Here is a 54810-nt window from a genome sequence, read left to right as displayed (position 1 = left end):
TCCGGGCGGTCCAGCATCATCAGATGGCCCGACGGCTCCGCCGCCTCGTAGTGGGCGCCGAGCCGTCGGGCCAGCGCACGTTGCCGCCGCGCCCAGCGGGCGGAGCCGTTCGGGGCGGCGAGCACGGTGGCGGGCAGGCCGGGCGGCAACGGGAAGCGCTCGCGCAGGGCGAGGAGTTCGGCGGCGACCGCGCGGTAGTGGGTGTTCTCCAGGAGGGCGCCGTTCAGCACGCGCGAAGTGGCGTAGCAGCGGCGTACCAGCGCGGCGGGGGCCGGGTCGCCGCCCGCGGCGCGCGACAGCCGTACGGTGGCGCGGCGGAAGGCCGGCCCGAAGGCGGCCGGCGCTCCGGCGGCACCGAGGATCGCACCGAGGCCGCGGGCGGCGGCGGTCCGCAAGGCGGGGGCGACGGGGGTACGGGCGTGCTCCTCGACGGAGGAGTCGACGAGGACGATCCCGGCGGTACGGTCCGGGTGGAGGCGGGCGAACGCCTCGGCGTGGAAGCCGGCGATCGAGTGGCCGACGACGGTGGCCGGTCCGGGCAGGCGCAGCGCGTCGAGGAGCCCGGCGACGCGGTGGGCCTCGCCGGTGGCGCTGGGCGGAACGGCGGCGGGGGCGGAGAGCCCGTGCCCCGGCCGGTCGAAGCGGACGACCGTGCGGTGGGGGGCGAGCAGCGGGACGACCGGGTCCCAGTCGAACCAGCTCATGGCGAGCCCGGCGCTCAGGACGCAGACGGGTCCTGAGCCCTCGACGACGACGTGGTGGGCGACGCCCCCGACCCGTACGAACCGGCTCGAGTCGTTCACGAACGCTCCCTGGGGTGAGGACGAGGCGGGGACGGGCACGGCGACCACGGGCAGTACGGCGAGAACCCCGAGCAGCGTGAGCACCGCGAGCGCCAGACTGCCACGGGCGCGATCCGCGGCCGTCGGCCGCCCCCGCGTCACGAACACCTCTCGATCACAAAATCCCTGGCATGTCCACATTCGGTTGCCTTAACGTCATGATCACCGACGTCGAAGGATGCCGCATGACCATGCCCACGAACGCTCCCGGACAGAACCCCTGGGGGCCGCCGCCGACCGGAATGCCCGGGGCGCCGCAGCCCCCGTTCCCGCAGCAGCCCCGCAACGGCCTCGGGATCGCCGCTCTGGTCACCGGCATCGTGGGCCTGATCTTCGGGATCATCCCGTTCCTCTTCTGGCTGGGCGCCATCCTGGGCGTCCTGGCCCTCGTCTTCGGCATCGTCGGCCACGGCCGGGCCCGCAAGGGCGAGGCGACCAACAAGGGCGTCGCGCTGGCCGGCATCGTCCTGGGCGCCGTCACGCTCCTCGTCTCCATCGCGTGGGTGATCCTCCTCGCCACCGCGGCGAACGGCGCCGAGGACGACACCGACGGGGAGACCCGCAGGCAGGAGCAGGCCTCCACCGCTCCCTCCGAGCCCGGCCCCACGTCCGAGCCCACCGAGGCCGAGCCCACCGAGACCGCCCCGGCGGCGCTCGCCTTCGGGCAGACCCACACGTACCCGGACGGGGTCAAGGTCACCGTCTCCAGGCCGCGCGCCTACAAGCCCGACCAGTTCGCCGCCGGGCACACCAAGGGGAACAGCGCGTTCCAGGTGACCGTCACCATCGTCAACGGAAGCAAGAAGGCTCTCGACGTCACCACCGCCCTGCCGGACGCGACCGACGCGGAGGGCTCACCGGCCGACCCGGTCTTCGACGGAAGCGACGCCACCGAGATGTTCCAGGGCACTGTCCTCCCGGGCAAGCAGGCCAAGAGCGACTTCGCCTTCTCGCTCTCCCCCGGCGCGGACGGGGAGATGCAGCTGGAGATGGCGCCGAAGATTCTCGAGTACGAGGACGTCATCTGGAGCGGGAAGACCACGTAGTCACGTGGCCCGCGCGACCGAGTGGTCCCGTGGTCGGCACGGCCGAGTGGTCCCGTACGCCAAGACATAGCGTCGGTCTGACGATTACACTGGGCCCGTGCCTCAACTACGCCTCGCTCTGAATCAGATCGACTCGACCGTCGGCGACCTCGCCGGGAACGCCGAGGCGATCGTCCACTGGACCCGGCACTCCGCCGAGCAGGGCGCGCATCTGGTCGCGTTCCCCGAGATGGTGCTGACCGGCTACCCCGTCGAGGACCTCGCCCTGCGGTCGTCCTTCGTCGAGGCGTCCCGGGAGGCCCTGCGGGCGCTCGCGCGGCGCCTCGACGCCGAGGGGTTCGGGGAGCTGCCGGTCGTCGTGGGTTACCTCGACCGTTCCGAGCGGGCCCAGCCCCGGCTCGGCCGGCCCGCCGGCTCTCCCGAGAACGCGGCCGCCGTGCTGCACCGCGGCGAGGTGGTGCTGCGCTTCGCCAAGCACCACCTGCCCAACTACGGTGTTTTCGACGAGTTCCGCTACTTCGTCCAGGGCGACACGATGCCCGTCGTACGGGTCCACGGGGTGGACGTCGCCCTCGCGATCTGCGAGGACCTGTGGCAGGAGGGCGGCCGGGTGCCCGCCGCGCGGAGCGCGAAGGCCGGACTGCTCGTCTCGATCAACGCCTCGCCGTACGAGCGGAACAAGGACGACACCCGGCTGGAGCTGGTCCGCAAGCGGGCCCAGGAGGCCGGCTGCACCATCGCCTATCTCGCGATGATCGGCGGCCAGGACGAGCTGGTCTTCGACGGCGACTCGATCGTCGTGGACGCGAACGGTGAAGTGATCGCGCGTGCCCCGCAGTTCTCCGAGGGCAGCGTCGTCCTCGACCTCGATCTGCCGTCCGCCGCGGCGGACGCGCCCACGGGCGTCGTCGACGACGGGCTGCGCATCGACCGGGTGGTCCTCTCCGAGGACCCGCTGCCGGCCTACGAGGCGGAGCTGACGGGCGGTTACGCGGACCGGCTGGAGGACGACGAGGAGGTGTACTCGGCCCTGGTCGTCGGCCTGCGCGCGTACGCAGCCAAGAACGGCTTCCGGTCCGTCCTCATCGGCCTGTCCGGCGGCATCGACTCGGCGCTCGTGGCGGCGATCGCCTGCGACGCGGTCGGGGCGCAGAACGTGTACGGCGTGTCGATGCCGTCGAAGTACTCCTCGGACCATTCGCGGTCCGACGCCGCCGAACTGGCCCGTCGTACCGGGCTCAACTTCCGCACGGTGTCGATCGAGCCGATGTTCGACGCGTACATGGGCGCGCTCTCCCTCACCGGCCTGGCAGAGGAGAACCTGCAGTCCCGGCTGCGCGGCACGCTGCTGATGGCCCTCTCCAACGAGGAGGGCCACATCGTCCTCGCGCCGGGCAACAAGTCGGAGCTGGCGGTGGGGTATTCGACTCTGTACGGCGACTCGGTCGGCGCGTACGGCCCCGTCAAGGACGTCTACAAGTCGACCGTGTTCCGCCTCGCCCGCTGGCGCAACCGGGCGGCCCAGGAGCGCGGGCAGATCCCGCCGATCCCGGAGAGCTCGATCTCCAAGCCGCCGAGCGCCGAGCTGCGCCCCGGGCAGGTCGACACCGACTCGTTGCCGGACTACGACGTCCTGGACCGGATCCTGGCGCTGTACGTCGACCGCGACCAGGGCCGGGACGCGATCGTGGCGGCCGGTTTCGACGAGGAGCTGGTGACCCGGACCCTGCGGATGGTGGACATGGCGGAGTACAAGCGGCGCCAGTACCCGCCGGGCACCAAGATCTCGGCGAAGGGCTTCGGCAAGGACCGCCGGCTGCCCGTCACGAACCGCTGGCGGGAGACGACGAACCACTGACAACCGGGTCGTGCTCCGTACCCGTGTCTGTGCCGAGGGGGCTTCCCGCGACGACGCGGGAGGCCCCCTTCGCAGTGCGGCCCGTGCGGTCCGACAGACCCGCCACCGCGGCGACGGCGAGCCCGGCCACGGCGAGGACGGCGCCGACGAGGGTCGGCGAGGTCCAGCCCCAGCCGGCGGCGACGGCCGCTCCGCCGGCCCAGGCCCCGCCCGCGTTGGCGAGGTTGAAGGCGGAGTGGTTGGAGGCGGAGGCGAGGGTGGGGGCGTCCTTGGCCTTGTTCATGACCAGCATCTGGAGCGGGGTGGTGGTCATGAAGCCGACCGCGCCGAGGACGACGACCGTCACGAGCGCCAGCCACGGCACGTGGATCGTGAAGCGGAACGCGACCAGGACGAGGGCGAGCGCACCCAGGGAGCCGTACAGCGTCGGCCGCAGCGCCCGGTCGGTCAGCGGCCCGGCGGCGAGCGCGCCGGCCGTCATGCCGATGCCGAACAGAGCGAGGACGAGGGTGACGGAGGACTCGCCGAAGCCCATCACCTCGGTCGTCATCGAGGCGAGGTACGAGTAGACGGCGAAGACGCCCGCGAAGCCGAAGACGGCGGTCAGCAGGCCGAGCAGCACCTGCGGGCGGCCGAGCGCGCGCACCTCGCGGCCGAGGTTCTGGTGCGCCTCCACGGGGACGTGGGGGACGAGCCGGGCGAGGGCCGCCATGGCCAGCAGGCCGATGACGGTCACGACGAGGAAGGTGGCCCGCCAGCCGAGGTGCTGGCCGAGGAGTGTCGCGGCGGGGACGCCGAGGATGTTGGCGACCGTGAGGCCCAGGAACATCGTGGCCACCGCCCGCGCCTGCCGGTCCTCGCGCACCAGGCGGGCTGCGACGACGGCGCCGACGCCGAAGAAGGCGCCGTGCGGGAGCCCGGCGAGGACCCGGCCGCCGATCAGCCAGCCGAAGCCGGGCGCGAGCGCGGAGGCCAGGTTGCCGACGACGAACAGTGCCATCAGCAGGAGCAGCATCTTCTTGCGGGGGACCCGCGAGCCGAGGGCGGTGAGCAGCGGGGCGCCGAGGACGACGCCGATCGCGTACGCGGAGACGAGGTGGCCGGCCGTGGGGACGGAGGTGCCGAGATCGTCGGCGACATTGGGCAGCAGGCCCATCATCACGAACTCGGTGGTGCCGATGCCGAAGGCGGAGACGGCGAGCGCGAACAGCGCCAAGGGCATGGAGAGAGCCTTTCCCGTAGTTAGTTCTTCTACGGAACAAATACGCTCAGGTGGATGTTCCCCACGGGCCACCCGGGGATGAAGGGAAGGTTGCGGAAGTCTCCGGGGGGGAGCCGTCAGAGCCGGACGCGGGCCGCGATCGGCAGATGGTCGCTCTTGGTCTCGGGCAGCGTCCAGGAGGAGACCGGCTCGACGCCCTTCACCATGATCTGGTCGATCCGCGCCATCGGGAACGAGGCCGGCCAGCTGAAGCCGAAGCCGTCGCCCGACGCGCCCTGCGTGGAGCGCAGCTGCGAGGTGACCCCGTTGAGCGAGCGGTCGTTCATGGTGCCGTTGAGGTCGCCGAGCAGGACGATCCGCTCGTGCGGGTCGGCGGCGATGGCCTCGCCCAGCGCGTCCGCGCTGTTGTCGCGCTGGTTGGCGGTGAAGCCCGCGTTCAGCTTGACCCGTACGGACGGGAGGTGGGCGACGTACACGGCCACGTTCCCCTGGGGCGTGGCGACGGTGGAGCGCATGGCGCGGGTCCAGCCCATCCCGATGTCGACCGGGCGCGTGTCGTTCAGCGGGTACCTGCTCCACAGCCCGACGGTGCCCTGCACGGAGTGATACTTGTACGTGTCGGCCAGGCCGCGCTCGTACACCGGGACCATGTCGCCCTTGAGCTCCTCCAGGGCCACCACGTCCGCGCCTGAGCCGGCGATCTGGCGGGCGGTGCCCTCGGGGTCCGGGTTGTCGGCGTTGACGTTGTGGGTGGCCACGGTGAGGTCGCCGCCCGTGCCCGACTTGTCGGTGATCAGGCCGCCGAAGAGGTTGAGCCAGACGACGGCCGGCAGCAGCAGGGCGACCAGCGCGGTCGCGGAGCGCCGCAGCAGGGCCAGGACGAGGAGCAGCGGCACGAAGACGCCGAGCCAGGGCAGGAAGGTCTCGGTGAGGCTGCCCAGGTTGCCGATCCGGTTGGGGATCTCGGCGTGGAAGACCATCAGCAGGGTGAGCAGCACCGCCGTGCCGGCCAGGACGATGCCGCGGCGCCAGATGCCCCGGTCGCCGCGCCAGCGGTCGAGCGCCGATCGGAACCGGGACCCGGAGCGCTCGTTCCGGGCGCCGCCGTTCTCGGTCTCCGTCATGTCCACCCGCGCCATCGCTCTGTCCTCACTGCCTTGCTGCCGTGCTTGTCGTGCTGTGTTCTGCTGTCCTGCTCGGTGACCCGACGTCGACACTAGGTGATGAGGGGTCGGTCGTACTGCCACGAGGGACGACGGGACGGCGCGGCGGGTTCCTGTCGGTGGCGAAGGCGGCGGGGCTGTGACAGAACGCGCACATTCGTACGGATGCGGCGGCGGTGTGAACAGCACCACTTCGGCCCACTTCCCCCGCCGTGGCGCGAGGTGCCACCATGGACGTGGTCCGGGGACGCCGTCAGGGCGCCTCGAGATGACTAAGGAGCCGTTCACCATGACGCTTCAGGCTGCCCAGAAGCCGTCCGCCGACAGCGGCAAGGCGCTGTACGGAGGCAAGGGCACGCGCCGCCTCACCGTCCACGACATCGCCGCCGCCAAGGTCCGCGGCGAGAAGTGGCCCATGCTCACCGCCTACGACGCGATGACCGCGTCCGTCTTCGACGAGGCCGGCATCCCGGTGATCCTCGTCGGCGACTCCATGGGCAACTGTCACCTCGGCTACGACACCACCGTGCCCGTCACGATGGACGAGATGACGCTGCTCTCCGCCGCGGTCGTCCGGGGCACCAAGCGTGCCCTCGTCGTCGGCGACCTCCCCTTCGGTTCGTACCAGGAAGGGCCCGTCCAGGCCCTGCGCAACGCCACCCGGCTCGTCAAGGACGCGGGTGTCGGCGCGATCAAGCTGGAGGGCGGCGAGCGCTCGCTGCCGCAGACCGAACTGCTCGTCCAGGCCGGCATCCCGGTCATGTCCCACCTGGGGCTGACCCCGCAGTCGGTCAACACCATGGGCTACCGGGTGCAGGGCCGTGGCGACGAGGCCGCGCACCGGCTGCTCAGCGACGCCAAGGCGGCGCAGGACGCGGGCGCGTTCGCGGTCGTCCTGGAACTCGTACCGGCCGAGCTGGCCGCCGAGGTCACCCGCTCCCTGCACATTCCCACCATCGGCATCGGCGCGGGACCGGACACGGACGCGCAGGTCCTCGTCTGGACCGACATGGCCGGCCTGACCGGCGGCAAGGTGCCGCGCTTCACCAAGCAGTACGCCAACCTCCGCGAGACGCTCGGCGACGCCGCGCGCGCCTTCGCCGAGGACGTGAGCGGCGGGGCGTTCCCGGCCGAGGAGCACACCTTCCACTAGCCGTGACGGCACCGTCCGGTAGCCGTCACGGCTCCGACGACAGCCCGCCGACATCCCCTGTCGGCGGGCTGTCGGTCGTTTGTCGGGGCGTTGTCGGTGGCGGCTGGTGGAGTAGGGGCCATGACGCGATCCGCACACAACGCCGTCGAGGTACGAGGCCTCGTGAAGCACTACGGCGAGACGAAGGCCCTGGACGGGGTCGACCTCGATGTCCGGGAGGGCACGGTCCTCGGGGTGCTCGGACCCAACGGCGCCGGGAAGACCACGCTCGTCCGTTGCCTGTCCACCCTGATCGTCCCGGACGCGGGGACCGCGACCGTCGCCGGTCACGACGTGGTGCGCCAGCCCCGTCAGCTCCGCCGCACGATAGGGCTCACCGGGCAGTACGCCTCGGTCGACGAGAAGCTGTCCGGCTGGGAGAACCTCTACATGATCGGGCGGCTGCTCGACCTCTCCCGCAAGGACGCCCGGCGCCGGGCCGACGAGATGCTGGAGCGGTTCTCGCTCACCGAGGCCGCCAAACGGCCGGTGATGAACTACTCCGGCGGTATGCGCCGCCGGCTCGACCTCGCCGCCTCGATGATCGGGCAGCCCGCCGTCCTCTACCTGGACGAGCCCACGACCGGACTCGACCCGCGCACGCGCAACGAGGTCTGGGACGAGGTCCAGCGGATGGTCTCCGAAGGCGTGACCGTCCTGCTCACCACGCAGTACATGGAGGAGGCGGAGCAGCTGGCGAGCGAGCTGACCGTCATCGACCGGGGCAAGGTCATCGCCCAGGGCAAGGTCGACGAGCTCAAGGCCCGGGTCGGCGGCCGCACCCTGAAGATCCGCCCGGTGGACCCTGCCGACCTGCCGGCCATGTCCGGCGCGCTGCGCGAGTCGGGTCTGGACGGCATCGCCGGTTCGACCGTGGTCCCCGACGAGGGCGTGCTGTACGTACCGATCCTCAGCGACGAGCAACTGACCGCCGTCGTCGGCCTGCTCGGCGCCCGGGGCTACGGCATCGCCCACATCGGTACCCATCTGCCCAGCCTGGACGAGGTGTTCCTGGCCATCACCGGCGAGAAGACCTCCGTGTCCGGCTCCGCGTCCGACGCGCTTCCCGAGGAGGTCGCCGCATGAGCGCCACCACCACGACCACCCAGCTCACCAAGTCCTCCGCCGGAACCCCGGGCGCGGGCCCGGGGTCGCGGCCGGCGGGCGGCGTGCCCGCCGGCGAGGGCCGGATCGGCCTGCGGGCCAACCTCCGCCACATCGGCGCCCTGGTGCGGCGCAACGCGCTGCAGATCAAGCAGGACCCGGAGTCGATGTTCGACGTGGTCCTGATGCCGATCATCTTCGTCCTGCTCTTCGTGTACGTCTTCGGCGGCGCGATCGCCGGCAAGGGCAACAACGACGACTACGTCAACTACGTGGTCCCCGGCCTGATGGCGATGATGGGCATGAACATCGCCATGGCCGTCGGGACGGGCATCAACGACGACTTCAAGAAGGGGGTCATGGACCGGTTCCGGACGATGCCGATCGCCCGGTCCTCCGTCCTCATCGCGAAGATCGTCGTCGAGGTGGGCCGGATGCTGATCGCCTCCGCGATCCTGCTCGGCATGGGCTTCCTGCTCGGCATGGAGATCAAGACCTCGGTCCTGGACCTCCTCGCCGCCGTCGGTCTGTCGATGGTCTTCGGCGCCTCGCTGATGTGGATCTTCATCCTGCTCGGTCTCGCCATGAAGACCGCCCAAGCCGTCCAGGGAATGGCGATGATCGTCCTCATGCCGCTGCAGTTCGGCTCCTCGATCTTCGCGCCGCCGACCTCGATGCCCGGCTGGCTGGAGACCTTCACCGACTACAACCCGCTGTCGAACCTCGCCGACGCCGCCCGGGCCATGATCAACGGCACGCCGGTCGGGGACTCGGTGTGGATGACGCTCGGCTGGGCGCTGCTGATCACGGCCGTCACGGCGCCGCTCGCGGTCGCCAAGTTCCGCAGGAAGACCTGACCGTACGGGTCCGAGTACAGGTACGGGTTCAGGACGACTCGGCGCGCCTTCTGATCGCGTCGGCGCCGTCGAGCAGGGCGGTGGCCTCCTCCAGGGAGATGCCACCGCCTTCGGCGTAGGCGGCCTCGAAGGCGGCGTCGTCGCCGAGCGCGGTGCGGGTCAGCTCGATGGCCCGCGCGAGGTTCTCCCGCTCCAGCGGCGCCCGCAGGTGCCCGGGTGGGAGGTGGCTCTCCTGTGCGCCGAGGAGCCGGGCCGCGACGGTGGCGTGGGGGCCGCCGAGGCCCGCCAACGCCCAGGCGGCGGTCACCAGATGGATCGCCGGCATCTGCGGGGCGACGGCCATGGAGAGGGCACCCTTCGCCCGCTCCAGGGCCTGCCGTACGAGCGGGAGCGCGGCGGCGTACCGCCCGTCCAGGTTCTCCAGCCAGGCCAGGGAGCCGAGGGTGAAGCCCTCGAAGATGGCGAGCGTGACGGAGCCGAACTCGCTCAGCAGGATGTCGAGATGCTCGCGGGCCTCGGCGGTGCGGCCGGTGCGGCCGAGCAGGACCGCGAGGAAGATCCGCGCCGCGAGCATCGGTTCGTACCCGGGGTGTCCGGCCTCCAGGACCTCGCGCAGGATCGCCTCGCCCTCCTCCTCGCGCCCGGTGACCGTGAGCATGTCGGCGTAGCGGGTACGCAGCAGCGTGGTCTGTGACCGCGCGCCGATCCGCCGCGCGTATCCGATGGCGGCGGCGAAGTCCTCGGCCGCGCCCTCGAAATCGCAGCGTTTCTCTCGGGCCTCGCCGCGCGAGGAGAGCGCCTCGGCGGCGCCCCAGGCGTCACCGAGGCGGACGAAGATCCGCAGGCTCTCGTCGGCGTCGGCGCTCGCCGCACCGGCCGAGTCGGCCCGGTTGGCAAGCATGTTGGCGCGCAGCTGGAGGATATAGCCGAGCTCCCAGTCGTAGCCGTGGGCACGGCACGCCTCGACGGTGGCGGCGAGTGCCGCGCGCGTCCCGTCCACGTCTCCCGTGAGCAGAACGGCGAAGACGGAGAAGGCGCCGGGCAGCCGGCATGCCTGGGGCAGGCCGGGCCGGTACACGGTGGTGATCCGGCGTAGCCGCGCGACGCCCTCGGGGGCGGTCCACCGGCCGGTCTGGTAGTCCATGTTGAGCAGTTCGAGGAGCCGTACCCCGCGCCGCGCCTCCCACAGCTGGTCCTCGGTCAGCGGCGGCGGGGCGGCGGTGCAGGGCTCGTGGAGCGGTACGACGGGAGGGGCCTGGGAGGCGAAGGGGTCGGGGCCGAGGGCGGCCACGGCCTCGGCCCAGTGCAGGGCGTCGGCGCGCAGGTCGTGCATCTGCCAGTACCAGAGGAGGGAGTGGACGAGGCTCAGCCCCTCGTGCTCGTCGCGGGCGGCGACGGCCCGGCGCAGGGCGGTGCGCAGGTTCTCGTACTCGATCCGGAACCGGGCCATGGCGGCGGCCTGCCGGCCTCCGCGCAGCTCGGGGTCGGTCAGACGGGCGACTTCGCGGTAGTGGACGAGGTGGCGGCGTTCGAACGCGGCCCGTTCGCCGGCCTCGTCCAGCCGCTCGGCGGCGTATTCGGCGACGGTCTCCAGGAGGCGGTAGCGCATGGCGCCGTCGTCGGAGGGCGCGGCGACCACGAGCGACTTGTCGACGAGGGAGCCGAGCGCGTCGAGGACGTCGGTGGCGGTGGCGGTGGCGGTGGCGGAGCAGACGGCCTCGGCCGCCTCCAGGTCGCAGCCGCCGGTGAAGACCGACAGTCGGCGCAGGACGGCCCGTTCCGGCTCGTCGAGGAGGTCCCACGACCAGTCGACGACGGCGCGGAGGGTCTGCTGGCGGGGCAGGACGGTACGAGCTCCGGAGGTCAGCAGGCGGAACCGGTCGTCGAGGCGGTCCGCGATCTGGCGCGGGGAGAGCATCCGCAGCCGGGCGGCGGCCAGTTCGATGGCGAGGGGGAGGCCGTCCAGGCGGCGGCAGATCTCGTCGGCGGCTTCCGGGTCGTCCTCGATCCGGAACCCGGCTCTGGCGGCCGCCCCCCGCTCGGCGAGCAGCCGCAGCGCGGTGTCCCGGGGCAGGGGGCCGAGTGGGCGGACGGACTCCCCCGGTACGCCCAGGGGTTCGCGGCTCGTGGCGAGCACCGTCACGCCGGGGCAGCGGGCCAGCAGATGTTCGGCGAGGCGGGCCGCCGCGCCGACGACGTGCTCGCAGTTGTCGAGCAGGAGGAGCATCCGCCGGCCGGCACAGTGCTCGACGAGGCGCCCCAAGGGATCGTCGCTGCCGCGCAGTTCCTCGGCTCCGGCCCCCCGCAGCACCGTCTGACGCGCCCCGACGGCCCCGAGCACGGCCTCGACCACCGCTTCGGGATCCCCGACCGGCGCCAACTCGGCCAGCCAGACCCCGTCGGGCCACCCCCCACCCTCGGCCGCACTCTCGGCCGCCTCCTGCGACAGCCTGGTCTTCCCCGCCCCACCGGGTCCGAGCAGCGTCACGAGCCGCGCCCCCCGCAGATCGTCGCGCAGCGCGGTGATATCCCCCTCCCGCCCGACAAAACTGGTGAGCCGGACCCGGAGGTTGCCGGGGAGGGGGACGGGGGCGGCGGAAGGCGCCGCCGGACCCGCGCCCGGGGCGGACCCTCGGCCGGGACCCGCGGCGTCCACGCCGGAGCCCGACGGGCCCGGGCCGGAGACGGCCGGGCCTGCGCCGGAGCGGGCCGGGGCCGGGCCGGATTCCGTACGCGGGCTGGGGCCCGCCCTGTTCGGGCCTGGCGCCTCCCCATACGGGCTCGGGCCCGCCGGGGCCGGGCCGGAGCCCGCCCGTTCCGCGGCGGGAGCCTCATGCGGGCCGAGGGCCGCCCCGTCCGCGCCGGAGGTCTCGGGGCCCAGCCCCAAAACCGCCCCGTCCGCGCCGGAGGCCTCCGGGCCCAGCCCAAAAACCGCCCCGTTCGCGCCAGGGGCCGCCGGGCCCAGCCCCAAAACCGCCCCGTTCGCGCCAGGGGCCGCCGGGCCCACGCCCGGAGGTGCCTCCTGCGAGCCCCTCGGGGAGACCTGCGGGCCCCTCGGGGAGAGGAGTTCCCTGTGGAGGGACTGGAGGGCCGGGGAGGGGGTCGTGCCCAGCCGGGTGGCGAGGGCGCGGCGAAGGGATTCGTAGGACAGAAGGGCCTCCGCCGAGCGGCCCGTGTCTCGGAGGGCGCGGAGGCGGAGGGCGTGGAGGGGTTCGTCCAGGGGGTGGGCTTCGCAGAGGGCGGCCAGGTCCGGGAGGGCCGTGGACGCCTCGCCGAGGGCGAGGGAGGCTTCCAGGCGGGCGCGGCGGGCGTCCAGGCGGCGGGCGTCCCAGCGGGCGGCTTCCACCGCGCGGTCCGGCAGGTCGGCGAGGGCGGGCCCCCGCCACAGACCGAGAGCACCGTCGAGAAGGGCCGCCGCCCGCGCCGGATCGCCCGCGCCGAGCCGCCGTACCCCCTCCTGCACGAGCCGCTCGAAGCGGTGCGCGTCCACGTCGTCGGGGACGGCCGCCAGCCGGTAGCCGCCCGGGGCGGAGACCACGGCCTCCCGCCCCAGCGCCCGCCGCAGCCGTCCGACCAGCGCCTGGAGCGCGGCCGGCCCGTCGGCCGGCGGTTCGCCGTCCCAGACCTCGTCGACGAGCACGGCGACCGGGACGGTCCGCCCGGCCCGTAGCGCCAGTACGGTCAGCAGGGCTCGCAGCCGGGCCCCGCCGACTGTGACGGGCCGGCCGTCGGCGGTGTGGGCCCGGGCCGGGCCGAGGACGGAATAGCGCACAGGCCCTATTCTCCGTGAGCCGGGGATCATCGCAGGAACTCACCCCCGCCCCGGCACGTTTCCCGCACACACCCCGCCGCGCCCCAGGGAGCCCCGATGTCCACGGCCACCACCCGCAGCCACGAGCGCAGGATCAGCCCGGTGTTCCTGGCGATCCTCGCCGTCATGGCGGTCACCGGCTGGGCGGTGTGGGCCGGTTTCGCGGCCTCCCCCGGTCTCGCGATCTTCCTCTTCGTGACGGCCGCGTGGATCGTCTCGCTCTGCCTCCACGAGTACGCGCACGCCCGCACCGCCCTCCACGGCGGCGACATCACCGTAGGGGCCAAGGGCTACCTCACGCTCAACCCGCTCGCGTACACCCACGCCCTGCTCAGCGTCATCCTGCCCGTGCTCTTCGTGATCCTGGGCGGCATCGGCCTGCCGGGCGGCGCGGTCTTCATCGAGCAGGGCCGGGTGAAGGGCCGCTGGAAGCACAGTCTGATCTCGGCGGCGGGCCCGCTCACCAACGTCCTGTTCGCGATCGTGTGCACGGCGCCGTTCTGGCTGGGAGCACTGGACGGTGTCCCCCTCGCGTTCCGGTACGCCCTCGCCTTCCTGGCGTTCCTCCAGGTGACGGCCGCGCTGCTGAACTTCCTGCCGGTTCCGGGCCTCGACGGGTACGGGGTGGTCGAGCCGTGGCTCTCGTACCGGCTGAAGCGGCAGATCGAGCCGTACGCGCCCTACGGCTTCTTCGTCGTCATCGCGCTGCTCTTCGTCCCGGCGATCAACGGCGCGTTCTTCGACACGATCGACGCGCTGATGCGGGCGCTCGGCGTGCCGGAGATCTCCCGCTACTGCGGCTCGAACCTCTACCGCTTCTGGCAGGAGACGCCGGAGATCTGCCAGGTCTAGCAGGTGTCCTGTGGATCTTGCCGGGCTCCCGACGCCTCGCACGCACGCTCGCTGATCCGGCCTGACCCACAAGACACCCCCTGGCTGTGCGGCTGCCTAGCTCTGCGGCTGCGCCTCGGCCTTCGCGCGGCGGATGTAGTACCACGCCATGTTGGAGGAGAGGCCCGCGAGGAGCACCCAGATCACGCCGAGCCAGCTGCCCGAGACGAAGGAGACGACGGCCGCGACGACCGCGAGGGCGCAGACGGCGAGGGCGTACAGAGCGAGGCGGGGCATGGGGGTCGGCTCCTGTCCGGGTACGGCTGATGGTGCCCGTCCAGTGTCCCCCATGCCCGGGGGCGACTCTCTCCGTGGCTACACGTCGGTGACACGCAGGCCCGCGTGCGCCTTGTAGCGGCGGTTGACCGAGATCAGGTTGGCGACCAGCGCCTCGACCTGGTGGGCGCCCCGCAGCCGGCCGGCGAAGACGCCGCGCATGCCGGGGATCCGGCCGGCCAGCGCCTGGACGATCTCCACGTCGGCGCGCTCCTCGCCGAGGACCATCACGTCCGTGTCGATCTCGTCGATCGAGTGGTCCTGGAGCAGGACCGCGGAGAGGTGGTGGAAGGCGGCGGCGACGCGGGACTCCGGCAGCAGCGCCGCGGCCTGCTCGGCGGCGGAGCCCTCCTCGGGCTTGAGGGCGTAGGCGCCCTTCTTGTCGAAGCCGAGCGGGTTGACGCAGTCGACGACGAGCTTGCCGGCGAGTTCGGCCCGCAGCGACTCCAGGGTCTTGGCGTGTCCGTCCCACGGGACGGCGACGATCACGATGTCGCTGCGGCGCGCGCACTCGGCGTTGTCGGCGCCCTCGACTCCGAGGCCGAGCTCGGCGGCCGCGGCATGCGCGCGGTCGGCGGCGCGGGAGCCGATGATCACCTTCTGGCCGGCCTTGGCGAGCCGGTAGGCGAGGCCGCGGCCCTGGTCGCCGGTGCCGCCGAGGACACCGACGACGAGTCCGGACACGTCGGGGAGGTCCCAGGGGTCCTTGGGGGCGGAGGCGGGAGACGAAGCGGTGGAAGTCATGGCCTCGACATTACTGGCCGGTCGCTCTCGTCCGGGTCTCGTACGGGTGGAACGGCCGCGAACCGGCCGCGCGCCGGACACGGCTGCGGCAGGATGCGGCCCCATGGATGCCGTACGGGTCGCGCTGCTGCGGGACGTGCTCGCCGGGACCGAGTGGCCGAGGGCGGCCCGCCGCCTGGCGGGGGCGCTCCGGTCCTCCGTCGTACCGAGGGGCGGCGGTCTGCTCCTGGTGGGCACGGAGGCGTACGAACCCTGGCATCTGGCGGCGCACCTGGTGGACGAGGCGGCCTGGTCGGGGCAGCCCGAGCTGGCGCCGACGCTGCTGCGGCACCTGGTGCGGCCGGGCGACCCGGCCCATCTGGCGGCGGGTCTCGGCCGCCTGGAGTCGGCCGGACGCGGGTCGACGCTGCTGGTGGTGGCCCCGGATCGGCCGGGGGCGGGGCTGCTGGAGCGGGTCCACGACGCGCGCAGGGCCGGGGCGACGGTGTTCTCGTTGGACGGCGGGGACCCGGAGGTGCACGGCCTCGCCCATGAGGGGCTGACGGTGACGGCCGGGGCGGAGGTCGACCTGGACACGGTCCAGCATCTGGTGAGCGCGGCGGCCGGGGAGAACAGCCTCCCGTCCCCGCGTGGACGGCGCCGCCTGCGCGACCGTCTCTCCCGCCTCGCCGACCACCTGACGGCCCCGCCGCCGGAGCGCTGGTAGCCGGGGGCGGCGGCGGACCCTGCCGCAGCCTCCTCGTGAGGACCCTCGTACCGGCCCTCGTCCCTGCCCCCGCACCGCCCGTAATTCGGTTGCCGCCGCCGGGGGCGCGCCGGAACATGGCGCCCCGTGACCTCGAAGCCTTCGTCGAAGCTCGCCGCTCTCCTGCCCGATCTCGCGCCGTGGCGGTCGTCCGCCGACTTCCGGCTGCTGTGGATCCAGGGGCTGGTCACCTACTTCAGCAGCTTCATGGCGTTGATCGCGCTGCCGCTCCAGATCAAGCATCTGACGGGTTCGCCGCTGGCCGTGGGCGCGATGGGCGCCGTCGAGTTGGTCCCGCTGGTCGTGTTCGGGCTCTACGGCGGGGCGCTCGCCGACGCCGTCGACCGGCGCAAGGTGATCATCGCCACCGAGGCGGGGCTCGGGCTGCTCGCTCTGATGCTGCTGCTCAACTCGCTGCTTCCCTCGCCGATGCTCTGGCCGCTGTACGTGGTCGCGGCCGGGGTCTCCGCGCTGGCGGGACTTCAGCGGCCGGCCCTGGACTCGCTGATGGCTCGCATCGTGCCGCACGAGCAGCAGACGGCAGCGGCGGCGCTGAACTCGCTGCGCTGGCAGATGGGCGCCATCGCGGGTCCGGCGCTGGCCGGCCTCGTCGTGGCGTACGCCGGTCACGCGCCGGCCTACGGCGTGACCATCGCCGGCTTCGCCGTCTCCGTACTGCTGTGTCGCCGGCTGACCCCGGCGCCGCCCGCGCGCGACGCGGAGAAGCCGTCGCTGCGCGGGATCGCGGAGGGGGCACGGTACGCCTGGTCGCGGCCGGTGCTGCTCGGTACGTACGTGGTCGACCTCGCCGCCATGCTCTTCGCCTTCCCGAACACGATCTTCCCGTTCCTCGCCGACGAGCTGGACGCGGCATGGTCCCTCGGCCTGATGTACGCGGCGGGCTCCGTCGGCTCGCTCGTCCTCGGGCTCACCAGCGGCTGGACATCGAAAGTCCGCAGACACGGTCTTCTGGTGGTGCTCGGCGCGGCGGTCTGGGGACTGGCGATCGCGGCGGCGGGCTGGTTCGCGAACATCTGGCTGGTCCTGCTCTGCCTGGGCTTCGCGGGCGCGGGCGACATGCTGAGCGGTCTCGGCCGCTCGACGATCTGGAACCAGACGATCCCGGAGGAGCTGCGGGGCCGCCTGGCCGGGATCGAGGTGCTCTCGTACAGCGTGGGGCCGCAGCTGGGCCAGGTCCGGGCGGGCGCGATGGCCGGGTGGACAGGCACGCGCTCCGCGATCTGGACAGGCGGTGTGGCCTGCGTGGCGTCGGTGGGGCTGCTCTGTCTGGCCCTGCCGAAGCTGCTCACGTACGACGCGGAGACGGACGAGGACGCCCTGCGCCGCAAGGCGCGGCGGTACGAGAACCCGGGCACGGGCGGCACCCCGGACGCAGGGGAGACACCGGGCACGGGCGGCACCCCGGACGCAGGGGAGACACCGGGCACGGGCGGCACCCCGGACACTCTGGGAGCGCGCGGCGTCTCCGGCCCAGGCGACACCCCGGGCACGCGGGAGGCCGGGGCCGAAGCCCCGGCCTGAGGTGAAGCACCGGCCTGGTGAAGCCCTCGCCCGCCGCGCGGCGCCACCCGCCCGCCCCAGGCGTCGCGGGCCAGACGGGACTTCACGGACACGGTCTAGTCCGGGGGCTGGTCCGTCTTGGGAGCGTCGTGCCACTTCGGGTCCGTCTCCCACTCCAGGTTGCGCTCCCGGGCCGTCTCCATCGCGTGCGACGCCTCCTCACGGCTGCCGTAGGGGCCGAAACGGTTCTTCGCCGGGCAGTCGGGGCCCTCCTCGACCTTCTTGTGCTCCAGGCAGTAGTACCACTCGCCCGGTTTGCCCACCGTGCGCTTCTTGAACAGGGCCATCGTCGGCTCCTTCCTCTGTCGCCATGCTGCCCCAGACGCGGTCGTTAGACTCGCTGACATGTCTGGCCAGTCACTGCTCGTACCCGGGGAGATCTCCCCCCACCGCTCCGTTCCGGGAGCCATCCGCCGTCCCGAGTACGTCGGGAAGCCCGCACCCACCCCGTACGCGGGGCCCGAGGTGCAGGACTCCGACACCATCGAGCGGATGCGGATCGCCGGCCGCATCGCCGCGCAGGCGATGGAGGAGGCCGCCAAGCACATCGCGCCGGGGGTCACCACGGACGAGCTGGATCGCGTCGCACACGAGTTCATGTGCGACCACGGGGCGTACCCGTCCACGCTCGGCTACCGCGGCTTCCCCAAGTCGCTCTGCTCCTCGGTCAACGAGGTCATCTGTCACGGCATCCCCGACTCCACCGTCCTGAAGGACGGCGACATCGTGAACCTCGACGTCACGGCGTACATCAACGGGGTCCACGGCGACAACAACGCCACCTACCTCTGCGGCGATGTCGACGAGGAGTCGCGGCTGCTGGTCGAGCGGACCCGGGAGTCCCTCGACCGGGCCATCAAGTCCGTCAAGCCGGGCCGCCAGATCAACATCATCGGCCGGGTGATCGAGTCGTACGCCAAGCGCTTCGGCTACGGCGTGGTGCGCGACTTCACGGGGCACGGCATCAACTCGTCCTTCCACTCCGGACTGATCGTTCCGCACTACGACTCCCCGCACCACACCACCGTCATCCAGCCCGGCATGACCTTCACCATCGAGCCGATGCTGACGCTGGGCACGCACGAGTACGACATGTGGGACGACGGCTGGACGGTCGTGACCAAGGACCGGAAGCGGACCGCGCAGTTCGAGCACACGCTCGTCGTCACGGACACCGGGGCCGAAATCCTCACGTTGCCCTGACCCGTCAGCGGGGTAGCGTTTTACCGACAGGTCGTCGGGAACGAGTTGACTTAGGTATGCCTAAGTAGCAGGATCACAACAGGTTCCCGTCCGCATCGGTACCGGAGGCACGCCTTGGACACGCCCTTCTCGACGCTCATCCGCACGGCCTCGCACGAACAGCACACCGAGGCGGAGACGTCGACCTTCATGAGCGACCTCCTCGGCGGGCGCCTCGCCGTGGACGCCTACACCCGCTACACGGAGCAGCTCTGGTTCGTGTACCGCGCCCTGGAGGACGGTGCCGAGGCCCTGGAGACCGATCCGGTCGCCGGGCCGTTCATCAGGCCGGAGCTGTTCCGTACGGCGGCGCTGGAGCAGGACCTCGCCCACCTCCGGGGACCGCGGTGGCGCGACGGGCTCTCGCCGCTGCCCGCCACGGCCGCCTACGCGGCACGCGTGACGGAGTGCGCGCGCGACTGGCCGGCCGGCTATGTGGCGCACCACTACACCCGGTACCTCGGCGACCTCTCCGGCGGCCAGATCATCCGGGACAAGGCCGAGCGCACCTGGGGCTTCTCCCGCAAGGGCGACGGCGTCCGCTTCTACGTCTTCGAGGAGATCGCGAACCCGGCGGCGTTCAAGCGGGGCTACCGCGAGCTGCTCGACCGGGTGAACGCCGACGATCTGGAGAAGCAGCGGATCATCGACGAGTGCAAGCGTGCCTTCGACTTCAACGGCGCCGTCTTCCGGGAGCTGGGCAGCGAGTTCCCGCTCAGTGCCTGAGCGAACAGCACTCAGGGTGCGAGGGTGAGGGTCCGCTCCAGGCGGACCCGTCCGCCCAGCTCGATCACGCCGTCGGGGCCGGGGGCCGTCAGGATCTGCGACCCCCGGCCCTGCGTGATGTTCAGTGCCCGGCCGAGCTCGGCCGTCAGCAGCAGCGCCGCCGCGCCCGTCGCCTCGTCCTCGTCGATGCCGTCGCCACGGCCCGGGAACGCCCGCGCCCGGATGCGGCCGGCGGCCTCCTCCTCCCACGCCCACGCGTAGATCCACTCTCCCGGCTCCGGCAGGTCGAGCGCGTCCACCTCGGCCGCCGACCCGTAGCGTCGCAGGGTGCGGGGCGGCGCCCACTCCGCGCGGGCCTCGATCCAGGTGAACTCGCCGTCCCCGCGCACCCACACCTCTCCGGCGGGCGGATGGACGACCTCCAGGTCCAGCAGCCAGGCCGCGCCGACGAGCGGGTGCCCGGCGAAGGGCAGTCGGACGCCGGGCGTGTAGATGTCGACGTCCCCGCGCTCCGGGTCGTCCACGAACACCGTCTCGCTGAAGCCGAGTTCCTTGGCGAGCGCCTGCCGGGACGCCTCGTCGGGGCGGGTGCGCCCGTCGCGTACGACTCCGAGGGCGTTGCCGTACCGGCCGTCGCCGGCACAGAAGACCCGCAGGACGTCGATGTCGGTGACGGCGCTCGGACGGCTACGTGCGGTCGTGTTCATGGCGGAATTCAAGCATCCAGGCGTCCCATTCGGCGGTTCCACCAGGAATCGGCCAGGCTCGGGTGCGTGCCTCGTCGTAAGGGGTGGCCGAGACCGCCCAGGCGAAACCGCGGGCGACGGCCTCGTACTGACGCTCGGGGTCGGGGCCCCGGAAGCCCCGAGCCGTCAGCGCTTCGTGGTCGGCGGTCATCGCCGCGATCAGCTCGGCCGCCCTCTCCGCGTCCTCGGCGCGGTGCAGCACGACCGTGCGCGGCGTCAGCCCCTCGGCGAGCGCGGCCACCGTGCGGTCGTGGCCGTCCAGGAGCAACCAGCCGTCGAACGCCGTCACCCACCACAGCAGCACGGGCGGGAGGCTGCCGTCCCTGACCTGCTTGCGGTACGCCTTGACGCGCGGGGCGTCCGGGGCCGACAGGCGCCGCAGCGGGACGACGCCGTTCCAGCCGTCGTTCCAGTCCAGACGGCCGCCCGGCCACGCCGAGAGGAAGTCGCTGTCCCAGACGTAGGGCGGGAACACCTCCCGCGTTCCGATCACCCACCGGCCCGCGTGCAAGGGGCCCTCCACCGCCTCCTCCAGCCAACGCGCGTACCGGTACCGCCACTCCGGCCCTCGCCGGGCCTCGTCGGCCCGTATCGGGGGAAGCGGCGAGCGGTAGCCCTCCAGGCGGTGGACGCGGACCCCACCCCGGTCCTCGTCGACCCGGGCGAGCAGAACCGGCCGGTCGCCCTGGCGGAGCAGTATCCGGCGGCCGTCCGTCATCTCCATGCGCAGGGGCGGGGGTTCGGGCGGGCCTTCGGCGTGCAGGACAAGGGGCCCAGGATGGTTCTCTCGCCGGATGCGCATGCCCGGCACGCTAGCCGGGCGAGCGGCAGGGCCGCACCGCCGTTTCCGGGGTGCGGCCCTGCCCGCGGGTGCGTCCACCAGGACTCCTTGACGCCCCGCGTCGGCTTGCGCCGACGACGGTGCCGGGCCGGGCGGTGGGCGCCGTGGTCGACTCCCCGCGCCCCCGGTCCCTGACTCACCGCCGGGTCCGACGGCCCTTCAGGTCACGGTGTGGACGCTGTACGTGATCCCGGCACTCACGCTGTTCCCGACCCCGGTAGGGTCAGGTCCGTCCGTGCCGGTGGAGGAGCAGAAGGCGACCGATGAGAAGGCTGAGGCGACCGTCGAGGGGACTCCTGGCGACGACGGCGGCGACGGTGCTGGCGCTGACGGCGAGCGGCTGCGTGACGGTGCACGGCGAGCGGGAACTGCTGCCCGCGGCGACGAAGGCCGAGGCCGCTCAGGCCCTCGAGGACTTCACCGACGCGTACAACAAGGCCGACAAGGCGTACGACCCGGCGCTCGACGCGGGCCGGGTCACCGGTCCGCTCGGGGCGATCAACCAGGCGGGGCTGAAGTCCCGTGCGGTCACCAGCCCCGGCGGCAACCCGAACCACCAGCCGCTGGAGCTGACGGACGCGAACTTCGCCCTCCCCAAGAAGGCGGGCTGGCCGCGCTGGTTCGTCGCCGACACGGACTCCAACCGGGACACCGACCAGGGCCCCGGTGACAATCGCTGGCTCCTGGTCTTCGTGCGCAACGGCGCCGAACAGCTGTGGGAAGTCGCCTATCTGGCGATCCTGCCCCCGAACGAGATCCCCGAGTTCGCGACGGACGCCGACGGTCTCGCCGAGCCGGTCGCCGTGGACTCCGCGCGGCTCGCGGTCGCTCCGAAGGACCTGGGCCGGCGGTACGCCTCGTTCCTCGGCGGCGGTGAGCAGGGCCCGTTCACGGCCGGTGCGCACACCACGGCGTGGCGGGAGCAGCGGCAGAAGGCGGCGAAGCGGGCGGGTCTCGCGACGCAGTACATCGACCAGGCCACGGACACCGGCGACTTCGCGCCCCTGGCGCTCGCGACGCGGGACGGCGGGGCGCTGGTCTTCTTCGCGACCCGGTACTTCGAGCGGCAGACGGCGGCGCAGGGCTACCGGCCGAAGGTCTCGACGGATGTGAAACCGCTGATGACCGGCGAGGTGAAGAACACGGTCACGAAGGAGTGGGTGTCGAGCCAGGCGGCCCTGGTGAAGCCGGCGGGCACGGACCGCGACGGCGTCACGATCACGGGCCGGCTCCAGGGCGTGACGGCGGCGAAGGGCTCTTAGGGCCCGTCGTCACGCAGGGCGACGGAGTTCGTCAGTCGGTGGCGGAGTTCGTCGGTCGGCGGCGGCGTTCCGCGGGTATGCGGTCACCGCAGGGCCGCGCGTCAGCTGCGGCCGAGGGGCCAGGCGACCTCGTGCTCGGCGTGCGCGCCCCGCTCCTCCCGCTCGGCCGCGTGCCGGGCGCAGGCGTCGGTGAGGGTCTCCAGCAGATTCAGCGGGTCGGGCAGGGGGTGCTCGGGGCCGCGGACCCAGGCGACGGCCGGATGCTCGTCCTCGTCACCGATGAGCCGGGCCGGCGGTACGAGCACGTAGCTGCCGCGGCAGTGCCAGCGCAGCCCAGGATGCTCGTCCATGGTCTCGGGGTGGCAGTCCAGCTCGCACGGCCACCACTCGTCCTCGTCCTCGGGGGTGCCGCGGGTGGCGGTGAAGAAGAGCATCCGTCCGCCGTCGCCCGCGCTCTCCGCGGACTCGGCGACCGGTCCGACCTCCACGCCCTGGGCGAGCAACCGCTCCAGCGCGGCGCGGCCGGCCGCCAGGGGGACGTCGAGGACGTCGTGGACCATGCCCGTGGCGGTGATGAAGTTCGCCTCGGGCTCGCCCAGGGCCCAGCGCTCGATCTGGGCGCGGTCGGTGGTCGACTGGGTCTGCCAGGCGAAGGAGACGGGGTGCCGGGCCGGGGTCGGACAACCGATGCGTTCACAGGAACAGCGGTAGCCGACGGGGTACGCGGCGGGAGCCAGGGGCAGGCCCGCGGCGGCGGCGGCCAGGAGCAGCGCCTCGCGGCGGTTCTCGTCGTCGGCCGCCGTGCGCTTGGGGCGCCTGCGCAGCCACTGTGCGAGTTTGCTCTCCGTGCCGCGGTAGCGGCCGATACCGTCGCCCATCTATCCCCTCACACCCCATACTCGCCCGTTCGGCTCCGCCCATGGTCCCACCATCCTGCGCTCCGGGTGACCGGAGTCCTCAACCGGGGTGGACATCGGGGTTGCGTCCGGGGGGCGCGGGGGTGGCGCAAGGGGGAGCACGGGAGATCACGTACGGGGTGCGAGGCCGCGCAGGGCGTAGTCGACGAGGGTGTCCGCGTAGGCGTGGGTCAGGGGCAGGGTGCGGTGGAGCCAGCGGTGGTTCAGGGGGCCGACCAGGAGCTCCAGGGCGATACGCGGGTCTACGTCGGGGTCGATGTCCCCTGCGGCCTGGGCGGTCTCGATGCGGCGGACGTAGTACTGGAGCTGTGGTTCGAGGAGCCGCTCCACGAACCGGGCGCCGAGTTCGGGGTTGACGATGCCCTCGGCGGCGAGGGCGCGGGAGGGGGCGTCGTAGACGGGGTTGTTCAGCTCGTCGACGGTGGCGCGCAGCACGTACCTGAGGTCGGCGGCGAGGTCGCCGGTGTCGGGGATCTCACTGTCGGCGTCGCCCCCGAGCGCCTCGTTCGCCTGGGCGGCGAGGTCGAGGAAGGCGTCGAGGAGGACGGCGGCCTTGGAGGGCCACCAGCGGTAGATGGTCTGCTTGCCGACGCCGGCGCGGGCGGCGATGCCCTCGATGGTGGTCTTGGCGTAGCCGGCCTCGGAGACGAGGGCGAGGGCGGCGTCGTAGATCGCGCGGCGGGAGCGCTCACTGCGGCGCGAGGAGTCGGGCGCCTTGGTGTCGGGTCGCTTGGTCTCGGGTGTCTGGCCGGCGGGTGTCTTGGGGCCGGGTGTCTGGGTGTCGGACATGCGGTCAATCTAACAGGCGGCGAGACGACGCGTCTCGTCATGGGGTGTTCGCCGGAACCACCCGAACGGTCCACTGCGCGGACGCCGTCCAGAGCGGACCATGGGGGCCACCGCACTTCCGTCCTTACGTCCGTGAGGAGCCCTCTTTGCGCCCTACCCCGCGCGAGGCGTCGCCCCGCCGTTATCTGATGTGCCCACCCGCGCACTTCAAGGTGACGTACTCCATCAACCCCTGGATGGACCCCACCAAACCGGTCGACCTGCCGCTCGCCCTCACCCAGTGGGAGGACCTGCGCGACCGCTACCGCTCGCTCGGCCACACCGTCGAGCTGCTCGACCCGCACCCCGACCTGCCGGACATGGTCTTCGCCGCGAACGGCGCGACCGTCGTGGACGGCCGGGTGCTCGGCGCGAAGTTCGCCTACCCGGAGCGCGCGGGCGAGGCGGCAGCGCACCTGGACTGGTTCCGCCGGAGCGGTTTCACGCAGGTGCGGGAGCCGGAGCACGTGAACGAGGGCGAGGGCGACTTCGCCGTGACCTCGTCATGGATCCTGGCCGGCTGCGGCTTCCGCTCCAGTCCGCTCTCCCACGACGAGGCGCAGGAGTTCTTCGGCCGCCCCGTGGTCGGCCTGGAGCTGGTGGATCCGCGCTACTACCACTTGGACACGGCGCTGTCCGTCCTGGACGACGCTCGCGACGAGATCATGTACTACCCGGCCGCCTTCTCCCCCGGCAGCCGGGCCGTCCTCTCGCGCCTCTTCCCCGACGCCCTCCTCGCCACGGAACGCGACGCCGCGGCCCTCGGTCTGAACGCGGTCAGCGACGGGCGGCACGTCCTGCTGCCGCAGGCGGCGGTGGGCCTGTTCGATCCGCTCCGCGAGCGCGGCTTCGAACCGCTGGGCATGGACCTGACGGAACTGCTCAAGGGCGGTGGCAGCGTGAAGTGCTGCACCCAGGAGCTGCGCGCCTGATCTGCGGGGGCGGCCCAGTCAGGCGCGGCTAGGCCTGTCCGTGCAGTCCCGCCCGGCCCGCGACGGCCGGCACGCGCGCTCAGTGCTCCGGCCCTGATCCACAAGACACCCGCTACGCCTCCGGCGTGGGCCAGGGGTCGCCCCACTCCACGTCACGAGCCGCCTTGTACAGCGGCCCGTGGCGCTTGGTGACCGTCTCCTTGGCCAGACCGTCGGGCCCGCAGAGGTCCAGCAGCACCAGACCCTTGCGGATCTGCGGCTTGCGGATGACCCGCGCCGCCACCGGGGTCACCGGGAACCGGGTCGCCGCGACGTAGCTGAACTTCTCGTCCTCGTACGGCAGGGAGCCGCCCTTCACCTGCCGGTGCAGGGAGGAGCGGCTGACGCGCGCCGAGAAGTGGCACCAGTCGGTGCCCGGCTCGATCGGGCACGCCCCGCTGTGCGGGCACGGCGCGGCCACGGTCAGCCCCGCCTCGACGAGGAGCGAGCGCGCCGCGATGATCCGCTCGTAGCCGTCTGGCGTGCCGGGCTCCACGATCACGACCGCCTGCGCCACCCGCGCGGCCTCGGTGACGAGGGCGCGGCGATCGGCCTCGGTCAGCTCCTTCAGGACGTAGGAGACCGTCACGAGGTCCGTACCGTCGTCGAGGCGCAGCGCCCCGCCGATCCGGGCCCGCCGCCACTCCGCGTCGAACACGCCGTCCGCCAGCTCGCGCCCCAGCGTGAGCGCGGGCTCCGCCCAGTCCAGGACGGTCGTGTGCGGCGCTCCGTGCCAGGCCTCGGCGACGGCCCAGCTCGCCGCTCCGGTGCCGCCGCCGACGTCGGTGTGCGTGACCGGCTCCCACGCGGGCGCCGCGTCCCGCAGGGCGTCGAGCGCCGCCCGTACCGCCTCGAACGTCGCCGGCATCCGGTACGCGGCGTAGGCGGCGACATCCGAGCGGTCGCGCAGGACCGGGGCGTCGGTCGGGGTGGTGCCCCGGTAGTTGGCGATCAGCCGCTCGACGGCCTGGGCGGCCTGTCGGGGCGGCAGCCCGTCGAGGAGCCCGGCGAGTGCGGCGCGCAGGGCGTCGGCGGTGGGAGCGGTCGGGAGGGAGGCGTTCACCTCAATATTTTAGGCGCGCCCCGGCCTGCCGCCGAGCCGCCGCCGACAGGCCGCTCAGGCCGAGGGCTGCCTCAGGCCGAGGGCTGCTGCGGCTCCGGTGTGCGCCACGGCCGGCACATCGCGAGGAAGCACGCGAGCGCCCCGACCGCGCAGACCAGCTGCACCAGGGCCATCGGCACCGCCGTCGCCTCTCCCGCGATCCCGACGAGCGGCGAAGCCACCGCCCCGATCAGGAAGGACGAGGTGCCGAGCAGCGCGGAGGCGGAGCCCGCCGCGTGCGGGGTGCGCATCAGGGCCTGCGCGTTGGTGTTGGGCATCGCCAGACCCATCGCGGACATCAGCACGAACAGACCGGCGGCGACCGGAACGAGCCCCGGCTCCCCGAAGACCCCGCTCGTCATCAGCAGCAGCGCCACCGAGGCCAGCAGGATGACGGCCAGCCCCCAGCCCAGCGCCTTGTCGAGGCTGACCCGCCCGACGAGCAGCTTGCCGTTGATCTGTCCGACGGCGACGAGTCCGATCGAGTTGAGGCCGAAGAGCAGGCTGAAGGTCTGCGGCGAGGCACCGTAGATCTCCTGGACGACGAAGGGCGAGGCGGAGATGTACGCGAAGAGGGCGGCGAAGGCGAGTCCGCCGGCCAGCATGTAACCGGTGAAGACGCGGTCGGCGAGCAGTCCGCGCATGGTGCGCAGCGCCTCGCCGACGCCACCCGCGTGCCGCCGCTCGGGCGGCAGCGTCTCGTGCAGGAACCTCCACACCACGACGGTCAGCAGGACGCCGATGAGGGTGAGGACGTGGAAGACACCTCGCCAGTCGGTGATCCTCAGGATCTGCCCGCCGATGAGCGGGGCGATGATCGGGGCGACGCCGGAGATCAGCATCAGGGTGGAGAAGAAGCGGGCCATCTCGACGCCGTCGTAGAGGTCGCGGACGACGGCGCGTGCGATGACGATGCCCGCCGCGCCCGCCAGGCCCTGGAGCAGCCGGAAGGCGATGAGCAGTTCGGCGGAGGGCGCGAGGGCGCAGACCGCGGTGGCGGCGACGTACACGATCATGCCGACGAGCAGCGGGCGGCGCCGCCCCCACCGGTCGCTCATGGGGCCGACGACGAGCTGGCCGAGGGCCATGCCGGCGAGGCATGCGGTGAGCGTGAGCTGGACGGTCGCGGCGGGCGCGCGCAGCGACTCGGTGACCTCCGGCAGCGCGGGCAGGTACATGTCCATGGAGAGCGGCGGCAGCGCCGTCAGTCCACCGAGGACGAGAGTGACGAGCAGCCCGACGCGGCGCGCGGCGGCGATGCCGTCGGGAGTGCCGGTGGTGGTGCCGGGTATGTGCCCTTGCTTCGCGTGTCCTTGCTTCGTGGTCCGGCCGCTCTCCGGCATCGACACAGCTCCATTTCGTTGAATTCTTCCCTATGCTCTCAGCTCGTCGAGAGTGGTCGAGACCTATTCGGGGTGGGGCACATGGCAGGGACCGTGCGGTGGGGCGTGCTGGCGACGGGCGGGATAGCGGAACGGTTCACCACCGACCTGCGGTCGGTGGAAGGTGCGGAGGTCGTGGCGGTGGCGTCCCGTTCGGAGGCGTCGGCGAAGGCCTTCGCCGACCGGCTGGACATCCCTCGGGCGTACGGGTCGTGGGCCGCGCTCGCCGCCGACCCCGAGGTCGACGTGGTGTACGTCGCCACCCCTCACCACGCGCACCGGGCGGCGGCCGGGCTCGCCCTTGAGGCGGGGAAGGCGGTCCTCTGCGAGAAGGCGTTCACGCTGAACGCGCGGGAGGCGGAGGAGCTGGCCGCCCTCGCCCGGGACCGCGGTCTCTTCCTGATGGAGGCCATGTGGATGTACTGCAACCCGCTGATCCGGCGGCTGGCCGCACTGGTGGCGGACGGGGCGATCGGCGAGATCCGGACCGTACAGGCGGACTTCGGGCTCGCGGGACCGTTCGCGGCGGACCACCGGCTGCGCGACCCGGCGGTGGGCGGCGGGGCGCTGCTCGACCTCGGGGTGTATCCGGTCTCCTTCGCGCAGCTGCTGCTGGGCGAGCCCGACTCCGTGCAGGCGCACGCGCTGCTGTCGCCGGAGGGCACGGACCTGAACACCGGGATGCTGCTGGGGTGGGCGAACGGGGCCTCGGCGCTGCTGTCCTGCTCGATCGTGGCGGACACCCCGCTGACGGCGTCGGTGACGGGGTCGAAGGGCCGGATCGACCTGCCGCGCGGCTTCTTCTTCCCGGAGCGGTTCACGCTGGTGCGCGAGGGCCGGGAGCCGGAGGAGTTCGTGAACGAGGACGATCCGCACTCCCTGCGCCACGAGGCGGCCGAGGTGATGCGCTGTCTGCGCGCCGGGGCCACGGAATCGGCGCTCGTCCCGCTGGACGGGACACTCGCGGTGATGCGGACGCTCGACGCGGTGCGGGACCGCATCGGCGTCCGCTACCCCCAGGAGGCTCACGGGGACCGTCCCGGGTTTCCCCAGGAGGGTTCCCGGACGATTCCCCCGGCGCATCCCGGTGAGCTCTCCGCTACGCCGGTGTGAGTCCGGGGGCGCCCGCCTCGGTGACGTAGGACGCGGCCGTGGTGACCGGGGCTCCCGGCGTCGTCACGGCGGCGACCGTACGGAAGTCGGCGCGGGCGCTTCGCTCGCCGAACGCGACCGTCACATAGCCGCGCCGCCCGTTGTAGAACTTCAGGTGCGGGTTGGCGGCGGTGAGGCTGTCGTAGTTGGCGGGCCGCTCGGCGCCGTCCTTGCCGCTGGAGACGGAGGTCGCGACGATCTCCGTGCCGACGGTCCGGGAGGACGGATCGCGGAAGTCGGCCTTGATGTCGAGTCCGTAGCCGACGTGGACGTCGCCGGTGAGCACCATCAGGTTCTCGATGCCGGCCGCGGCCGCCCCGGCCAGGATGCGCTGCCGGGAGGCCGGATAGCCGTCCCAGGAGTCCATGGAGACCGTGTAGGCGGCGGTCGGGTTGCTGCGGCGCTCGGAGAAGACGACCTGCTGGGGGACGACGTTCCACAGCGCGCGGGAGCCGGGGTCGCGCCAGCCGTCGAGCAGCCACCGCTCCTGCGCGGCCCCGGTCATGGTGCGCGAGGGGTCCTCGGACTCGGGTCCCGGGACCCGCCAGCCGTCGCCGTAGGCCTGGTCGGAGCGGTACTGGCGGGTGTCGAGGATGTCGAACCGGGCGAGCCGGCCGAACCGGAGGCGGCGGTAGAGCCTCATGTCGGGGCCCTCGGGCCGCTGGGGCGCCCGCAGGGGCTGGTTCTCCCAGTAGGCGCGGTAGGCGGCGGCGCGGCGAAGCAGGAACTCCTCCGGCGGCACGTCGTTCTCGGGGGTGCCGCCCGCGTAGTTGTTCTCGGTCTCGTGGTCGTCCCAGGTGACGACGAAGGGGTGCGCGGCGTGCGCGGCCATCAGGTCGGGGTCCGACTTGTAGAGGGCGTACCGCAGCCGGTAGTCCTCCAGCGTGACCGTCTCGCGGTTGAAGACGGCGGGCAGCCGGCGGTCGGTGTAGGCGCGGGCGCCGCCGGTGGCGTTGACGGCGTACTCGTAGAGATAGTCGCCGAGGTGGAAGACGACGTCGACGTCCTCCTGGGCGAGGTGCCGGTAGGCGGTGAAGTAGCCGTCGTGGTACGCCTGGCACGAGACGGCGGCGATGGTGAGCCCGGATACACGGGCGTCGGCGGCGGGCGCGGTCCGGGTGCGGCCGACGGGGCTGATCCAGTCGCCGGCGCGGAAGCGGAAGTAGTACACGCGGGCCGGGTCGAGGTGGTCGACCTCGACGTGCACGCTGTGCTGGAACTCCGGGTGGGCGGTGGCCCTGCCGCGCCGGACGACGCGGGTGAAGCGCTCGTCGCGGGCGAGCTCCCAGCGGACGGCGACCCTCTCGCGGGGCAGTCCGGAGTCGGGTTCGAAGGGGCGGGGCGCGAGCCGGGTCCACAGGAGGACGGAGCCCGGGTGGGGGTCGCCGGAGGCCACCCCCAAGGTGAACGGGTCCTCGGTGAGCCGGCGGCCGTCGAGCTCGGCGGCGCTCGCCGCGCCGGCGGCGGGCACCTGGACGGCGAAGGCGAGCGCGGCCGCGGCGCCGGTGGCGGTGAGGAAGCGGCGGCGGTCGAAATGGCGCGCCGCGGCTCGGAGTTCGGCGGAATGGGTCTGTGCGGTCGTCATGTGCCCCTCCCCGGACGGATTCTGTCCGTCCGTATTGGAGTGGCAGGGGACGACCCTGGGTTGTCGAGTACAGAACATCCGCGTGTCGGACGGATGAGTTCCCCGTGCACCGATCTCCCGTACGCTGCGCGGCCATGAGCATCGCTGTAGTGACTGGAGCAGGTTCGGGCATCGGCCGGAGCGTGGCGCTGGCTCTCGCGGAGGCGGGCTGGTCGGTGGCGCTGGCGGGCCGCCGACGGGAGGCGCTGGAGGAGACGGCCGCGTCCGTTCCGTCCGGGCAGGCGCTGTGCGTCCCCACGGACGTGACGTCACCGGAGGCGGTGTCGGCGCTCTTCGACGCGGTACGGGAGCGGTTCGGCCGGGTCGACCTGCTCTTCAACAACGCGGGGACGTTCGCGGGCGGCGGCGTGCCGGTCGAGGACCTGGACCACCAGACCTGGCGTTCGGTCGTCGACGTGAACCTCACGGGCTCGTTCCTGTGCGCCCAGGCGGCCTTCCGGGCGATGAAGGAGCAGTTCCCGCAGGGCGGCCGGATCATCAACAACGGCTCGATCTCGGCGCATGTGCCGCGCCCGCACTCGATCGCGTACACGGCGACGAAGCACGCGATGACGGGCCTGACGAAGTCGCTGTCCCTGGACGGGCGGCCGTACCGGATCGCCTGCGGCCAGCTGGACATCGGGAACGCGGCGACGGAGATGACGTCCCGCATGCGGACGGGCATCCTGCAGGCCAACGGCGAGCTGGCGGTGGAGCCGGTGATGGACGCGGCGCACGTGGCGGCGACGGTGGTCCACATGGCGGGCCTGCCGCTGGAGGCGAACGTCCAGTTCGCGACGGTGATGGCGACGACGATGCCGTACATCGGCCGGGGCTAGGCCGGACTCCGGGCTCCGGGCTCAGGGCCCGAGAGGGAGGGGCGGCCGGGTCCCCCCGGCCGCCGGGTCAGGCCTGGCCGGTCTCGAAGCGGACGACCTTCCCACCCTCCACGACGAAGCGCCAGCGGGTGCGCATCTCGCCCCAGGTGTCGTTGCGGAACCGGGCGACGAGAACGTGCCCGTCGTCCTTCACGGACTCGATCTCCATGTGGCCGCGCGAGGAGAAGATCTCCTTCTCGGTCCACTCGTCGAGGTCCCGGTCGGAACCGTCGTCGGACATGGTGGCGCCGGGCGCCAGTGCCGCCCGGAAGGCCTCCTCGTCGTTGGCGTTGACCGCGGCGACGAAGGCGCGCACGGCGGGATCGGTGAGCTTCTCCACGGGAATGGTCATGCCCTACCCGTACACCCGCCGGCGCCCGGCTCCCCGCACCCGGGCCGAGACGGTGCCGCACGTCGGTGCACGGAATCGGCCACCTGGTCGAGCGCCGCGGCTGCCTGCGGCAGCCTTGGGTCTCATGACGGACACCTGGGACACCATCGACCGGCTGAGCTCCTGGATCGCCGCCCACCACACCCTGCCGCACCAACAGGACGTCCTGCTGCGGGTGCTGAAGCTTTCGGAGGAGGTCGGCGAGGTGGCCGAGGCCGTCATCGGGGCGACGGGGCAGAATCCGCGCAAGGGAGCGAGTCATACCTGGCAGGACGTCGAGTCAGAGCTGTGCGATGTGATCATCACGGCGATGGTCGCGCTGCGGACCCTGACCCCGGGGGCGGCGGAGGTCTTCGCGGGGCACCTGCGCCGGGTGGCCGACCGGTCCCTGGAGCGCTGAGGGGACGAACGGGGGAAGGGCCCCTGCGTCAGGGGCCCTTCCTCGTCGCCGGCCGACAGACGAGTCGGGCTGTACGCCGGGTTCTGTACCCCGGGACCTCGCGGTCGTCGGGGTGACGGCCATCCATCTAGGACCGGCGTTGCCACCGGTCTCGTGCGGTCTACCCGCGAACTCGGGCGGGCAGCCCTCGAGCGTTCGCGCAGAGCCGTCTGTCTCCAAACAGCCCCTCTTGACCTTGCTCCGGGTGGGGTTTACCTAGCCGCCTGAGTCGCCTCAGGCGCTGGTGGTCTCTTACACCACCGTTTCACCCTTACCGAGGACCGAGGTCCCCGGCGGTCTGTTTTCTGTGGCACTGTCCCGCGGGTCACCCCGGGTGGCCGTTAGCCACCACCCTGCCCTGTGGAGCCCGGACGTTCCTCGGGAGGATCCGAAGGACCCCCACGCGGCCGCCCGCCCGGCTCGTCTGCCGTGCCGACCATGCTACCCGCCGCGTCCGCTTCCCCTTGACCTTGCCGCGACGTCAGGGTTTGTACTGAGGTCATGCGAATCGGCGAGATCGCCGCACTCGTCGGGGTCACCCCGCGGGCCGTGCGGCACTACCACCATCTCGGACTGCTGCCCGAGCCCGTACGGCGGGCCAACGGCTACCGCGAGTACGGCATCAAGGACGCCGTCCTGCTCGCCCGGGTCCGGCGCCTCACCGAGCTCGGGCTCGGGCTCGACGAGGTGCGCGACGTCCTCGCCGACGACGCCGGGCGCGAGCTGCTGGAGGTGCTGGAGGAGCTGGACACCGACCTCGGCCGCCAGGAGGCCCTGATCCGGGAGCGGCGCGCGCGCCTCGCGGAGCTGCTCGGCGAGGCGCGCGCCGGGCGGCTGAACGCCGAGGGTCCCGTGTCGGCGGAGCTGGCCGAGCTGTTGGCGGGGATGGGCGAGGTCCCGGCCTCCCCCATGGCCGCCCAGGACCGGGAGCTGCTCGTGCTGCTCGACACCGTGGCGCCGGCGGAGGAGCGGCAGCGGCTGATCGGCGCGATGCGGGAGATGACCGCGACGCCCGCCGCGCGGGACCGCGCGCACGAGATGTACGCACGGCTCGACGCCCTCGCCGACGCGGACCCGGACGACCCGCGCGTGGCCCAGGCCGGGGAGGCGCTCGCCGCCTGCCTGCCGGACGCGGTGGTGGCGGGGCTCGACGGGCCCGGCCTGCCGGAGGGGCGTCTCACCGACACCTTCTTCGGAGACTTCTCCCCCGCCCAGACCGCCGCCGTCCACCACGCACTGCGTCTCGTGCAGGAGCGCCAGGCCCGGGAGCGTGCCCAGTGACGTCCACGGCCATCCGCCCGGAAAGCGCCCGCCACGCCGGCACCCGACTGCTCCGCGCCGTCGCGTACGCCGTGCTCCCCGCCGAAGTCGTGCTCGCCGTCGCTCTCGTCGCCGGCGTACGGATACCCCCGGCCGTCCTCGGCGCCGCCGAGACCGCCGTCCTGCTGCTCATGGCCGCCGAGGCGGCGGCGTACCTCCGGCTCCGCCGGCGCGGCCTGAGCCGGCGCGAGGCCATCGGCGAGCTGGTCCCCGGGCCCGTGCTCCGCCTGATCGGCCACGAGCTGCGACTGATGGCGAGCCTCGGCCTGTGGGTCGCCCGGCGGCGGCACGGGGTCCGCGCCGGCGACCGGCCGTTCCCCCACGCCCGCGACCAGGCCGCCCTCATGTACGGCTTCGCGTTCGTCTGTCTCGTCGAGACCGTCGGCATGTCGTACCTGCTCGCCGATGCGCCGGTGGCCCACGCGGTCGTCCTGGTCCTGGACGTGTACACGGTGCTGTTCGTGCTCGGACTGCACGCCGCCTCCGTCACCCGGCCGCACGTCCTCGCGCCCGGCGTCCTCCGGCTGCGCGAGGCCGCGCACGTCGACCTCCACATCCCGCTGGAGAGGATCGCCGCCGTCCGGCACGAACTGCTCTTCACCCACGAGAGGGCGGAAGGGGAACTGAACCTGGCCGTCGGCTCGCAGACCTCCCTCACCATCGAGCTGACCGAGCCGATCGACGCGCCCCGGCTCCTCGGCGCGCCCCGGCCCGTCCGTACGGTGCGCGCCCACGCGGACGACCCCCGCGCGCTGCTGCGCGAGCTGCGGCACGCGCTCACGCGGGCGCGAACAGCGCCTTCGCCCGCCCAGGGTCCGCCTGCGTCAGCCTGACCCGCAGCCTCTCACCAAGCTGCAGCCGGCCGTCCCCGCCCTCGATGCGGGCCACCACCGCCGGGTCCTCCAGGTGCACGGTCCCCACGGCCGCGTCGCGCTCCTCCACATCGATCACGTACGCGTCGAAGGTCTCGCCGATCCGTCCCCTCAACAGCGCCGCCTCGACGATGTCGACCGACTCGCGCTCGATGCCGTTCGCGCGCCGGGAGCCCTCGGCCATCTCCCGGGGGAGGCTGTCGAGCGCCTCCCGTACCCACGCCGGCGGTTCCTCGCCCGCCACCGCGGCGACGCACAGCTCCCCCGCGTACCGGTCGACGAGCCGGCGCAGCGGTGCGGTGCAGTGCGTGTACTCGTCGGCCACGGCGGCGTGGACGGCGGGCGAGGGGACGCCGCCGTCGGTGAAGACGGTGTAGCCGGCGCCCCGCAGCAGGGTGGTGCACTCCTGCAGGAAGGCGGCGTGGCGCGGGTTGGCGGGGTCGACGGAGCGGACGACGTCCGCGTACGAGACGTGGTGCGGCCAGTCGACGCCGAGGGCGTGCGCGGAGCGGCGCAGCCGGGCGACGGCGCCGTCGGGGGCGGTGGGCAGGGTACGCAGGATGCCGGTGCCGGCGGCCGTCATGAGGTCGGCGGCGGCCATCCCGGTCAGGAGCGAGACCTGGGCGTTCCAGCCGTCGGCGGGGAGCGGGGCACGGTAGGCGAGCGAGTAGGACCCGTCGAGTTCGACGATCTCCTGCTCGGGGACGCTGAGGGAGATCCCGCCGCGTTCGACCTCGAGCGCCTCGCGCAGCCGGCCGATGTCCTTGAGGAGGGCGAGGGGCTCCTCGGCGGTCTGGGAGTCGATCTGCCGCTGCACGCCCGCGTAGTCGAGTTTGGCGCGGCTGCGGACGAGGGCGCGGCGCACGTCGGTAGCCACGCGTCGGCCCTCGGCGTCGAGGTCGATCCGCCACAGCAGGGCGGGGCGGGGTTCGCCGGGCAGGAGGCTGGCCGCGCCCTCGGAGAGGACGGCGGGGTGGAGGGGCACCCTGCCGTCGGGGAAGTAGAGGGTGAGGACACGGCGGTGGGCCTCGGCGTCGACCGCGCCGCCGGGGGTGACGAAGGCGGCGACGTCGGCGATGGCGTAGTGGACGCGGTAGCCGCCGTCGGCACGGCGGGCCAGGTGCATGGCCTGGTCGAGGTCGGTGGAGGTCGGCGGGTCGATGGTGAAGAAGGGGATGTCGGTGGCGTCGTACCCGGGGAGGCGGGGCGCCTCGGCCGCCGCCTCGGCCTCGGCGAGCACGGCGGGCGGGAAGGTCTCGCGGATGGCGAGCTCGGTTCGTAGTGCGCGCAGGGCGGCCCGCAGCGGAGCCTCGGCTGCACCGGTCACGTGAATGGGGCGGCGGGGCATGGACCGAGCCTAGGGGGCGGGGCGGGACGGGGCACCTCGTACGCTGGCTTTTCCGGGGCCGCACCCCCGTCCCGTACGTACGAAGGAGAACCACCGTGCTCGTGCTGTTGCCGCCGTCGGAGGGTAAGGCCGCGTCGGGGCGTGGGGCGCCGCTCGAGCCGGGGTCCCTGTCGCTGCCGGGTCTGGCCGAGGCGCGGGCGGCGGTCCTGGACGAGCTGGTCGAGCTGTGCGCCGCCGACGAGGAGAAGGCGCGCGAGGTGCTGGGCCTGAGCGAGGGGCTGCGCGGGGAGGTCGCCAAGAACGCGGAGCTGCGGACGGCGGGGGCCCGGCCGGCCGGCGAGATCTACACGGGGGTGCTGTACGACGCGCTGGGTCTGGCCACGCTGGACGCGGCGGCCCGGAAGCGGGCGCGGGCCTCGCTCCTGGTGTTCTCGGGGCTGTGGGGCGCGGTGCGGGTGGACGACCGGATTCCGTCGTACCGCTGCTCGATGGGGGTGAAGCTCCCGGGGCTCGGCGCTCTCGGCGCGCACTGGCGGGGCGCGATGGCGTCCGTCATGCCGGAGGTCGCGGGGGACGGACTCGTCCTGGACCTGCGGTCCTCGGCGTACGCGTCGGCGTGGAAGCCGAAGGGCGAGGTGGCGGCGCGGACGGCGACGGTACGGGTGCTGCACGCGCCGACGCGGAAGGTGGTCAGCCACTTCAACAAGGCGACGAAGGGGCGGATCGTGCGGAGTCTGCTGGAGGCGGGGGCGGCGCCGAAGGGGCGCGAGGAGCTGGTGGAGGCGTTGCGGGAGCTGGGGTACGTGGTGGAGGAGGGGAAAGCGGGGGTGCTGGACGTGCTGGTGGACCAGATCCACTAGGTCGTGTCCGGAAAGCAGCGCCGTCTGCCCGCAGGGCAGGGCCCGAGGCGTCTGGTGCGTGCGATCGCAAGGCGGCGGGCCGCCCTCGTACTGGGGGTACTCGGGTGATCCCGACTACGCGGCGAGTGTGCGTGCCAGGCGTCGCGGGCCGGGCGGGACTTCACGGACCGGCCTAGGAGCGCCTTCGAGAACGGCTCACGAGCGGCTTCGAGGGCGGCTCACGGGGTGGCTTCGAGGGCGGTCCGTGTGACTTCAAGGGCGTTGCGCAGTGCGCAACGCTCGTTGCGTGTGCTGTCTGTGGCGGGCAGGATGACGCCATGACCTCCGCGCCGCCCTCCGTCCTGGACCTCGCACCCGTCGTCCCCGTCGTCGTGGTCGAGGACGCCGCCGATGCCGTTCCGCTCGCCCGGGCCCTGGTCTCGGGTGGCCTGCCCGCCATCGAGGTGACCCTGCGGACCCCTGCCGCGTTCGACGCGATCCGGGCGATCGCCGCCGAGGTCCCGGACGCCGTCGTCGGCGCGGGCACGGTGATCTCGGCGGCCGGCGTGGGCGACGCGGTGGCGGCGGGGGCCCGGTTCCTGGTGAGCCCGGGGTGGACGGAGGGCCTCCTGGACGCCATGAATGCCTCGGGCGTGCCGTTCCTGCCGGGGGTCTCGACCACCTCGGAGGTCGTCGCCCTGCTCGAACGCGGGGTGGCCGAGATGAAGTTCTTCCCCGCCGAGGCGGCCGGCGGCGTCCCCTTCCTGAAGTCCCTCTCCGGGCCGCTCCCCCACGCCCGGTTCTGCCCGACCGGCGGCATCTCCCTCGACTCGGCCCCTTCCTACCTCGCACTGCCGAACGTCGGCTGCGTCGGCGGTACGTGGATGCTTCCGGCCGACGCGCTCGCGGCGCGCGACTGGGCGCGGGTCGAGTCCCTGGCTCACGAGGCGGCGGGCCTGCGTGCGGGCGCCCGCGCCCGGCTGAACGTCAGGCCCGGCTGAACGTCAGGCCCGGCTGAACGTCAGGCCGACGTGATCGGTCACGGGGCGGTAGCCGAGCCGCTGGTACAGCGCGTTGCTGGTGGGGTTGGCGAGGTCCGTGAAGAGCAGCACCTGCTCGGCGCCCGCGTCCAGGGCGGCTCGGCTCACGGCGCTGGTGACGGCCCCCGCGTACCCCCGGCCCCGCGCCCCGGGCGGTGTGTAGACGGGTGAGACGCGGGCCTGGCCCGCGACGGTCCGCGAGACGCTCGCCATCGACACGGGCCCCTCGTCGGTCTCCCAGAAGTGGAGGCGGCGGTCGGTGACGCGGGCCTCGACGTCGGGTGTGTGGTCGACGTCGCCGGTCTCGCCGATGTCGCGGGCGAAGTTCTCCATCCAGGCCACGGCGAAGGGGATGTCCTCGGCGGTCGCCGTCCGCATCCGGCCGTGCGGGGCGGGGTCCGGCGGGGTGAGTTCGCCGAGCCGGTAGAGCCGCATCCGGCGGGTCGTCGTCCACCCCCGGCCCGTCCGCGCGCCGAGTTCCCGGGCGAAGGCGACGGCCGTCTCCTCCTCGCCGCGCACGCTGGTCGCGTCCCGCGCGTCCGGCAGCACGTGGACGAGGGCGCGGGCGGCCTCCGACGGCATCGGTCCGAGCGCCGGCTCGTGGGGCAGGGTGACGACGAAGGCGCCGGTGACCCGCCCGTCCGCCTCGGTCCACCAGCCGAACCGCGCGGAGGCGACGGGGCGCCGGCGCGCGCCCTCGCTGAGGGTGAGGAGCACGGTGTTGCGCGCCGGGTCGGCGGCGAGGTGGCCGCCGGCGGCGGCGCGAAAGGCGGCGGCGTCCTCGGTGATGTGCCAGGTCATGGCGACGATGGTGCTACGGGAGGAGGGGGCGGGGCCACGCGATTCCGTAGCCCCCGCCCCCTCTCCTGCCTTCTGGGTCACCTCAGGTGCGAGGTGTCGTTCAGGAGCCGTACGGAGGCGTTGCCGTCCGTGTAGTACGCGACCGCCGACAGGGAGGCCGCCGAGAGCTCCATCCGGAACAGCGACTCCGGCGGGGCGCCGAGCGCCAGCCGCACGAGGGTCTTGATCGGCGTGACGTGGGTGACGAGCAGGACGGTGCGGCCCGCCGAGGCGGCGGTCAGCCGGTCCCGGGTCGCCGAGACGCGCCGCGAGACGGTCGCGAAGCTCTCGCCGCCGCCGGTCGGCGCGGCCTTCGGCGAGGCGAGCCAGGCGTCGAGGTCCTCCGGGTACCGCTCGCGTACCTCCGCGAACGTCAGCCCCTCCCAGGCGCCGAAGTCGGTCTCGCGCAGCCCGTCCTCGATGCGCACGTCGAGGCCCAGGCGAACGGCGACGGCCTCGGCGGTCTGCCGGCAGCGCTTGAGCGGCGAGCTGACGATCTCCTGGATCGTCCCGCGCGCGGCGAGCGCGGCGGCGACGGCATCGGCCTGCCGCAACCCGGCGCCCGACAGCTCCGGATCGCTCCCCCCACTCCCAGAGAACCGCTTCTCGGGCGTGAGCGCGGTCTCCCCGTGCCGCAACAACACGAACGTCGCCGGAGCCCCGAGATCGGGCGCCCCCCACCCGGGCGCCCCGGCCCGCGCGGGGGCGGTCGCCCCGGCGGCGCCGAGGCCCTGCGCGGGGGCACCGGCTCCGCCTCGGGCGGGCGCGGGGGCGGTTGCACCGGCTTCGCCAGGCGGGGCTGCGGTGGCACCGGCTTCGGCCTCGCCACGGGCGGGTGCCGTGACAGCGGCCTCCGCCCGGCCTCCCGCGGGAGCGATCGGACCAGCAGCGGCTTGGGCTCGGGCAGGAGCCGTCACCCCGTCCTCGGCCCGCTCCCGGGTGGCCGCGGCCGCACCGGCAGCGGGGCGGTTCTGCGCGGGTGCGGTGACAGCGGATTCGTCTCGTGCAGGAGCCGTGACACTCGCGCCGGCCTCGGCGCCGGTGCCGGCACCGGATGCCGTGCCCGTACGGCCTCCGTGCCCGGTCGCAGGGCGGGGCCTCGTGTGGCCCGGGTGGGCGAGGATGCCCGCCTCTGCCTCGAAGTCGCCGCTCGACACAGCGGCTCCGCCCGCCGTCTCCCGTTCGGCCCTGCCGGCCGAGGCCAAGGAGGCGCGGGCCTGGGACGCGAGTGCCTCGTCGGCGGCGAAAAGGCCGTCGTCGGGCTGCCCGGCGGCGCCCCCGGCCGCGCGGCCGGTCCGCTCACCAGAACCGGCACCCGTACCCGTACCGCCACCCGCGAGGGCCGCCCGGGCCCGGGCGGCGCCCGCCGTCGCGTCGCCGGGGAAACCCGACGGCGGCGGCGTCGCGGCGTTGCGGGCCGCGCGCGCGTCCGCGGCCGTCAGGGCCGCCGAGGACGTCGACGGCTCCCACCGCACGCCTCGCTTCCCCGCGTCCATCGCCTCGTTGGCGAGCCGGTCCGCGTGCTTGTTCTGCTCGCGCGGGATCCATTCGTAGCGGACCTGCCCCGCCGGGAAGACCCGGGCCGCCTCCGCCGCGAGCGGCTTCATGTCCGGGTGCTTGATCTTCCAGCGGCCGGACATCTGCTCGACGACCAGCTTGGAGTCCATCCGGACATGGACCACGGCGTCCGGAAACAGCTCGCGCGCCGCCTTCAGACCGGCCACCAGGCCCTTGTACTCGGCGACGTTGTTCGTGGCGACGCCGATGTACTCGGCCGCCTCCGCGAGCGTCTCGCCCGTCACCGGGTCCAGGACCACCGCTCCGTAGCCCGCGGGGCCCGGGTTGCCCCGGGAGCCCCCGTCCGCCTCGACGACGACTTCGGTCCTGGCCGTCCTCGTGGCGGTCATTACAGGCCGGACTCCGACGTACGGACCAGGATCCGGCGGCAGTTCTCGCAGCGCAGCACCGTGTCCGGCGCGGCCGCGCGGACCTCGTTCACCTCGGTGATGTTGAGCTCGATGTGGCAGCCCTCGCACTTGCGCTGGTACAGCCGCGCCGCACCGACGCCACCCTGCTGCTCGCGCAGCTTCTCGTAGAGCTTCAGCAGGTCCGCCGGGACGGAGCCGGCGACCAGCTCGCGCTCCTTGCCGACCGAGGCGGCCTCCCGGTCGATCTCGGCCTCCGCGGCGTCGCGGCGCGCGGTGGCGTCGTCGGCCTTGGTCTGGACGGCGGAGGCGCGCTCGGTCAGCTCGGCCACCCGCTCCTGGGCGGACTCACGGCGCTCCATGACCTCCAGGACGATGTCCTCCAGGTCGCCCTGGCGCTTGGCGAGCGAGGTGATCTCCCGCTGCAGGCTCTCCAGGTCCTTCGGGGAGGAGACGGCGCCGGAGTCGAGGCGCTGCTGGTCCCGGACGGCGCGCTGGCGCACCTGGTCGACGTCCTGCTCCGCCTTGGTCTGCTCGCGGGCGCAGTCGCTCTCCTCGGTCTGCGCGGCGACGAGCAGGTCGCGCAGCTGGGTGAGGTCCTTGTTCAGAGACTCGATCTCGGCGTGCTCGGGCAGGGACCTGCGCTTGTGGGCGAGCTGCTGGAGACGGACGTCCAGTGCCTGGACGTCGAGGAGTCGGATCTGGTCGGCGGGCGCGGCGTTCAGTTGGGGGCTCCAGGAGAGTGGTGGTGGGCGGACCAGGGGTCGGTGACCGTCTTCGAGACGTGGACCCGCAGGTCCCAGCCATGGCGGTCGGAAATCTCGTCGAGCTGGGCGGCGGCCTGCTCGCACCAGGGCCATTCGGTGGCCCAGTGGGCGGCGTCGACCAGGCCGAGCGGTGAGTGCTGGGTGGCCTCCGACACCGGGTGGTGGCGCAGGTCGGCGGTGAGGAAGGCGTCGACGCCGGCGGCCCGGACGGCGTCGAAGAGGCTGTCTCCGGAGCCGCCGCTGACCGCGACCCGGCGGACGGTCATCTCCGGGTCTCCGGCGACGCGGATGCCCTGCGCGGTGGCGGGCAGCCGCTTGGCCGCGCGGGCGGCGAAGTCGCCGAGCGTCTCGGGCTGGTCCAGTTCGCAGATCCGGCCGAGGTTGTTCTCGGCGACCAGGGGGCCGGTGACCCGCAGGTCGAGGGCGCCGGCGAGGGCGTCGGAGACGCCGGGATCGGCGGTGTCCGCGTTGGTGTGGGCCACGTGCAGCGCGATGTCGTGCTTGATCAGGGTGTGCACGACCCGGCCCTTGAAGTGCGAGGCGGCGACCGTCGTCGTACCGCGCAGATAGAGCGGGTGGTGGGTGACGACCAGGTCGGCGCCGAGGGCGATCGCCTCGTCGGCGATCTCCTGGACGGGGTCGACGGCGAACAGCACACGGCCGACGTCGGCGTCGGGGTCTCCGCAGACCGTGCCGACGGCGTCCCACTGCTCGGCCCGCTCGGGCGGCCAGAGGGCGTCGAGGGCGGCGATGACTTCAGACAGGCGGGGCACGAAGGAAAGGCTACCTGCCCTCCGCGCCCCGCCGTCCTGCCTGTGGGCAGGGAGGATTCCGCTTGCGCGGATGACCTGACCGCTGTGCTGAACGGCCGTGACCGCGTGCTACTTCTTCACGAGGTCGGCGCGCAGGTCGTCGAGGACGCTGTTCGCGGCCATGACGCCCAGCCCCAGGTACCAGGTCTCGTCCGGAACGTCCTTGGCCTGGCCCGCCTTGACCGCCTTGAGGTTCTTCCACAGCGGGTTGGCCTGGGCGGTGTCGCGCTTGGTGGCCTTCGGGTCGCCGTAGACGCCGGTGAAGATCCAGTCGGCGTCGGCCTGGTCGATCTTCTCGGGGCTGATCTCGGCGGCGAGGTCGTTGATCTGCTGGTTCTTGGGCCGGGGCAGGCCCGCGTCCTCGAGGATGGTGCCGATGAAGGACGCCTTGGCGTAGAGGCGGATCTTGCCGGGGAGGTAGCGGACCATCGAGATCGTCGGCTTGTTCGGGCCGATGTCGGTGCCGAGCTGCTTCGCCTTGGTCTCATAGGCGGCGAGCTTCGACTTCGCGTCGGCGGTCCTGTCCAGGGCCGCGGCGTTGAGGAGGTAGTTCTCCTTCCAGGTGAAGCCGGGGCGGATGGAGAAGACGGTGGGGGCGATCTTCGAGAGCTCGTCGTACTTGTCCGCGGCGCGCAGCTGGCTGCCGAGGATCAGGTCGGGCTCCAGGTTGGCGATCGCCTCGAGGTTGAGGTTGTTGATGGTGCCGACGGACTTGGGGTCGCCCGCGTCCTTCTTCAGGTAGGCGGGGATGCCGTCGTCGCCCTCGGCGGGGGCGTAGCCGACGGGCTTGACGCCGAGGGACACGACGTTGTCGAGCTCGCCGACGTCGAGGACGACGACGCGCTTGGGCGCGGCCTTGAGCTCGGTCGTGCCGAGCGCGTGGGTGAGGGTGCGCGGGAACTGGCCGGGCTTGGCGTCGGTGCCCATCGCCGCGGTCTTGGCCGCCGCGTCGCCGAAGTCCTTGCCTCCGGTGGCCACGTCCTTCTTCTTGCCGCCGTCCTCCTTCGCGGCCGGGTCCGAGGAGCCGTCGTTTCCACAGGCCGCGAGGGAGAGCGCTGCGGCGAGCGCGACGGCGGCGGCGGTGCCGCGGCGGAGGAGGAGGGACATCGGGTTTCTCCTGTACGTGTACGGGAACGGCGGACGGGGGCGTGACGGCTCGGAGCCGGCGGCATCGGGAGACCGCGACCGGAACGGTTCCCCGCGGACTCGGCGTGCCTCTGCGGGCCCCTGACCCGGAGTCACAGGCTCCACTTAGGCACGCCTTACCTTACGCACCACCCTTCCCTCCAGCACAACCGGCCCCCACCCCTCAGCAGAATCGATACTTGGCCATCCTTATGTGTGAAGTGACCTGGCTCGTGTTGTCCGGCTGGAAGTGCGAAAACTAGCTTCGGTGGCCGGAGGTGACGAGTCGATGACAGCCTGTGCCATCGAGACAGCGGCGGAGGACGACGGCGCCGTGCGGCCGACCGGGTTCACGATCACGGCGAACGGGGCGTACGCGGCGCGGCTCGCCGGTGTCGGGGACGCCCTGTACCCGGAGCGTTGGACGCTGGACGGGCCGGAGCCCTACGCCGTACCGCTCCCGCTCGACCAGCCCGAGGACCCGGACGCGCAGTTGGTACCGCTGGCGGACGGGCGGGTCCTGATCGGGCGCCGGGTGGACGGACACCGGCACACGTTCTCGCTGCTGTACCCGACGGGCCCGGGGACGGGGGAACTGCCGCTGGGCTCGGTCGAGGCCGTGCACCTGACCCTCCTCCCCCCGTCGCCCGACGGCATCTGCGCGTACGCCATGTGCGTCGGCGCGGACACGACGACGATCTGGCTGGTGGCGGGCGGCGCGTTCGGCCCGGAGCAGGTCGCCGAGGTCGAGGGGCGCTGCGCGGGCGGGGTCTGGCTGGACCGTACGGGCCGGATGCTCGCGCTCGACCGGCAGCTGGACGACGGCCCGGTGAAGGCGGTGGCGGTCGATCTGGAGCGCGGCGGTGAGGTGACGCCGCTGTTGCAGATCACCGAGGAGAGCAACGACCGGCTGCTGATGGCGGATCCGGACAGCGGACTGCTGCTGATCCGGTCCGACGCGCCGTCACCGGGGCACGAGCGGCTGGGCTGGGGTGTTCTCGGCAGCCTGTTGCCGGTCCGCTTCCCCGAGTGTCTGCGGCTCGACGACGCGGCGGTGACGCCGTTCGCGGTGCAGCCGGGGCAGGTGCTGATGCCCGAGACCTGCTCGGTGGCGCTACGGATCGACGCGGCGGCCGGCAGCTGGGTCGGAATGTGGTGCCCCTCGGAGCGCCGCATGCGCCAACTGGCCGCACCCCCCGGTTGGGTGGCCGGAGCGGGGCTGTGGACGCCGGAGGGCGTGCTGCGGCTCCCGTACGCGGCGGACGGCAGCACGGCGTGCGGCCTGGTGGACCTGGAGGTACCGCCCGAGCCTCAGCCCGTCGTCCTGGAAGTCCTGGCTCCGCCGGAACGTCCGCCGGGACGCCCCTCGGAGCCCCGGATCTGCCGGCCGGTCCCGCTGCAGCAGGCACCCCTCGCCGACCGCAGGGCCGCTGACTAGAATCGCGGCCGCACGACAACAGCGATCAACACGGGGTGAGTTCCACCATGCCGGAAGCGAGCACGAACGGGGCGGAGCCGCACGGCTCCGGAAAGCATCGCGGCGAGGCGGCGCCGTCGGAGGAGCCGTATCCCTCCCCTCACGGCCGCCACCGCCGCGACCGCCGCGAACCGGACGCGCAGTAGGAAAGCGTCGGCCCCTGGGGAATGTCCCCCAGGGGCCGATGCCCGTTCAGCTCTCCTCCTCAGCCCCGCTTCAGGGCCAGGACCTCCGCCGCCGCGAACGTCTCCCCCGGCGGCAGCGACGCGTAGTGCGGCGTAAGCAGCCCGTCCAGTTCCTCGTACGTGAACGCCTCCTTCGCCGTGTCGAACTTCGCCGACACTCTCGGGCGGTCCACGATCGCCACCATCCCCCCGTGGACGACCAGGAGCTGACCGTTCACGCCCCCCGCCGCCGGCGACGCCAGATACCCCACCAGGGGCGCCACATGCTCCGGCGACAGCGGGTCGAGCTCCCCCTCGGTCGCCGGTTCCGCGAAGCCCGCGAAGACGTCCTGCGTCATCCGGGTCCGCGCCCGCGGGCAGATCGCGTTCGCCGTCACGCCGTACTTGGCGAGCGCCAGCGCCGTGGACGTCGTCAGGCCCACGATCCCGCCCTTGGCCGCCGCGTAGTTCGGCTGCCCCGCCGAACCCGCCAGGAACGCCTCCGACGAGGTGTTGACGATCCGGCCGTACACGCCGGACTCCCCCGCCTTCGCCCGGCCCCTCCAGTGCACCGCCGCGAAGTGGGTGGTGTTGAAGTGGCCCTTGAGATGGACCCGTATCACCGAGTCCCACTCCTCCTCGCTCATGGAGAAGACCATCCGGTCCCGCAGGATCCCCGCGTTGTTGACGAGCACGTCCAGCTTCCCGAACTCGCTCACCGCCAGGTCGACGAGCCCGCGCGCGGTCTCGAAGTCGGCCACGTCGCCCAGGTGCGCGACAGCCCTGCCGCCCGCCGCGCGGATCTCCGCGACGACCCCCTCGGCGGGGGCGGCCGACGCCTCGCCGGAGCCGTCGCGCCCGGGCCGGCCGTAGTCGTTGACGACGATGGCCGCACCGAGCCGGGCGAGTTCGAGCGCCTCGGCCCGGCCGAGGCCTCGCCCGGCGCCCGTGACGATCGCGGACAGACCCTCAAGGGGGAGTGACATCTCGCAGCAGTCCTTTCGGAAGCAGGTCTCAGGGCTGGGGGGCTCGGGGATCAGGTGTCTCGGGTCTCAGGGCTCGGGTCTCAGGGGTCGGGTCTCAGGGCTCAGATCTCGATGCAGGTACGCAGTGCCACACCCGTACGCATCTGCTCCAGCGCCTCGTTGATCCCCGACAGCGGCACCCGGTGGGTGATCAGAGACTCCAGGTCGATCCGGCCGGCCCGCCAGAGCGCGATGGCCCGCTCGTATGAACGCAGCACGTCACCTCCCCCGTACATCGACGGCAGGATCTTCTTCTCGTCGAAGAACAGCTCGAACATGTTGAGCTGGAGGAAGTCGTCGAGCGCGCCCGCGCCCACCACGCACAGCGTGCCGCCGCGCCGCGTCGCCTCGTACGCCGTCCGCGCGGTCGCGGACCTGCCGACGACCTCGAAGACGTAGTCGAAGCCCTCGCCCGCCGTGATCCGCTGCTTGGCGTCGGCGAGCCCGTCCGGGGGCACCGCCTCGGTCGCGCCGAAGCGCAGGGCGGCCTCGCGCCGGGACTCGACCGGGTCGACGGCCACGATCTGGGCGGCTCCCTGGAGCCTGGCACCCTGGATGGCGGAGATGCCGACGCCGCCGCAGCCGATGACGGCGACCGACGAACCGGCCTCCACCTTCGCCGTGTTGATGGCCGCGCCGAGCCCGGTGGTCACTCCGCAGCCGATGAGGGCGGCGATGTCGAAGGGCACGTCGTCGGGGATCGGGACCGCGCAGCCCGCGTCGACGACGACCTCCTCCGTGAACGTACCGGTGCCGGCGAAACCGAACACCTCCCCGTCCGGCCTGCGGAAGTTGGGGGTGCCGGCGTTCATGAAACCGGCCAGGCAGAGCTGGGTCTGGCCGCGCTTGCAGGCCGGACAGGTCCCGCAGGCGGGCAGCCAGCACAGCAGGACGCGCTGTCCCTCGCTCAGCCCGGTGACGCCGTCGCCGATGTCGGCGATCTCGCCCGCGCCCTCGTGGCCGGGGACGAACGGCGCCGGCTGGGGAAGCACGCCGCTCATGGCGGAGACGTCGGAGTGGCACAGTCCGGTCGCCCTGACCCGGATCCGCACCTTGCCCGGGCCGAAGCCCACCGCCTCGACGTCGTCGAGGACTTCGAGCTTGTCCTGGCCGATCTCGTGCAGTACGGCTGCGCGCATGATGCGGCTCCCTTCGGGAGTTCAGGGTTACGAATGCCCGGCGAGGCTGACGAGGGTGTCGGCGAGTACGGGAGCGTCGTCCCGCTCGACGACCGTGACCGCCACCTGGACCTGGCCCTCCGCACCCTCTGTGGCCCACATCCGGACGCGCAGGGTCTCGCCGGGGAAGACGACTCCCGCGAAGCGCGTGCGGTACGAGCGGACGCGGGCCACGTCCCCGCCGAGCACCGTGTCCACCACCGCCTTGAGGGTCATGCCGTAGGTGCAGAGCCCGTGCAGGATCGGCCGGTCGAAGCCGGCGACCTTGGCGAACTCCGGGTCGGCGTGGAGCGGGTTCCAGTCCCCGGAGAGGCGGTAGAGCAGCGCCTGGTCCTCGCGGACCGGGCGCTCGACGATCCGGTCGGGCTCGCGCTCCGGCAGTTCGAGCCGCTCGGAGGGCCCGCGGTCGCCTCCCCAGCCGCCCTCGCCCCGCACGAAGATCTGGGCGTCGCTCGTCCACAGCGGTCCGTCGTCGTCGGCGGCCTCCGAGCGGAGGACGAGGACGGCGGCCTTGCCCTTGTCGTGGACGGCGGCGACGCGGGAGGTGGTGACGGCCCTGCCCTGGACGGGGATGGGCCGGTGGAGGGTGATCGACTGGCCGCCGTGCAGTACGGCGGCGAGGTTGATGTCGATGCCGGGGGCGGAGAGCCCGCCGACGACGCCCATACCGGCGCCGGCGACGGTGGCGAAGCTGGGCAGGACGTGGAGCCTGGATTCCAGGGTGTAGCGGAGTTCGTCGGGGTCGGTGGCGGGTGTTCCGGCTCCGAGACCGAGGTGGTAGAGCTGGACGTCCTTGTGGCCCCAGCCGATCTCGGCGCTTCGGGGTTCGGCGGCGACGGCCTTGGCGGCGTCAATGGGCATCGGGATGCTGCTCCTTGAAGGTAAGGAGGAGGGAAGGACCTCGGTGCGACCGTCCGCACCGTCGGCCGCACCGAGGCCGTGCGGGACCGTCCCGTACGCGCCGTTCTAGAACGCGTTCTAGGTCGGTGATCCCCATGTATAGCCGAGCACGAGGGAGTTGTGAACCCTCCTGACGGCACGTCAGTTCTGTTCCGCACAAGGAGATGCACCCATGATCAAGGGCGTTCTGTTCGACTTCTCCGGGACTCTTTTCCGTATCGAGTCGGCCGAGGACTGGTTGCGTGCGGTGGTGGCGGCGTGCGGACACGCCATGGCGGAGGCCGAGCTGGCCGGGTGCGCCGCCCGCCTGGAGGCGGCGGGAGCGCAGCCAGGCGGCGCGAACCCCCGGCGGCTCCCCGCCCGCCTGGAGACCCTCTGGCGCGAGCGCGACCTGAGCGGCGAGCAGCACCGCGCCGCCTACACCGCGCTCGCCCGGGAGGCCGGGCTGCCCTCGCCGGCACTGGCCGAGGCGCTGTACGACCGCCATCGCGACCCGGCCGCCTGGTGGCCCTACCCCGACGCCGAGAGCACCCTGAAAGAGCTGCGCGGCAGAGACATCCCCGTCGCCGTCGTCAGCAACATCGGCTGGGACCTGCGCCCGGTGTTCCGGCACCACGGCCTCGACCCGCTCGTCGACGCCTACCTCCTCTCCTACGAGTACGGCGTCCAGAAGCCGGACCGCCGGTTCTTCCGGGCGGCCTGCGACGCCCTCGGCCTGCACCCCACGGAGGTCCTCATGGTCGGCGACCATCCCGCGGCGGACGGCGGAGCCGAGGCGCTGGGATGCGCCGTCCACTTCGTCGACCCCTTGCCGGTGGACCGACGCCCCGACGCGCTGACAGCGGTTCTCGGACTGCTGTGACGGGACGGGGCCGACGCGATGGCTCCGGGACTACCGCTGGGCCCACCACGTGCCGGCCACGCCACCGGCTGTGGTGATCAGGGCCACGAACCACGCGGGGACGTGCTGCACGGTCACGTGCAGACCTCCCCACCGGAGTTCGATCTGCGGTCGTAGCGAATCGCTGTCCACTCCGCGGCGCGTCGTCGTCATCGTTCACGGTCCTCTCTGGGCTGCGGGCGGCTCGGTCTGCGTATCTCCGGCTCCTGTCGCGCGCCGTTGCGCGACCTGAGCAAGAGGACACGACGTCCCACCTGCGTCTGCTCGGCATCGACGCCATGCCGCGATGAGGGACGGCCGGGTTCCAGCGGATGTGTTCCGAGCTCCACAGCACACGTCAGGGGCCTCTCCGCCACCGTTTATCGCGCTGATCACGCGTCCAGGATGTCTCTCCGCCCGCCCGGCCCGCCGCGGTCCGGAGGTGTACACATCCAGGACGCGAACTTCGCCACCCTGGACAGACCGTCCACGGTCAGGGGTACGTGGACGACGGTGGCCGGCCGCGCGTATCCGGGTGATCCCGACAACGCGGCGAGCGTGCGTGCCAGGGCCCGCGGGCCAGGCGGACTTTACGGACACGGCCTAGCCTGGTCCTCGTGACCGAGATGCCGCGGGACCACCGTCCGGTGAAGTCCGTACGGGTGCTCCTCGCCGAGGACCAGGGCGGGACGCGGGGCGCGCTCGCGATGCTGCTCGGCATGGAGCCGGACATCGAGGTGGTCTCCCAGGTCGACCGAGGCGACGAGGTCGTGGACGCGGCGCTGGTCCACCGTCCGGACGTGGCCCTCCTCGACATCGAGCTGCCGGGCCGTGGCGGCCTCGACGTCGCCGCCGACCTCCGCGACGAAGCGCCGGGCTGCCGGGTCCTCATCCTCACCACCTTCGGCCGTCCGGGCCACCTCCGCCGTGCGATGGAGGCGGGCGCGGCCGGCTTCCTGGTGAAGGACGGCCCCGTCGAGGAACTGGCCGAGGCGATCCGCAAGGCCCTCCGAGGCGAAACGGTCATCGACCCGGCCCTCGCCTCGGACCCGATCCCTTAACCCTCCCGCGTGCGCTCCGGCCTCGGGAGCCACAGCAGCATCAGCAGCGCGCCCGCCATCAGGACGCCCGAGGCCGTGCGGAAGGCCAGGGCGTAACCCTCCGTCAGGGCCTCGGGGGTGGTGGCGCCGGATGTTCGGGAGGCCGCGACCGTGGAGAGGACGGAGAGGCCCAGGGCGCCACCCATCGTGCGGGAGGTGTTGACGAGGCCGGAGACGAGGCCCGCCTCGGCGGGGGCCGCGCTCGACGTGGCGAGGGTGGCGAGGGGGGTGATGAGGAGACCCATGCCGACCATCATCAGGATGCCGGGGCCGAGGATGATGGTCAGGAAGGTGCCGTCGACGGTCATCGTCGACTGCCAGCCGAAGCCGGTCGCCGCGACGAGCGCGCCGAGGACGGCCAGGTTGCGGGCGCCGGTCGTCGGCATCAGGCGCGGGGCCAGCTTGGAGGCGACGAGGACGCTGACCGAGCTGGGGACGAGCGCGAGGCCGGCCAGGAGCGGGGTGTAGCCGAGGACGTTCTGGGCGTAGACGGTCATGAAGAACCACATGCTGAAGGAGGTCGAAGCGCACACGAACATGGCCACGTTGGCGGCGGCGACCACGCGCGAGCGGAACACCTTCAGCGGCACCAGCGGCGCCGCCGTGCGCGCCTCGACCGCGACGAAGACCGCGAGGAGCGCGAGGCCGCCGAGGAGCGGGGCCAGGGTGACCGGGTCGCCCCAGCCCGCCTCCTCGGTCTGCACGACGCCGTACGCGACGGAGGCCAGGCCCGCCGTGACCAGGACCGCGCCCGGCAGGTCCAGGCGACGCCCGACGCCGTCGGCGCGGCTCTCCCGGAGCCACACGGCCGCGCCCACCAGGACCAGGGCTCCGACCGGCACATTGATCAGGAGCACCCAGCGCCAGGACAGCAGGTCCACCAGGGCACCGCCGACGAAGCCGCCCGCCGCGCCGCCGGCCGCCCCGACCGCCGTCCAGGTGCCGATGGCCCGGGTCCGTGCGGGCCCGGCCGGGACGGCGACGGTGACGATCGTGAGCGTCGCGGGCGCGAGGACCGCCGCGCCGAGTCCCTGCACGGCGCGGGCGGCGACGAGCTGCCAGCCCTCCTGCGCGAGACCGCCCCCGACGGAGGCGGCGGTGAAGAGCCCCAGGCCGAGCAGGAACATGCGCTTCCGGCCGAAGAGGTCGGCCGCCCGTCCGCCGAGCAGCATGAAGCCCGCGAAGGCGATCGTGTACGCGTTGAGCACCCACTGCAGCCCGGTCGCCGAGAGCCCGAGGTCGGTCCGCATCGACGGCAGGGCGACGTTCACCACCGAGACGTCGAGCACCACCAGGAATTGCCCCGCGCACGCGGCGAGGACCACGAGCCAGGCGCGGGAGGGGGGTATGGAGGACGCGGACTTCTCGGTTACCGACTCGGCATGGACCATGCGCGTCATGGTCGCAGACCACCTGCGGCCCGTACATCGGCATTCAGCCCTACGACCGCAGGCCCCGCGGCAAGCCGTCCTGCGGCCTCCGGCCCTACGACTTCCGGCCCTACCGCCCTACGGCCTCCGGAGCATCGTCACCACCGCCGCCCCACCCAGGCCGATGTTGTGGGCCAGGCCGACGCGCGCGCCCGCCACCTGGCGTCGGCCCGCCTCGCCCCGGAGCTGCCAGACCAGTTCGGCGGCCTGGGCGAGACCGGTGGCGCCCAGCGGGTGGCCCTTGGAGATCAGGCCGCCCGAGGGGTTCACGACCCAGCGGCCGCCGTAGGTCGTCGCGCCGGACTCGACGAGCTTGCCGGAGGCGCCCTCCTCGCACATCCCCAGGGCCTCGTAGGTCAGCAGCTCGTTGACGGAGAAGCAGTCGTGCAGCTCGACCACGTCCACGTCCTCGATGCCGAGCCCCGACCTCTCGTACACCTGGCGGGCCGCCGCCCGGGACATCGGCCGGCCCACCGCGTCGATGCAGGAACCCGAGTCGAAGGACTCCCCCGTGTCCGTCGTCATCGCCTGCGCCACGATCTCGACGGCCTTGTCGTGCAGCCCGTGCTCGACGAGGAACCGCTCCGAGACCACGACCGCCGCCGCGGAACCGTCGGAGGTGGGCGAGCACTGCAGCTTCGTCAGCGGCCGGTGGATCGTCTTGGCGGCGAGGATCTCCTCGACCGTGTACACGTCCTGGAACTGGGCCCGCGGGTTGTTCGCCGAGTGCCGGTGGTTCTTGGCCCCGACCGCCGCGAGCTGCGCCTCGGTCGTGCCGTACCGCTCCATGTGCTCACGGGCCGCGTTGCCGAAGATCTGCGCGGTGGGAGGCGACATCTCGAAGCCGTGGGCCGCGGCCATGATCCCGTAGTGCCGGGCGACCGGCGAGGTCTTGAAGTCACCGTCCCCCGAACCACCGCCCAGCGCGCCCCGCGCCATCTTCTCGAAGCCGAGGGCCAGCACGCAGTCGGAGATCCCGCCCTCCACGAACTGCCGGGCCATCATCAGCGCCGTCGACGCCGTGGCGCAGTTGTTGTTGACGTTGTAGACGGGGACACCGGTCAGGCCGAGTTCGTACACGGCGCGCTGCCCGGCTGTCGAGGCCTGGAAGCAGTAGCCGACGGGCACCTGCTGCACCTGGCCGTAGGAGATCCCGGCGTCGGCGAGGGCGGCCGCCCCCGCCTCCTTCGCCATGTCCCAGTACTGCCAGTCACGCGTCTCGGGCTTCTCGAACTTCGTCATCCCGACGCCGACGATGTACGCCTTCATCCGCGACAACCCCTCAGTCTCTCGGCAGGCCGAGCAGGCGCTCGGCGACGACATTGAGCTGGATCTGCGTGGTGCCGCCCGCGATGGTCAGGCAGCGGGACATCAGCAGCCCGTGCACGGCGCGTTCACCGGCCCCCTCCCGTACCGCGCCCTCCGGGCCGAGCAGTTCGAGCGTGAGCTCGGCGACCTTCTGCTGGTGGAGGGTCTGGACGAGCTTGCGGACGCTCGCCCCCGCGCCCGGTTCGAGGCCCGAGACCTGGAGCATCGTCGTCCGCAGCCCGATGCAGGCGAGCGCGTGCGCCTCCGCCGCCAGCGCACCGACCCGCACCCGTACGACCGGGTCGGATGCCCCGGCCCGGTCGATCAGCGCCTCCAGCCCGGAGTCGAAGGCGACCTGGTCGGCCATGTGGACGCGTTCGTTGCCCAGGGTGTTGCGGGCGACGCGCCAGCCGTCGTTGACCTCGCCGACGACGGAGTCCGCCGGCAGCAGGACGTCGTCGAAGTAGACCTCGTTGAAGAGCGCGTCGCCGGTGATCTCCCGCAGTGGCCGGATGTCGATGCCCGGTGTGTTCTTCATGTCGACGAGGAAGTACGTCAGCCCCCGGTGCTTGGGTGCGTCCGGGTCGGTCCGGGCGAGCAGGATGCCGTGGTCGGCCCACTGGGCGGCGCTCGTCCACACCTTCTGCCCGTTGATCCGCCAGCGCCCGTCCTCGGTCCGCTCGGCCCGCGTCCGCAGGGAGGCCAGATCGGACCCGGCCTCGGGCTCGGAGAAGAGCTGGCACCACAGCAGATCTCCGCGCAGGGTCGGGCCGAGGTAGCGGTCGCGCTGCTCCTCGGTGCCGTACGCGAGGAGGGACGGTACGACCCAGGTGGCGATCCCCAGGCCGTTGAGCCGGATGCCCGCCGCGTCGAGCTCCCGCTGCACGGCGAGCTGCTGGAGCGGGCCGGCCCCGAGCCCGTGGGGCGGCGGCAGGTGCGGGGCGGCGTAGCCGGTGGGGGCGAGGGCGCGTCGGGCGGCGCCGGGGTCGAGACCGACGGCGGGGGTGAGGGCCTGTCGCGCCTCCGTGCGGTACGGCGCGGCCTCCGGGGGCAGTTCGAGGCGGAGTTCGCGCCGGGCGCCGTCGGCGGCGAGGCGGGCGGCCCGTGCGCGGTGGGTGTCCCCCGGCCCGAGGAGCTGGCGGGCGACGAGGGCCCGGCGCAGGAGGAGATGGGCGTCGTGCTCCCAGGTGAAGCCGATGCCGCCGAGGATCTGGACGCAGTCCTTGGCGCAGTCGTACGCGGCGTCGAGGGCGGTCGCCGCGGCGAGTGCGGCGGTCAGGGAGCGGGGCCCCGGCCGGGACTGCGTCGGTCCCTCCTCGCGGGCCGCCCGGGCGGCGTCCCAGGTGAGGGCGCGTGCCTGCTCGACCCGTAGGAGCATCTCGGCGCACAGGTGCTTGACCCCTTGGAACTGCCCGATCGGCCGCCCGAACTGCTCGCGCACCTTGGCGTGTTCGGCCGCCGTCTCCAGGGCCCGCCCGGCGGTCCCGCAGGCGTCGGCCGCGTACAGCACAGCCGCCACGTCCCGCACCTGATCGGAGTCGATGCCGAGGATCCGGTGCGCGGGGACCCGGGTGCCTGTGGCGGTGACCTCGGCGGTCGGCCGGGTCGGGTCGGCGCTCTCGTGGGGACGTACGGAGAGGGCCCCCGCGTCCACGGCGACCCAGACGGGTCCTCGTGCGGTGGTCGCCGCCAGGATCAGCAGGCCGGCCTGGGCGCCGCCGAGGACGGGCGGCGCGGTGCCGTCGAGGACGAGTCCGTCGTCGCTCTCGGCGGCGGTCACTCCGCCGGGGCGGAGGGCGACGGCGGCGATTCGGGACCCGCTCGCGATCGGCGCGAGCAGCTCGCGCTTCCCGGCCTGATGGAGCAGCTCGGCGGCGAGGACGGTGGAGAGGTACGGCCCCGGCAGCACCGCGCGCCCGGCCTCCTCCAGGACGACGGCCAGATCGACGAGATCGCCGCCCCCTCCTCCGTACTCCTCGGGCAGATGGATGCCGGGAAGCCCCTGCGCGGCGGCGGTGTCCCAGTGGGCGGGGCGGCCGGTGGCGGCGTCGGGGGCGTCGAGGTGCTTGCGCACCTCCTCGGGCGGTACGGCGCGGGTGAGCCAGCCGCGGACGGATCGGGCGAGCTCCCGCTGTTCTTGCGTGATGGCGATGCCCATGCGCCGCAGACTAGAACACGTTTCAATCTGATGAAAGGTCAGATGCGGAGGTGATTGTCAGTGCCCCCTGCCACGATGCGTCCACCACGGAGAACCGTGATCGAGAGACGTCGAGAGAGAACGCACCATGGGCACCTGGGACATCGGCCACTTCGACAACGACACCGCCGCGGACTTCTCGGGCGACCTCGACGATCTGCCGGAGGGCGAGCGAGCCGGGCTGCTGTTCGGCAAACTCCGTGAGGTGGCCGGGACGGGTGACGCGTATCTGGACAGCGACATCGCGGTGGAGGCCGTCGCCGCGGCCGCGCTGATCGCGGCCCAGTGCTCGGGCGGCGAGCCGGTCGCCACCCCCTATGGGCCGGACGAGCCCCTGCCGGAGCTGCCGGCGGAGCTGCGCCCGCTCGCGGTCGAAGCGCTCGACCGGGTCCTCACCGAGCCGTCCGAGCTCCTGGAGCTGTGGGGCGAG

At 72.9% G+C, this 54810-nt stretch carries 49 protein-coding genes, 1 other RNA gene and 3 pseudogenes (1 of these 53 cut by a window edge); 23 read left to right on the top strand and 30 right to left on the bottom strand.

Annotated features, from left to right (window positions below):
- Positions 1 to 803: the 5' portion of an alpha/beta hydrolase gene (locus IE136_RS00945; RefSeq protein WP_158994213.1), read on the bottom strand. 118 nt of this gene lie to the left of the window's left edge; only the first 803 of its 921 coding nucleotides appear in the window; the start codon lies at positions 801 to 803; the stop codon falls past the left edge of the window.
- A 224-nt stretch (positions 804 to 1027) separates the two neighbouring features.
- Here IE136_RS00945 and IE136_RS00940 point away from each other — a divergent pair, with 224 nt between their 5' ends.
- Together IE136_RS00940 and IE136_RS00935 are read left to right on the top strand one after the other, a co-directional pair.
- Positions 1028 to 1888 (top strand): DUF4190 domain-containing protein, encoded by an 861-nt coding sequence (locus IE136_RS00940; protein ID WP_158986760.1) that lies wholly within the window; start codon positions 1028 to 1030, stop codon positions 1886 to 1888.
- A 97-nt stretch (positions 1889 to 1985) separates the two neighbouring features.
- Positions 1986 to 3746 (top strand): NAD+ synthase, encoded by a 1761-nt coding sequence (locus IE136_RS00935; RefSeq protein ID WP_189599165.1) that lies wholly within the window; start codon positions 1986 to 1988, stop codon positions 3744 to 3746.
- On the opposite strand, the gene IE136_RS00930 is transcribed toward IE136_RS00935, so the two are convergent.
- Positions 3712 to 4968: an MFS transporter gene (locus tag IE136_RS00930; protein ID WP_189599164.1), complete on the bottom strand. Its 1257-nt coding sequence runs from the start codon at positions 4966 to 4968 to the stop codon at positions 3712 to 3714. The genes IE136_RS00935 and IE136_RS00930 overlap by 35 nt on opposite strands.
- A gap of 116 nt (positions 4969 to 5084) precedes the next feature.
- Complete coding sequence (locus tag IE136_RS00925) at positions 5085 to 6107, bottom strand: endonuclease/exonuclease/phosphatase family protein (RefSeq protein ID WP_158986766.1); 1023 nt, start codon at positions 6105 to 6107, stop codon at positions 5085 to 5087.
- Between the two features lie 313 nt (positions 6108 to 6420).
- Between IE136_RS00925 and panB the strand changes: the two genes are divergently transcribed.
- The 3 genes from panB to IE136_RS00910 all read left to right on the top strand — a co-directional run bounded on the left by panB (position 6421) and on the right by IE136_RS00910 (position 9284).
- Positions 6421 to 7284, top strand: coding sequence for a 3-methyl-2-oxobutanoate hydroxymethyltransferase (gene panB, locus IE136_RS00920; RefSeq protein WP_158986768.1), 864 nt, complete (start codon positions 6421 to 6423; stop codon positions 7282 to 7284).
- Positions 7285 to 7404: 120 nt separating this feature from the next.
- Complete coding sequence (locus tag IE136_RS00915) at positions 7405 to 8409, top strand: ATP-binding cassette domain-containing protein (protein ID WP_189599163.1); 1005 nt, start codon at positions 7405 to 7407, stop codon at positions 8407 to 8409.
- The gene (locus tag IE136_RS00910; protein ID WP_158986772.1) at positions 8406 to 9284 is read left to right on the top strand and encodes an ABC transporter permease; all 879 of its coding nucleotides are present in this window, start codon (positions 8406 to 8408) and stop codon (positions 9282 to 9284) included. Before IE136_RS00915 ends, IE136_RS00910 begins: the two co-directional genes overlap by 4 nt.
- A gap of 28 nt (positions 9285 to 9312) precedes the next feature.
- Here IE136_RS00910 and IE136_RS00905 read toward each other — a convergent pair whose 3' ends face one another.
- Positions 9313 to 13056 (bottom strand): AfsR/SARP family transcriptional regulator, encoded by a 3744-nt coding sequence (locus IE136_RS00905; RefSeq protein WP_229818583.1) that lies wholly within the window; start codon positions 13054 to 13056, stop codon positions 9313 to 9315.
- 96 nt (positions 13057 to 13152) lie between these two features.
- On the opposite strand from IE136_RS00905, the gene IE136_RS00900 reads away from it, so the two are divergent.
- Complete coding sequence (locus IE136_RS00900) at positions 13153 to 13947, top strand: site-2 protease family protein (RefSeq protein WP_158986776.1); 795 nt, start codon at positions 13153 to 13155, stop codon at positions 13945 to 13947.
- 96 nt (positions 13948 to 14043) lie between these two features.
- On the opposite strand, the gene IE136_RS00895 is transcribed toward IE136_RS00900, so the two are convergent.
- Together IE136_RS00895 and npdG are read right to left on the bottom strand one after the other, a co-directional pair.
- Positions 14044 to 14277 (bottom strand): hypothetical protein, encoded by a 234-nt coding sequence (locus IE136_RS00895; RefSeq protein WP_158986778.1) that lies wholly within the window; start codon positions 14275 to 14277, stop codon positions 14044 to 14046.
- 24 nt (positions 14278 to 14301) lie between these two features.
- Entirely contained in the window at positions 14302 to 15006 is a 705-nt protein-coding gene (gene npdG, locus IE136_RS00890; protein ID WP_189599161.1) for an NADPH-dependent F420 reductase, read from the bottom strand.
- A 103-nt stretch (positions 15007 to 15109) separates the two neighbouring features.
- Between npdG and IE136_RS00885 the strand changes: the two genes are divergently transcribed.
- Together IE136_RS00885 and IE136_RS00880 are read left to right on the top strand one after the other, a co-directional pair.
- Positions 15110 to 15712: a hypothetical protein gene (locus IE136_RS00885; protein WP_158986780.1), complete on the top strand. Its 603-nt coding sequence runs from the start codon at positions 15110 to 15112 to the stop codon at positions 15710 to 15712.
- A gap of 126 nt (positions 15713 to 15838) precedes the next feature.
- A pseudogene (locus IE136_RS00880) lies at positions 15839 to 17116 on the top strand (MFS transporter); the annotation flags it as partial.
- A 272-nt stretch (positions 17117 to 17388) separates the two neighbouring features.
- Here the strand turns inward: IE136_RS00880 and IE136_RS00875 are convergent.
- Positions 17389 to 17619 carry a hypothetical protein gene (locus tag IE136_RS00875; RefSeq protein ID WP_158986782.1) on the bottom strand — a complete coding sequence of 77 codons (231 nt, stop codon included), beginning with the start codon at positions 17617 to 17619 and terminating at the stop codon, positions 17389 to 17391.
- 58 nt (positions 17620 to 17677) lie between these two features.
- On the opposite strand from IE136_RS00875, the gene map reads away from it, so the two are divergent.
- Both map and IE136_RS00865 read left to right on the top strand, forming a co-directional pair.
- Entirely contained in the window at positions 17678 to 18535 is an 858-nt protein-coding gene (gene map / locus IE136_RS00870; RefSeq protein ID WP_189599160.1) for a type I methionyl aminopeptidase, read from the top strand.
- A 114-nt stretch (positions 18536 to 18649) separates the two neighbouring features.
- Complete coding sequence (locus tag IE136_RS00865; RefSeq protein ID WP_189599159.1) at positions 18650 to 19300, top strand: biliverdin-producing heme oxygenase; 651 nt, start codon at positions 18650 to 18652, stop codon at positions 19298 to 19300.
- A gap of 11 nt (positions 19301 to 19311) precedes the next feature.
- Here the strand turns inward: IE136_RS00865 and IE136_RS00860 are convergent, their stop codons facing one another.
- Positions 19312 to 20007: a PhzF family phenazine biosynthesis protein gene (locus IE136_RS00860; protein WP_158986788.1), complete on the bottom strand. Its 696-nt coding sequence runs from the start codon at positions 20005 to 20007 to the stop codon at positions 19312 to 19314.
- Positions 19988 to 20848, bottom strand: coding sequence for a hypothetical protein (locus IE136_RS00855; protein ID WP_189599158.1), 861 nt, complete (start codon positions 20846 to 20848; stop codon positions 19988 to 19990). The genes IE136_RS00860 and IE136_RS00855 overlap by 20 nt, the downstream gene beginning before the upstream one ends.
- Positions 20849 to 21150: 302 nt before the next feature.
- Between IE136_RS00855 and IE136_RS00850 the strand changes: the two genes are divergently transcribed.
- On the top strand, positions 21151 to 22149 hold the full coding sequence (locus IE136_RS00850; RefSeq protein WP_189599157.1) for an SCO2278 family lipoprotein: 999 nt from the start codon (positions 21151 to 21153) through the stop codon (positions 22147 to 22149).
- A gap of 101 nt (positions 22150 to 22250) precedes the next feature.
- Here the strand turns inward: IE136_RS00850 and IE136_RS00845 are convergent, their stop codons facing one another.
- Together IE136_RS00845 and IE136_RS00840 are read right to left on the bottom strand one after the other, a co-directional pair.
- The gene (locus tag IE136_RS00845) at positions 22251 to 23027 is read right to left on the bottom strand and encodes a bifunctional DNA primase/polymerase (RefSeq protein WP_189599156.1); all 777 of its coding nucleotides are present in this window, start codon (positions 23025 to 23027) and stop codon (positions 22251 to 22253) included.
- Positions 23028 to 23174: 147 nt separating this feature from the next.
- A complete protein-coding gene (locus IE136_RS00840) occupies positions 23175 to 23855 on the bottom strand; it encodes a TetR/AcrR family transcriptional regulator (protein ID WP_158986792.1) in 681 nt (226 codons plus the stop codon).
- 146 nt (positions 23856 to 24001) lie between these two features.
- Between IE136_RS00840 and ddaH the strand changes: the two genes are divergently transcribed.
- The gene (gene ddaH / locus IE136_RS00835; protein ID WP_373308962.1) at positions 24002 to 24826 is read left to right on the top strand and encodes a dimethylargininase; all 825 of its coding nucleotides are present in this window, start codon (positions 24002 to 24004) and stop codon (positions 24824 to 24826) included.
- 112 nt (positions 24827 to 24938) lie between these two features.
- On the opposite strand, the gene IE136_RS00830 is transcribed toward ddaH, so the two are convergent.
- Both IE136_RS00830 and IE136_RS00825 read right to left on the bottom strand, forming a co-directional pair.
- Positions 24939 to 25928, bottom strand: coding sequence for a small ribosomal subunit Rsm22 family protein (locus IE136_RS00830; RefSeq protein ID WP_189599155.1), 990 nt, complete (start codon positions 25926 to 25928; stop codon positions 24939 to 24941).
- Between the two features lie 71 nt (positions 25929 to 25999).
- On the bottom strand, positions 26000 to 27310 hold the full coding sequence (locus IE136_RS00825) for a Bcr/CflA family multidrug efflux MFS transporter (RefSeq protein WP_158986796.1): 1311 nt from the start codon (positions 27308 to 27310) through the stop codon (positions 26000 to 26002).
- Positions 27311 to 27391: 81 nt separating this feature from the next.
- Between IE136_RS00825 and IE136_RS00820 the strand changes: the two genes are divergently transcribed.
- On the top strand, positions 27392 to 28462 hold the full coding sequence (locus tag IE136_RS00820) for a Gfo/Idh/MocA family protein (RefSeq protein WP_158986798.1): 1071 nt from the start codon (positions 27392 to 27394) through the stop codon (positions 28460 to 28462).
- On the opposite strand, the gene IE136_RS00815 is transcribed toward IE136_RS00820, so the two are convergent.
- Complete coding sequence (locus IE136_RS00815) at positions 28449 to 30086, bottom strand: alkaline phosphatase D family protein (RefSeq protein ID WP_189599154.1); 1638 nt, start codon at positions 30084 to 30086, stop codon at positions 28449 to 28451. The two genes, IE136_RS00820 and IE136_RS00815, sit on opposite strands and share 14 nt — an antisense overlap.
- Before the next feature lie 134 nt (positions 30087 to 30220).
- On the opposite strand from IE136_RS00815, the gene IE136_RS00810 reads away from it, so the two are divergent.
- Entirely contained in the window at positions 30221 to 30964 is a 744-nt protein-coding gene (locus IE136_RS00810; protein WP_189599153.1) for an SDR family oxidoreductase, read from the top strand.
- Positions 30965 to 31031: 67 nt separating this feature from the next.
- On the opposite strand, the gene IE136_RS00805 is transcribed toward IE136_RS00810, so the two are convergent.
- Entirely contained in the window at positions 31032 to 31355 is a 324-nt protein-coding gene (locus IE136_RS00805; protein WP_158986802.1) for a nuclear transport factor 2 family protein, read from the bottom strand.
- A gap of 124 nt (positions 31356 to 31479) precedes the next feature.
- On the opposite strand from IE136_RS00805, the gene IE136_RS00800 reads away from it, so the two are divergent.
- Positions 31480 to 31794: a MazG-like family protein gene (locus IE136_RS00800; RefSeq protein ID WP_158986804.1), complete on the top strand. Its 315-nt coding sequence runs from the start codon at positions 31480 to 31482 to the stop codon at positions 31792 to 31794.
- A 56-nt stretch (positions 31795 to 31850) separates the two neighbouring features.
- On the opposite strand, the gene rnpB is transcribed toward IE136_RS00800, so the two are convergent.
- Positions 31851 to 32256, bottom strand: an RNA gene (gene rnpB / locus IE136_RS00795) — RNase P RNA component class A.
- A 78-nt stretch (positions 32257 to 32334) separates the two neighbouring features.
- Here rnpB and IE136_RS00790 point away from each other — a divergent pair.
- Together IE136_RS00790 and IE136_RS00785 are read left to right on the top strand one after the other, a co-directional pair.
- Complete coding sequence (locus IE136_RS00790; protein ID WP_189599152.1) at positions 32335 to 33114, top strand: MerR family transcriptional regulator; 780 nt, start codon at positions 32335 to 32337, stop codon at positions 33112 to 33114.
- Positions 33111 to 33986, top strand: coding sequence for a hypothetical protein (locus IE136_RS00785; RefSeq protein ID WP_229818581.1), 876 nt, complete (start codon positions 33111 to 33113; stop codon positions 33984 to 33986). The genes IE136_RS00790 and IE136_RS00785 overlap by 4 nt, the downstream gene beginning before the upstream one ends.
- On the opposite strand, the gene IE136_RS00780 is transcribed toward IE136_RS00785, so the two are convergent.
- The gene (locus tag IE136_RS00780; RefSeq protein WP_158986808.1) at positions 33931 to 35373 is read right to left on the bottom strand and encodes an RNB domain-containing ribonuclease; all 1443 of its coding nucleotides are present in this window, start codon (positions 35371 to 35373) and stop codon (positions 33931 to 33933) included. The two genes, IE136_RS00785 and IE136_RS00780, sit on opposite strands and share 56 nt — an antisense overlap.
- Positions 35374 to 35468: 95 nt before the next feature.
- On the opposite strand from IE136_RS00780, the gene yaaA reads away from it, so the two are divergent.
- The gene (gene yaaA, locus IE136_RS00775; protein ID WP_189599151.1) at positions 35469 to 36233 is read left to right on the top strand and encodes a peroxide stress protein YaaA; all 765 of its coding nucleotides are present in this window, start codon (positions 35469 to 35471) and stop codon (positions 36231 to 36233) included.
- A gap of 317 nt (positions 36234 to 36550) precedes the next feature.
- Entirely contained in the window at positions 36551 to 37213 is a 663-nt protein-coding gene (gene eda, locus IE136_RS00770) for a bifunctional 4-hydroxy-2-oxoglutarate aldolase/2-dehydro-3-deoxy-phosphogluconate aldolase (protein WP_189599150.1), read from the top strand.
- Between the two features lie 3 nt (positions 37214 to 37216).
- Here eda and IE136_RS00765 read toward each other — a convergent pair whose 3' ends face one another.
- From IE136_RS00765 to IE136_RS00745, 6 genes and pseudogenes are all read right to left on the bottom strand, one after another.
- The gene (locus IE136_RS00765; protein ID WP_189599149.1) at positions 37217 to 38053 is read right to left on the bottom strand and encodes a GNAT family N-acetyltransferase; all 837 of its coding nucleotides are present in this window, start codon (positions 38051 to 38053) and stop codon (positions 37217 to 37219) included.
- 77 nt (positions 38054 to 38130) lie between these two features.
- Positions 38131 to 39297, bottom strand: coding sequence for a histidine phosphatase family protein (locus tag IE136_RS00760; protein WP_444545716.1), 1167 nt, complete (start codon positions 39295 to 39297; stop codon positions 38131 to 38133).
- Between the two features lie 348 nt (positions 39298 to 39645).
- Positions 39646 to 39999 (bottom strand): annotated as a pseudogene (locus tag IE136_RS36535) (reverse transcriptase-like protein); the annotation flags it as partial.
- Complete coding sequence (locus IE136_RS00755; protein ID WP_189599327.1) at positions 39999 to 40742, bottom strand: zinc ribbon domain-containing protein; 744 nt, start codon at positions 40740 to 40742, stop codon at positions 39999 to 40001. The gene IE136_RS00755 and the pseudogene IE136_RS36535, both read right to left, overlap by 1 nt.
- Positions 40739 to 41557 (bottom strand): Nif3-like dinuclear metal center hexameric protein, encoded by an 819-nt coding sequence (locus tag IE136_RS00750; RefSeq protein WP_158986817.1) that lies wholly within the window; start codon positions 41555 to 41557, stop codon positions 40739 to 40741. The genes IE136_RS00755 and IE136_RS00750 overlap by 4 nt, the downstream gene beginning before the upstream one ends.
- A 108-nt stretch (positions 41558 to 41665) precedes the next feature.
- Positions 41666 to 42703, bottom strand: coding sequence for an ABC transporter substrate-binding protein (locus IE136_RS00745; protein ID WP_189599148.1), 1038 nt, complete (start codon positions 42701 to 42703; stop codon positions 41666 to 41668).
- A 307-nt stretch (positions 42704 to 43010) separates the two neighbouring features.
- Here IE136_RS00745 and IE136_RS00740 point away from each other — a divergent pair, with 307 nt between their 5' ends.
- Positions 43011 to 44159: a hypothetical protein gene (locus IE136_RS00740; RefSeq protein ID WP_189599147.1), complete on the top strand. Its 1149-nt coding sequence runs from the start codon at positions 43011 to 43013 to the stop codon at positions 44157 to 44159.
- A 244-nt stretch (positions 44160 to 44403) separates the two neighbouring features.
- On the opposite strand, the gene IE136_RS00735 is transcribed toward IE136_RS00740, so the two are convergent.
- The 3 genes from IE136_RS00735 to chsH3 all read right to left on the bottom strand — a co-directional run bounded on the left by IE136_RS00735 (position 44404) and on the right by chsH3 (position 47426).
- The gene (locus IE136_RS00735; protein ID WP_189599146.1) at positions 44404 to 45348 is read right to left on the bottom strand and encodes a 3-oxoacyl-ACP reductase; all 945 of its coding nucleotides are present in this window, start codon (positions 45346 to 45348) and stop codon (positions 44404 to 44406) included.
- Positions 45349 to 45449: 101 nt separating this feature from the next.
- Positions 45450 to 46526: a Zn-dependent alcohol dehydrogenase gene (locus IE136_RS00730; protein WP_189599145.1), complete on the bottom strand. Its 1077-nt coding sequence runs from the start codon at positions 46524 to 46526 to the stop codon at positions 45450 to 45452.
- A 27-nt stretch (positions 46527 to 46553) separates the two neighbouring features.
- Positions 46554 to 47426 carry an enoyl-CoA hydratase ChsH3 gene (chsH3, locus tag IE136_RS00725; RefSeq protein ID WP_189599144.1) on the bottom strand — a complete coding sequence of 291 codons (873 nt, stop codon included), beginning with the start codon at positions 47424 to 47426 and terminating at the stop codon, positions 46554 to 46556.
- 211 nt (positions 47427 to 47637) lie between these two features.
- Between chsH3 and IE136_RS00720 the strand changes: the two genes are divergently transcribed.
- The gene (locus IE136_RS00720; protein WP_189599143.1) at positions 47638 to 48327 is read left to right on the top strand and encodes an HAD family hydrolase; all 690 of its coding nucleotides are present in this window, start codon (positions 47638 to 47640) and stop codon (positions 48325 to 48327) included.
- A gap of 30 nt (positions 48328 to 48357) precedes the next feature.
- On the opposite strand, the gene IE136_RS00715 is transcribed toward IE136_RS00720, so the two are convergent.
- Positions 48358 to 48519 (bottom strand): hypothetical protein, encoded by a 162-nt coding sequence (locus tag IE136_RS00715; RefSeq protein ID WP_158986829.1) that lies wholly within the window; start codon positions 48517 to 48519, stop codon positions 48358 to 48360.
- A gap of 452 nt (positions 48520 to 48971) precedes the next feature.
- Between IE136_RS00715 and IE136_RS00710 the strand changes: the two are divergent.
- Positions 48972 to 49391, top strand: a pseudogene (locus tag IE136_RS00710) (response regulator); the annotation flags it as partial.
- Positions 49392 to 49402: 11 nt separating this feature from the next.
- Here IE136_RS00710 and IE136_RS00705 read toward each other — a convergent pair.
- From IE136_RS00705 to IE136_RS00695, 3 genes are all read right to left on the bottom strand, one after another.
- A complete protein-coding gene (locus IE136_RS00705; protein WP_189599142.1) occupies positions 49403 to 50845 on the bottom strand; it encodes an MFS transporter in 1443 nt (480 codons plus the stop codon).
- 108 nt (positions 50846 to 50953) lie between these two features.
- On the bottom strand, positions 50954 to 52144 hold the full coding sequence (locus IE136_RS00700) for a lipid-transfer protein (RefSeq protein WP_158986833.1): 1191 nt from the start codon (positions 52142 to 52144) through the stop codon (positions 50954 to 50956).
- A 13-nt stretch (positions 52145 to 52157) separates the two neighbouring features.
- Positions 52158 to 54341: an acyl-CoA dehydrogenase family protein gene (locus tag IE136_RS00695; protein WP_189599141.1), complete on the bottom strand. Its 2184-nt coding sequence runs from the start codon at positions 54339 to 54341 to the stop codon at positions 52158 to 52160.
- 127 nt (positions 54342 to 54468) lie between these two features.
- On the opposite strand from IE136_RS00695, the gene IE136_RS00690 reads away from it, so the two are divergent.
- A partial coding sequence (locus tag IE136_RS00690) for a DUF4259 domain-containing protein (RefSeq protein WP_189599140.1) occupies positions 54469 to 54810 on the top strand: 342 nt, incomplete at its 3' end.

Origin of the sequence: Streptomyces lateritius, assembly GCF_014649715.1 — a bacterium.
Classification (GTDB): domain Bacteria; phylum Actinomycetota; class Actinomycetes; order Streptomycetales; family Streptomycetaceae; genus Streptomyces; species Streptomyces lateritius.
This window is presented reverse-complemented; position numbering and strand designations above follow the sequence as displayed.

Coding starts and splice junctions, on each gene's coding strand:
- IE136_RS00705 (WP_189599142.1), bottom strand. CDS start 50,845: ATGACGCGCATGGTCCATGCCGAGTCGGTAACCGAGAAGTCCGCGTCC.
- IE136_RS00820 (WP_158986798.1), top strand. CDS start 27,392: ATGGCAGGGACCGTGCGGTGGGGCGTGCTGGCGACGGGCGGGATAGCG.
- IE136_RS00850 (WP_189599157.1), top strand. CDS start 21,151: ATGAGAAGGCTGAGGCGACCGTCGAGGGGACTCCTGGCGACGACGGCG.
- IE136_RS00730 (WP_189599145.1), bottom strand. CDS start 46,526: ATGCGCGCAGCCGTACTGCACGAGATCGGCCAGGACAAGCTCGAAGTC.
- IE136_RS00720 (WP_189599143.1), top strand. CDS start 47,638: ATGATCAAGGGCGTTCTGTTCGACTTCTCCGGGACTCTTTTCCGTATC.
- IE136_RS00910 (WP_158986772.1), top strand. CDS start 8,406: ATGAGCGCCACCACCACGACCACCCAGCTCACCAAGTCCTCCGCCGGA.
- IE136_RS00885 (WP_158986780.1), top strand. CDS start 15,110: ATGGATGCCGTACGGGTCGCGCTGCTGCGGGACGTGCTCGCCGGGACC.
- IE136_RS00895 (WP_158986778.1), bottom strand. CDS start 14,277: ATGGGGGACACTGGACGGGCACCATCAGCCGTACCCGGACAGGAGCCG.
- IE136_RS00860 (WP_158986788.1), bottom strand. CDS start 20,007: ATGAACACGACCGCACGTAGCCGTCCGAGCGCCGTCACCGACATCGAC.
- IE136_RS00810 (WP_189599153.1), top strand. CDS start 30,221: ATGAGCATCGCTGTAGTGACTGGAGCAGGTTCGGGCATCGGCCGGAGC.
- IE136_RS00740 (WP_189599147.1), top strand. CDS start 43,011: ATGACAGCCTGTGCCATCGAGACAGCGGCGGAGGACGACGGCGCCGTG.
- eda (WP_189599150.1), top strand. CDS start 36,551: ATGACCTCCGCGCCGCCCTCCGTCCTGGACCTCGCACCCGTCGTCCCC.
- IE136_RS00840 (WP_158986792.1), bottom strand. CDS start 23,855: ATGTCCGACACCCAGACACCCGGCCCCAAGACACCCGCCGGCCAGACA.
- IE136_RS00815 (WP_189599154.1), bottom strand. CDS start 30,086: ATGACGACCGCACAGACCCATTCCGCCGAACTCCGAGCCGCGGCGCGC.
- IE136_RS00695 (WP_189599141.1), bottom strand. CDS start 54,341: ATGGGCATCGCCATCACGCAAGAACAGCGGGAGCTCGCCCGATCCGTC.
- IE136_RS00745 (WP_189599148.1), bottom strand. CDS start 42,703: ATGTCCCTCCTCCTCCGCCGCGGCACCGCCGCCGCCGTCGCGCTCGCC.
- map (WP_189599160.1), top strand. CDS start 17,678: ATGTCTGGCCAGTCACTGCTCGTACCCGGGGAGATCTCCCCCCACCGC.
- IE136_RS00930 (WP_189599164.1), bottom strand. CDS start 4,968: ATGCCCTTGGCGCTGTTCGCGCTCGCCGTCTCCGCCTTCGGCATCGGC.
- IE136_RS00875 (WP_158986782.1), bottom strand. CDS start 17,619: ATGGCCCTGTTCAAGAAGCGCACGGTGGGCAAACCGGGCGAGTGGTAC.
- IE136_RS00700 (WP_158986833.1), bottom strand. CDS start 52,144: ATGAAGGCGTACATCGTCGGCGTCGGGATGACGAAGTTCGAGAAGCCC.
- panB (WP_158986768.1), top strand. CDS start 6,421: ATGACGCTTCAGGCTGCCCAGAAGCCGTCCGCCGACAGCGGCAAGGCG.
- IE136_RS00790 (WP_189599152.1), top strand. CDS start 32,335: ATGCGAATCGGCGAGATCGCCGCACTCGTCGGGGTCACCCCGCGGGCC.
- npdG (WP_189599161.1), bottom strand. CDS start 15,006: ATGACTTCCACCGCTTCGTCTCCCGCCTCCGCCCCCAAGGACCCCTGG.
- IE136_RS00800 (WP_158986804.1), top strand. CDS start 31,480: ATGACGGACACCTGGGACACCATCGACCGGCTGAGCTCCTGGATCGCC.
- IE136_RS00825 (WP_158986796.1), bottom strand. CDS start 27,310: ATGCCGGAGAGCGGCCGGACCACGAAGCAAGGACACGCGAAGCAAGGG.
- IE136_RS00855 (WP_189599158.1), bottom strand. CDS start 20,848: ATGCGCATCCGGCGAGAGAACCATCCTGGGCCCCTTGTCCTGCACGCC.
- IE136_RS00845 (WP_189599156.1), bottom strand. CDS start 23,027: ATGGGCGACGGTATCGGCCGCTACCGCGGCACGGAGAGCAAACTCGCA.
- IE136_RS00900 (WP_158986776.1), top strand. CDS start 13,153: ATGTCCACGGCCACCACCCGCAGCCACGAGCGCAGGATCAGCCCGGTG.
- IE136_RS00915 (WP_189599163.1), top strand. CDS start 7,405: ATGACGCGATCCGCACACAACGCCGTCGAGGTACGAGGCCTCGTGAAG.
- IE136_RS00765 (WP_189599149.1), bottom strand. CDS start 38,053: ATGACCTGGCACATCACCGAGGACGCCGCCGCCTTTCGCGCCGCCGCC.
- IE136_RS00925 (WP_158986766.1), bottom strand. CDS start 6,107: ATGGCGCGGGTGGACATGACGGAGACCGAGAACGGCGGCGCCCGGAAC.
- IE136_RS00780 (WP_158986808.1), bottom strand. CDS start 35,373: ATGCCCCGCCGCCCCATTCACGTGACCGGTGCAGCCGAGGCTCCGCTG.
- IE136_RS00735 (WP_189599146.1), bottom strand. CDS start 45,348: ATGTCACTCCCCCTTGAGGGTCTGTCCGCGATCGTCACGGGCGCCGGG.
- IE136_RS00715 (WP_158986829.1), bottom strand. CDS start 48,519: ATGACGACGACGCGCCGCGGAGTGGACAGCGATTCGCTACGACCGCAG.
- IE136_RS00805 (WP_158986802.1), bottom strand. CDS start 31,355: ATGACCATTCCCGTGGAGAAGCTCACCGATCCCGCCGTGCGCGCCTTC.
- IE136_RS00940 (WP_158986760.1), top strand. CDS start 1,028: ATGACCATGCCCACGAACGCTCCCGGACAGAACCCCTGGGGGCCGCCG.
- chsH3 (WP_189599144.1), bottom strand. CDS start 47,426: ATGCCCATTGACGCCGCCAAGGCCGTCGCCGCCGAACCCCGAAGCGCC.